We start from the raw sequence: 57,671 nt of genomic DNA on the forward strand, positions 1-57,671 counted from the left end.
CTGGACTACTAGCACAAGATTACTTTACAGCAATTGTAATTGTCGTTATTTTAACAACAATGATTACACCGCCAATGTTAAAATATTCGTTTGGTGTAAAAGATAAGCAATTAAAACAAAGTGCATAGTATCTATGTAGCGTACTAGTTTCATAATGTAAAAACGAGATGATTCTCTTCAAAAGGCAATCATCTCGTTTTTTATTTATACAGGAAATAAGAATAGCGAATACGGTGTTCATTAGCAAAACAATACACGAAAAAGCGAGCCCCTATCCTCTTCGGCTCGCTTTTCTATTCCTTTATCCAATGCGTTCCATCGCTGTCTTCAATGTCCCGACAACAAAAGCGATTTCTTCACTTGAAATAATAAGAGGCGGTGCTAAAGTTAAAACATTGTTATAGCCTGCTGTTGTCATTCCATTACGCCCAATGATGAGTCCCTTTTCTTTACAAGTGTTCACAACACGTGAAATTATAGCATTATCAATTGGATCCTTTGTTTTTTTATCTCTTACCATTTCAATACCAACAAGCAAACCTTTCCCTCTAATATCTCCAACAAATGGATGATCTCCAATTTCTTCTTTTAACTGTTCTAATAAAAGAGATCCCATTTGTGCAGAACGCTCAATTAAATTTTCATTTTCCATAATTTCTAAGTTTTTAAGCGCTAACGCACAAGCAGCTGGATTCCCGCCAAAGGTGTTAATATGCCGGAAAAATTCATATTCTCCCGTTCCTTTAAATGCTTCATAAATTTCTTTTTTCACTGCTGTTGCCGATAATGGTAAATATGCACTTGTAATTCCTTTTGCCATTGTAACGATATCAGGTTTTACATCATAATTCATAAAACCAAACGCTTTTCCTGTGCGCCCAAAACCACAGATGACTTCATCACTAATTAGTAATGCGCCATGTTTTTGACATGCCTGATGAACGGCTTTCATATAATCTTGCGGTGGCATCAAAATACCTCCGCCTGTAATAATTGGCTCCATAATTAATCCAGCTATCGTTTCACTTAATTCCCACTTCATAACACGATCAATTTCTTTCACACATTCTACTTCATAAATATTTTGTGATGCAATCTCTGGCATTCGGTAACAATCTGGTGGCGTCACATGTAAGAAACCTGAAGCAAATGGCTCATATTGATACCTCCGCTGTGCCTGCCCTGTCGCCGCCATCGCTGCCATTGTATTTCCATGATAACCACGATAACGTGATATAAATTTATACCGGTGTGGTTCACCCCTATATGCATAATATTGACGAGCAATTTTAAATGCTGTTTCATTTGCTTCTGATCCACTATTTGAGAAGAAAATGACATATTCGCCTTCAAGCCATTCATTTAACTTTTCAGCAAGCTGAATTGCCGGCTTATGTGATTGTGACATTGGAAAATATGATAATGTTTGCAATTGCTCATACGCTGCTTCAGCAAGCTCTTTTCTTCCGTACCCACTATTCACACACCAAAGCCCACTCATACCATCTAAATATCGTTTACCTTCTATATCTTCCACCCAACACCCTTCGGCTTTTGCCCCAACCATTGTGCTAGTTGGGCTAAAGGGACGCATGCCATGCCACACATACTTTTCATCCTTTGCAAGTAGCGCATCTGTTTGTTTTGTTTTCATCATACATTCCACCTTCCAAAACAACTTATATTTCTTCAAGCTGCACTGGTGCCATGATGAGATAAAGTTTTCTCTATTTATTTTCATTCCACATGAACGAAACAAATCCTACCAACTACAACGTAATATTTTTAAGCAAAAACCCAAAATAAAAGAGCTCTCCAAAAAACTGGAAAGCTCTTTCTCTTCTTAATGTGCAGACACATCACTAACTCCATGACCTGTGTTAGATTTAACAAGAATTTCATCAAATTTCGCTGCATCTTCTTTCTTACTTGAGAAGATTGTCCCTAAGTACGCCGCTAAAAACCCAAGTGGAATAGAAATAATCCCAGGTGTTGTATAAGGGAATAAAGCTTCTCCAACAAAGATTGCTTTCCCAGCTTCAGGACTCCAAACATTCGGGCTTAGTGCAACTAATACGATAGCTGAAACTAAACCAACAACCATTCCGCAGATTGCTCCTGTTGTATTAAAACGCTTCCAATAAATCGTAAACAAAATAACTGGCAAGTTCGCACTCGCGGCAACGGCAAACGCTAACGAAACGAGGAATGCAACGTTTAATGTTTGAGCAAATAGCGCTAAAATAATAGATAATACGGCTACCCCAATTGAAGCATAACGCGCCATTGATACTTGTTCTTTTTCTGTTGATTTACCTTTACGAATAATCTCATTATAAAAATCATGTGCAAATGCTGAAGCTGCTGTTAAAACAAGCCCTGCCACAACTGCTAAAATCGTAGCAAATGCAATTGCAGAAACGAAAGCAAACAAGAAATCTCCACCAAGAGCTTTTGCTAATAAAGGTGCTGCCATATTACCAGCTGGGTTTGCCTGGATAATTGCCGCATTCCCTACAAAAGCAGCTGCACCAAAACCTAGGAAAATCGTCATAATATAAAACGCGCCAATTAACCATGTTGCATATACAACAGACTGACGTGCTGTTTTTGCATCACGAACAGTAAAGAAGCGAACGAGAATATGAGGTAAACCTGCCGTCCCTAGAACGAGACCTAAATTTAAAGAAAGTGTATCCAATCCATCCTTGTATTTCACACCTGGATTTAAGAATGCTTCCTTTAGAGGTGTTGCCGCTTTCATTTGCGCAAACATTTCTGTCACGCTAAAATTAAATTTTGCAAATACAATTACTGAAATAATAAATGTCCCAGCCATTAGCAAGACAGCTTTTACAATTTGTACCCAACTTGTCGCTGTCATCCCCCCAAAAATCACATACACCGTCATTAACGTTCCAACGATTAAAACAGATGTCGTATATTCAATTCCTAATAATAATTTAATCAGTGCTCCTGCTCCCACAAGTTGTGCAATCATATAGAAAATTGAAATTGTCATCGTATTTAAAGCAGCAACTCCGCGTACCTTTTTCGCATCAAAACGAGCTGCAATCATATCAGCTAATGTATACTTCCCTAAGTTTCTAAGTGGCTCGGCAACAAGGTATAATACAACTAAATAAGCAACAAGAAAGCCTATGCTATAAAAGAAACCATCAAATCCAGTTAACGCAATTGCTCCTGCAATTCCTAGAAAAGAAGCAGCTGACATATAATCCCCCGCAATGGCTAGACCATTTTGCCACCCAGTCAAGCCTCCTCCTGCTGTATAAAACTCACTCGCATTTTTCGTCTTTTTCGATGCAAAGTATGTAATGACGAGCGTACCGAGAACGATAATTAAAAAAAGTGCAAATGCTGTTACGTTCAAGTTTATCCCCTCCCTTTCTGCATATCTTGAAGAATTTTTTGTGAAATCTTATCGAATGATTCCGCTTTTTTGCTATAGATCATACATAACGCCCATGTCATAACAAATTGTGCAAAAGCAAAAATCCAAGCCCATGTCACATCACCAAATACTGATGTATTTAGCACCTTCGAATAAGAAGTCAAAATCGGCAATGCAATAAAAAAACTTAAAAAGAAAATACTCATTGGGACAATAAACTTCCGCTTCTTTTCTAGCAATGATTGAAATTCCGCTGACTGAACGACTTCTGTATAATTTACCTCGCTTTGCAACTTACGTGCTGAACTATCTCTTTTCACTCGTCCTCTCCCCTCTCTCTCATTCTTTACATCCAATCCCTTCGCATAACAAAAAACTAAATTTTATAAATATTCAGAAACTTATACTTAATTTTAGACAATCTCTCCTTCTCTGCAAAGATTTTTCGCTAGACATTTTTCGTCATATTTTCCCAATTTTTTAATATATTTTTGCAGAATAAAGGAAACGTTTATCGTACTACTTCCTGATTTTGCTCTTTCTCTAGATCACGTGCCGTCTTACTTAATTCAACATCTTTCCCATTTTTATATGTACCAAATAAAAAATCATACACTGGATTCGACACACCAAACCAATAATTTTCATTTTTATAATGATGCAAAATATGTTGTTTTTTTAGCCATCTACCAAAACGAGTCAACGGACGAATTGGTCTATGCGCTATATAATGTTTCCATTCATAAACAAGCAGCATTACAATCATCCCTATTCCAAATGAGAGTGTAATCGTTATATGATTTGTCACTCCATACAAAATGAACAAATAAATCGCAAATCCCGGCATGCTATACCAAACTGGTAAAAATAATAGTTTTAAATCATCAGGATACACATGATGATCATAATGTAATCTCTTTAACATTTTCAGTAAAAATGGATTTTTAGGAGGTTTCATATGAAACAAAAATCGATGTGTCACATATTCATTAATTGTATAAAAAATGATACCCGCAAGGCATGATATAGCCGCTATTCCTGTAAATAATTGCATTTGCAAAATAATGATAAAAAGAATTAGTACTCCAAACATAATAAGAATATCATGTTGCAAAAAGAACTCTTTCAACACTCTTTTCATTCAACCTATCCCCTTTCTTCGAAAAAACAGCCGTAACATATCGTTACGACTGTTTTTACTTTATCTATGCTATGTTATGCTCTTTTCATTACAAATTTGCTCGCCGTTCTATTGTAGAGAAAAAATTTTGCGAACCAAATATATTTTGTCTCGGTATGATGTGTTCAACTGCAAAGACAGTTACTTCTCCTCTCTGTACCTCTCCAATAATAAGTCCCAATATTTCATGATTTACAGCAAATGTTGGCTGCTTTGTTTGAAGTAACCTTTCAACAGTTTGAAGAACAGCTTCATATAAAGGGTCCCTATCCGTTATTTCTTTTCGAATTTTTGGTGCTAATGTAATGATAATTTCTTTTCCATTAACTGTGGTTCGATACATAAAAATCTCCCCTTCGTTCTTATATGAACAACTGTAATGCTTTATACGCAAAATGAATCGAATACCCAACTAAAATAAAGCCAGCTCCCGCTGTAATATAGCCAAGTGCCTTTGGCTTAAGTAATGTTCGTCCAAAATGAACAGAAAAGGCAATATTTAAATTCCACAAAATAATGCCTCCAATAATGCAAAGGCTATATAAAAAAGCCTCCTGCTTCGTTACCTTTGTAAGCAATGAACTAAGCGTACTTCCATATACACCAAACCAAAAAACAAGGTTTAACGGATTAGATATCGCAATTAAAAATCCTGCCATAAAGGATTGGCGAAGTCCACCTACCTCTTCTTGTTTATATTCCATATTTGAATGTAAAATTCCTTGTTTTACACTTTGAAATCCTAAATAAAACAATAAGAAAAAACCTATGCAATACATAAACGCTTGTACATATGTATACATAAATACAGAAGATAATCCAAAGTAAATCAAAAGCATAAATAAAATATCTGCACTCATTCCTCCTATCCCAACAAGCCAAGCATGCCAAAAGCCACGTTCAATCCCTCTTTTTAACATTTCAATATTAATCGGGCCTACTGGTGCAGCCAATGAAATTCCTAGTATAAATTGCTGTATAATTGCCCCAAACATCGCTATATCCTTTCTATATCTTTTTTACTATTAACTAATGAGAGTATTGTGAAAAACAGACTAGCTTTTACGAAAAATATACATATATAAAATGCCCTTTTTGATCCAAAATATGTAAAAAATCCACTCCTTTACGGCGGCCTTCATTTCTTTATTTTATGATGAAATGGACATTTCCCTTCGATTGGTTCAATGTCATCTCCAATAAAATATTGCTTCCACTCACGGTGATCCGGATCTCCGTAATGACTAATATTCGGGTGTTTTGGAAATTGGCCCCACTTTTCAACCCGTTCTCTAACCATTTGTCTTGAGTACGAACCTTTAGGCCGATCTCCTTCTAGTCCATCAAAAATAATTCGTGGCTGAAATCCAATAATAAGTGAGTTCCCCAAATGTCTCGTTTTTCTTTGTTTATAAGCTGGAGCGTTCCCAAACGCAAACATTGGCTCTCCGCCAAATGAAAATTCCCATAAATAATGATCTGGATTTTCTGGAATCTGCTTTGGCCATAATTGATTATCTTCTTCATGTAAATATTGTAGAATTCTCCAAAAATACGCTCGGTAATGTTCAAGTGAGCATTCTTCACGTTCTGGCTCAACAAAAAGAAAAAATCCTCTTCTTACAACGGGCCGTTCATTCATCAACTGTAAAAAAGAAAGCATTGTCTGCGGTAGATGACTCCGATCATCATGAGACAAGAATGAGTAGCGAAGTTCATTTTTCTTTAAAGCTGTTAAACCAAAATAACAAGGAAAAGTTGGGTCCAATACAACATTAGAAAAATTTTCAAATTCTTGCGGAACCCATCTTGGTATATCTATCCTATTTCTCATCCCTTCATTATCTAATAAATAAGATTCATTCTCTCACCTCATTATGTACAGCATTCACTTAAACATATTAAAAAAAGAGCTTGTCCTATACCATAAAAAACTTGTGTAAAAAATTATTTAAAAATACAAAAATTTAAAACCGCTTACTTGACTAAAATCTACCATTTCGTGTATATTAAAAATATCATTTAGCAGAATATTCGAGAATATAGCATTTTCAGTTTTATGAACCTGCAAACATTTCAAACGAGATTCACTAAATGAAAAAGTAATCGTTTTTTAGGAGGAATTGTAACATGCAAGGAAAAGTAAAATGGTTTAACAACGAAAAAGGTTTTGGATTTATTGAAATTGAAGGTGCTGACGATGTATTCGTACATTTCACAGCTATTCAAGGCGAAGGCTACAAAGCTTTAGAAGAAGGTCAAGAAGTATCTTTCGATATCGTTGAAGGAAACCGCGGACCTCAAGCTGCTAACGTAGTAAAACTTTAATCCAACATATAACAGGAGGTTACCTTACTTGGTAACCTCCTTTATTATTCCTTTGTATATTTCCTTTTTGCAGGGTGAAAACTATGTGAAATGTGACAGAATATAAAGGAGGAATCGATAATGGGTTCACATGTAAATGATTTTGAAGAAGTAAAATTCCGCGTAGAAACAGCACAAAAAATGGTAGGTTCTGCAACAATTACAATGGATCCTGAATCATTACAGCATGCGACAACCGCAGTCGAATCTGCACGCTCTCAACTTGAAACAATGAAATCTGTTGCAACAGATTTAGATGAGCCTTTTTTAATGAACGAAGAAAAAAAATTAAGTCTATGTGAACACCAATTGAAGGAAGCTAAGCATTAAAAACATCCAGAGTTATCTCTGGATGTTTTTTTACGATAATCGCTCTCCATATTCTTTTAATTTCTCTCCCACAGTACACTGCCGAATACAAAAAGAATGAGCATAATATTTGCTATGAGTTTTTCTATAATGTTCCTGCAAGAAACATCCTTCACAATATGTTTCTAATAAATCATTTACCTCTGTAATGAGCTGCTTTTTATTCACCACTGCACCTCTCTATTCCGTTATTTCTTTATGGCTGTCAATTACTGTTCCTTCCAATGCTTGTGTGGCCAATTGATGAGCTTCTTTATTTTGTTTTCTTGCTACTGGTTCACAGACAAGCTTTAATTTCATTTGCTTTGCTTTTTGTTCAATCTGATCTAAGTAATGATTCAAATGTTCGTCATAGCACGGCCATTCTCTAGCTAGTTGCTGAAGTACGACTTGAGAATCACCATGTAATGTAACCGATTCGTATTTAATTCCTAATTCCTCTAGTACATTCATTCCGTATAATAGCGCTGCATATTCCGCTTCATTATTATCATATATGCCATCTATGTAAGCATTTCGGCGAACTCGGTATATTTTCTGACCTTTTTTATAGTAAATACAAATACCAACTCCAGCCTCTTTCGTCTCTAAATCATATCCCCCATCAAAGTAGATACGAATATCTTGTGGCTCCTCTTCTATTTGTTTACCGAGCTTTTTCATCTCTTTTAGCGTCCATTCCGCTCCCATTTCATCATAAAATAATAATTCCTTTGCTCTACCAGTTTTTTTAAAATCAGTTGCAAATTGAAGCGCTTCCTCTATGTTCATATAATCTGTTGTTAATTCAGTTTGAAGACTCGTCTTTGTTTTATACAGCCAATATATTTTATATTTCATGTTAATTTCCCCTTATATAAGAATTCGTATTTTTATTTTATTATATTTTACCAAGAGTCGCTGTATTGTATGCGAATGAATCAGTTCATATTGTGAGTAGCCTCTTGGACTAAACGAAAATTAGATTACTATCCTAAATTTCAGCAGAACAGTCTCAGTCTCCATCTATATATTCCCCAAATTTTTCCAATAGGATGTTCACTTATAAAGTGAAACTTTAATCAATCTCAATCGACAGCAAGAATATTCATTTATTTTAACAATACAGGAATTTTATGGAATATCCATTTGAAGGAGATTCTTTCTATTTTGAAGTCGATACTGAACTTCGGTTTATTAATATGACAAATGAATCAATCACTACTTCTTAGTGATTGATTCATGAGAGGTAGTCTTTATTTTCACCTTTTTAATAAATTAAGAGTACTTATTTATATACAAATAAAGAGGCTGCCCAATCATTTCGATTTGGTTCAGCCTCTTTATTTGTTCTTTACATCACTTTTTCAAATTGCACTCGCTTATTAATCCAATACATAACAGGCATGCCAATTGCCATTACAACAAATTCACCAGCTGCACATGTAAGCCATGTAAATAAAAATGGCAAATCAAATGCAAGATGAAGTTCAATCGCTATCATAAACATCGTAACTGTAAAGATAACTGTATTAAAAATCATCCGAGCCCAAACACCTTTAATAAAGCGCATAGAAATAATCGTAGCAAGAAGTGTAAGAACGGATTGTCCCACTCCAAATACTAAATCATACGCAATCATAGGTGAGAAAAAGAGATTTGTTAAAAATACGCCTAAGACAATTCCATAAATTGATTTCTTATTAAATACAACAAGATGATTAAACATCTCCGAAATACGAAATTGGACATTCGTAAAGCCAAATGGCTGAATAAGTGCAGAAACAGCAATATATAACGCTGCTAAAATACCATTACCAACTAATGTTTTTATATTCATGACAAAATCTCCTTAGTTTTTTTACGTGGGATGGTTTCGAACCACGTGATCCGTTTTTAAACAACAATTTTATATTGTACGCAATAGCCAGTCATTCGTCAATAGATTCTTTTCATTCACTACCTTTTTTCTTATAGACAACGTATAATAGAGAATATGAAAGATTTAGGAGGTTTCACTTCATGACAGCAACAATTCAAAATGAAAAAGTGATCGTTTCCATCTCTGAAAAAGGTGCAGAGTTACAAAGCGTTCGCTTAAAAGAGGACAACACAGAATATTTATGGCAAGGAGATCCTAAATATTGGGGGCGTCGCGCACCAATTTTATTCCCAATTGTCGGTAGATTAGTGGACAATACATATTATATAGATGGTAAACCTTATTCATTGACACAACATGGCTTTGCTCGCGATCTCATATTCTCAGTAAAAGAACAAAACGAAACAAAGCTTACATATGCTGTAACTAGCAATCAAGAAACTTTACAAAAATATCCGTACGAGTTTGAGCTACTTGTATCTTATGAACTAGACGAGCAAAACATACACGTTACTTATGAAGTGATCAATCCTACTTCAAAAGAAATGTTCTTTTCTATCGGAGCACATCCAGGATTCAATTGTCCTTTAGTAGAAGGTGACTCATTTACAGACTACCATTTATCATTTAATGGCCCTGAACATTTAGAAACAAGTGTTTTAAAAGGACCTTTTCTTTCAAAAGAAAAACAACTAATTGTTGAAAATAAGGCAGAATTACCACTTACATATGATTTATTCAAAAATGATGCCCTTATTTTTGAAAATATGAATACAAATGAAATTTCTATTCGTTCTCATAAACATAATAAGTTTGTAAAAGTAGCATTTGAAGGTTTCCCATTCGTTGGTGTTTGGACACCAGGTAATGAAGCCCCTTTCTTATGTATCGAACCTTGGTATGGAATTGCTGATGAAGTAGAACCAGCAAAAGATTTCAAAGAGAAAAAAGGCGTACAATCCTTACAAGCGAATGAAACATTTACATGCCGCTACAGCATTACAATTGGATAAAGTGAAACTTTAATCAGTGGGGGTTTCTTCATCCCCACTGATTATTAGCCTTCACGAATTGGGCTTTTACGTGCAACCCCTCCCCACCTAACTTCTTTGTTTTTGCTGAATTTTGAGGTGGGGGCTTACTGTACGTTAATGCGGAGTAAAGTGCATGTTTCATATTCTATCCCTCACCTTTAAAATTAGGTGAGGGATTACTATCAGCTAACGCTATATAATAATGGAGGTTTTCAATTTTGATTGAAGTATATATTGATGGTGCATCAAAGGGAAATCCAGGCCCTTCTGGTGCTGGGGTTTTTATTAAAGGTGTGCAGCCACCTGTGCAATTATCACTACCACTTGGAATCATGTCCAACCACGAAGCTGAATATCATGCATTACTCGCTGCATTAAAATATTGCACAGAACATAATTATAGCATTGTATCTTTTCGTACAGATTCACAGCTTGTTGAACGTGCTGTAGAAAAAGAATATGCAAAAAATAAAACATATGCACCACTTTTAGAAGAGGCACTAGCATACATCAAAAGATTTGATCTTTTCTTTATAAAGTGGATTCCAAGTAGTCAAAACAAAGTTGCTGATGAATTAGCAAGAAAAGCCATTTTACAAAATTAATGGGGGTTTTAGTGTGAAAAAAGGATGGATTGCTCCTCTCGCTTTATTATTTGTCTCCTTTATTTTTGAGGCCACGTTTGTTGTCGTTCAAAATGCAATGTCATTTGTTGGACCATTTACTTTCAATGGTGTTCGTTTTTTATTTGCTGGAATCATTTTATTATTTATTCAATTTATGTTCTCGAAAAAAACTTCAAAACAAGAAATTCAACATAGTAGTATTGCGGGTTTAATTGTCGGATTTTTCTTATTTATCGGTTATGTATTACAAACATTTGGATTACTTTATACCACTTCTTCTAAAGCAGGATTTTTAACTGGACTCAGTATTGTTATGGTTCCCATTCTTTCATTTATCTTTTTAAAATACTTGGCATTACCGCTGCAACAGCTGGCTTATATTTACTAACCGCTGGTGATTCTTTTCAATTGAATATTGGTGATATACTCGTTCTCGGCTGTGCAATTGCCTTTGCAGCACATATTCTCATTAACGGAGTCTTCTCTAAAAAGATATCACCTTTATTATTAAGCACAACCAAAGTATTATCTGTTGGAATTTTCTCTTCCTTCTGTGCTTTTTTATTTGAGGATTGGGAGAAATTATTTTCAATCTCTTTATGGACGAATTCGGCTTTTTTATTTGCTCTACTTGCAACATCCGTATTCGCAACATCAATCGCCTTTTTTATTCAAACAGCTGCGCAAAAGCATACATCTCCAACAAGAGTTGCTATTATTTTCGCAATGGAACCTGTCTTTGCTGCATTAACAGGTGTTCTTGTCGCAAACGAACAGCTTTCTATTTCCGCAATGCTTGGTTATCTTTGTATTTTCTTAGGTATGATTTTTGTTGAACTTCCTTCAAAAACAAAAAAAGAAGCGCAGGCTGCATGATGTTACGCTTGTAACGTCTGCATAAAAGCCTTTGCGCTTTTTTTATCAGTAATTTTCTCTTCCTTCAATCGCTCTAATAAAGCGATAAAATAACTGCCATCAAATTGCAATTGATGTTTAATTGTTGCCTCAATCGCTGCATTTACAAGAACATCAGATGCACCTGTATATCCTTGGCCAAACATAATAAACCCTTGTGCATCCTCTGATAATTTAAATCCTTTTGTGTGTAAGAATGAAAGATAATCTTGTACCGTTTGCATACTGTTCCCACCTACCAAAAAATTCTCCACCTTCTATCATACATGTTTTTAGGCTTTATGAGAATGAATTTTCTTTGACAATCTCTCTTAGAGTTTTTAATTTCCTAATAGATAAAAATAACATTAGATAATTCGTTAATTTTCACCTTCTTTCTCTTCCCCCTTAGTTATATTGCAAGGTGTTACATCATGTAAAGGTCAATAAAAAAATGAAATAATCTCCTTATATAAAAAGGAATCGTCTACAGTTTCAAGAAATAAATAAAGTGTAACTTTAATCAGCAGGAAATTTCTTCATTCCAAACCTCCCTCTTGATATATTCTGGATATTAAGAGAACGAGATTACTCCCCACAAATAACGAGATAAAAAGGAGAAATGTAATGAAACAAGCCCTTTTAATTATTGATGCTCAACAAGAACTTATTGACGGTAACGAGCAAGAATCTGCAGTATTTCATAAAGATCAATTATTAACGAATATAAATATAGCCATTCAAAAAGCGATTCAATCCAATGCCCTTATTATTTTCGTCAGAGATACTGATGTTGCTTCCGGTATGGGGAAAGGATTTCAAGTACATGAGGAAATCAAAATCCCTCATGCGGTACAAATCATAGACAAACAAGCAACCAATTCATTTTATAACACCTCTTTACATACGATTTTAAGAGAGAAAGAAATTGGTCATCTTGTTATAGGTGGTTGTAAAACCGAGCATTGTATTGATACTGCCGTTAGAACAGCAACAGTACAGGGATTTGATGTCACCTTAATCAAAAACGGTCATTCCACAAATGATTCTACAATTTTATCAGCTCAGCAAATTATTGAACATCACAATAAAACACTACATGGTCATTATAATGTCGATCATTTTTCTATTGTTAGAGATGTCGAGGAAGATTTGTTTTCCCCAATTCATAATCAATATCGGGAGTAGAAAAATGGTATTCATAAATGAAAAAAGATTCCTTTTTTAAAAGGAATCTTTTTTCATCCAAATATCTGCGCAGCAATTCCATATAATTCACCATTTCGTTTCAAAAATTGATTACTGTTTTTCAACATAATTGGTGGTTAATTTACCTTTTGAAATCCAGCTTTCTCGAGTACAGTCATAAAAAATTCTTTTCCTTCTGGTACATCAATTCTAAGTTTTCCTTTATAATCTTTTGCCAAAAGATTAACAATTGTAGTTGCGATATGATTATTCGGCGCAACAATCGGTCCTATCATTCTATTTTCTGGAGTTTGTATGCTCATTCCATATCCCACAATATAATTTTCTTTATCTTTTACAACTATGCACTGTTCAGATTGTTCAATTCTTCTCTGTATAAAATTACTTCTATTTACCCCGAAAGCTGTTTCATCTAACTTCACAATTCCATTACTATCTCCCTTATCATAATCCATAAAAATGTGTTGCTCATTTCTATCGTAATCTTTAGGAGTTACATACTGATTACATATATACTTTGAAATATGCCTAACTACTTGAAAACCTAATCTCTCATATAAAGGTCTTCCTTCTTCTGTAGCAATAAGCATAATTGATGTCTTTTCTGAAACACTTCTTATACAAGCCTCTGTAATTTTTCTGCCAATCCCTTTCCCTTTATACTGAGGATGTACAATGACCATGCCAAGAGATGCTAATTTCTCTCCATATAGGATGATAGCTGCACTGGCAATAATCTCCCTCCTCTCATTCTTTCCACCATATACGATTCCTGATTGAAAAATTGTTTTGATTTCTTCTAAACTATAATCCCATCCAACTAATTCAGATAAATTTATAAGCTGTGGGATATCTTTTTCCTCAATTCTATCTATTACAATCACTACCTATCCTCCTTCTATATTCCATAAATAAATGTCTCCATACAACTCCCTTTAATATTCGAACTAGAAAAGCACTTATTTTTACAAAGATAAGAGTTAATCGACTTTGCATCTCCTACGATATTCTAATAACGTTATTTCTGCAGTCTTCGTTATCACCATCGCTCATCTACATATAACACCAAAGTGTATCGCTTGTTTAATAAATAGTGAAGAACTCTATTATTCTTGCTTATTAATAATTTTTGCTAACTCTATAAAAAAGCTTAATGATTCGGAGTTGGCCATGGAACCTTTATTAACTACCTTTTCTTCTGGAAACCCTAATAAAATTTTTCGAATTGGAACTTCTAATTTCTTTCCACTCAATGTCTTCGGAATTTGATCTACTACGTAAATTTCGTCAGGGACAAAACGAGGCGAAACCTTTTGTTTTATTTCAGCTTTTATCTCTTCTTTTAGATTATTACTTATATTTACTCCAGGTTTTAATACGACAAAAAGCGGCATAAATGATTTACGTCCAAGGAGCTCTAAATCCACTACTAAACTCTCCATAATGGCATCCAACGACTCAACTATACGATAGATTTCACTCGTCCCTAGGCGTACCCCTAGCCGATTGATTGTAGAGTCTGACCGCCCGAAAATAACACAGCTCCCTTTATCATCAAATTTGATCCAATCACCATGTCGCCAAATCCCTGGATACATCTCAAAATAACTTTCAAAATAACGTTTATTATTGTGATCTCCCCAGAAATAAACAGGCATAGATGGCATCGGTGCCGTTATAACCAATTCTCCAACTTCATTAATAACTGAATTGCCCTCATCATTAAATGATTGTGCGTGTGCTCCTAAAGAGCGCGCTTGTATTTCTCCTGCGTAAACAGGCAATATAGGAGAGCCACCAACAAATGCCGTACATACATCAGTCCCTCCACTAGTTGAAACAAGCCACACATCTCTTTTCACATTCTCATATACCCATAAGAATCCCTCTACTGATAGGGGAGAACCAGTGGAACAAATAGCCTTTAACTTAGAAAAACGGTGTCTTTCTTTTGGCTTAATCTCGAATTTCATACATGCACTTAGAAAACCAGCGCTTGTACCAAAGAAAGTAACACCAACTTCTTCTGCAAAATCCCATAATATATGTATACTAGGATAAGACGGGCTACCATCATATAAAACAATTGTGCCTCCAGTTAACAGCCCTCCCACTAGAAGGTTCCACATCATCCAGCCTGTTGTTGTAAACCAAAAGAACACATCATCTTGATTTACACCTTGTTCAACTAATAATGTCTTAAGCTGTTCTAATAGTATTCCACCTTGACTTTGTACAATCGGTTTTGGCAATCCTGTTGTTCCGGAAGAAAATAAAATCCATAGAGGATGATCAAATGGGACCTTTTCAAAAACAAGATCACAATCTCCTCGCAATAGATCGTTCCAATACATTGTACGATTATTTAATTCAGAATCATTACTGCCTACATAAGGGATTAAAACCGTCTGCTTTAAGGTAGGTAGACTCGATTGAATTTCCGAAACATTCGTTTCTCTATTCTGAATTTTACCATTATAAGAATACCCGTCAATTGCAAATAAAATTGTCGGTTCAATTTGTTTAAATCGATCAATAACAGTATTTTTCCCGAAATCAGGAGAACAGCTTGACCAAATGGCTCCTATGCTAGCACACGCTAAAAAAGCAATTACAGTTTCAGGAATATTTGGCATATAAGCAACAATACGATCCCCTGCTTTAACCCCTAATTCTTTTAGTGAATTTGCCACCATCGCTGTCTTTTGCTGAAGTTCTTTCCAGCTTATTTCTGTTCTCGGATTGGTTTCTGATTGAAAAATTACTGCTGGTTTATTTTTTCTTACATTTCGAAAAACATGTTCCGCATAATTTAAAGTAGCACCTGTGAACCATTTTGCCCCGGGCATCTTTCTTGATTCCAAAACTTGATTATATGGTGTGTTAGATTTGACTTGGCAATAATTCCAAATACCTTCCCAAAATGATTCAAGTTCTTCAACAGACCATTTCCATAATTCTTTTTGACTTGAAAAAGATAAACCCTTCTCTTGGTTAAGCCACTTCATAAAAAGACTAATACCTGAGTTTTCTATTTGTTGCTGCGATGGTTCCCATAGCGGCACACTATTATTAGTAATCGCTTTCATTATTATTCCTCCTTAACTTACAATTTTTTATGAAGTAAATAATAACTATATACAGCATGCGCTCTTGAAAAACCTTTTTTCAAAAAGCTGAAACCAATTATTTCATAAAAATTCCTGCTAACACAGAAATAGAAAAAGGTTCTCCTATAAAATGAAGAACCTTTTGTTTCACTATAAATATTACGTATAACCAGAAGTTTCCCTGTAACTCTTACTTTACACCCTGCATCACATATTACTTCGAAAGCAGCATTATTTTGCTTACACAAACAAAACATTTCTTTGCGCTACTTCAAGAACCCCCTCCTGAATTTGTTATACAAACTTATAAAGTATTATTGCTTTAATATGTTATTTAGCTCTTTCTGAAATACCATAATATCTAAATCATTTTTCAACATTCTCTCGATATCATAACCTAAAACAAACTCTCTTACCCTTGATTGAAACATAACGACAGAACCATATCTCTCTTGAAACCATTTCTGTTGTCTTAGTAACTTGAACTTTTTACTTATTATTCTTTTCTTTTTTGTTGGCACACAAAGAATGAACTGTACTGCCATCTCTCCTATTAATTCACCCAAATTTTCTCCTTCTTTCTATACTTAGAAGCCTGTTTTGAAATGTTATCTTATTTAATTACTAGAAGACACACGATACGAGACATGCCTCTTTTCAATTTTTTCTTCTATTTCCCTTATATTCTCTTTATCGTTCAATAATAATTGTTTATTCTCTATCAATAATTGTTTAAAGGATTTTCTTATTTTTTTTCGCATATTTTCTCCTCCTTCACGATTACAAATAACTTATTAAAGGATTATTTATATAAAAGATAAGTAATTATCTGCGCAGTCTTATAATAAAAGATTCGTGTGAAATCTATTTGAATTTCAGATGAAAACTAAGTATTTTTTCTGACAACTTTATGAATTGAAAGAAATTGCACAAAAAAAATAACGCCTGATCAACATATACTTGATTAGACGTTATCTATCGTATGAAGCACTTCTTTTTTATAACATATTTATAAATATTTCAGGTCGTCCCCAATTCATTTCCCCGCAAACAAAACGTACTTTCTCTTCATCAATAGTATGCAAACCTTCCTCTAACGAACAGAAAATTGGGACTTCGCAATGAATTTTTGCTAATTGTAATGATATATTTAAGTTCTCTAAATCACTTTCAATTTTTGTACGCTGTGCTTTCGTCAATGACGCTATATTTTCTAATACCGCCGCTACTGTACCATGTTCTTGAATGAGTTTATATGCTGTCTTCTCACCAATTCCTTTTACACCTGGATAGTTATCACTCGTGTCTCCCATAAACGCTTTGGCATGAACGATTTGCCAAGGCTCTACGCCTTTTTCTTCCATAATCTTCTCTGGTGTATAATATTCATAGTTTCCTATTCCCTTGCGAAGAAGCATTACGGTAACGTTCGTATCAACAAGCTGCAATAAATCTGTATCGCCTGTTAAAATATATACTTCCGCCTCACTAGCGTATTCTTTTGCTAACGTACCAATACAGTCATCTGCTTCATAGCCTTTCATACCAATTACAGGAATCGATAACTTTGAAGTCATCTCTTGTACGAGATCAAATTGTGGAATCAATTCTTCTGGTGGCGCTGCACGATTTGCTTTATAGTTTGAGAACGATTCCGTTCGGAATGTCGTACTTCCCATATCCCAGCATGTTACAATATGCGTCGGTTCAACCACTTGCGCTGCTGTTAATAAATGTTTCATATAACCATGAATCCCGTTTGTTGGGGTACCATCTTGTCTCTTCATAAATTGTCCATAAACACTTGTTGCGTAAAAAGCACGAAATAAGAGTGCCATACCATCAACTAACAATACTTTTTTCATAATTCCTCTCCTACTAACAAAAAATAATAACCTCACGTTATCACGTAAGGTTATATAAATAGATTACCATTCTACGTTTCTATTCAACTTTATCTATTATACAATGTTTTCATATATTTAGCACCATTAACAGCTCAAGATGTTTGGTTACAGCATGTATGAAGCAATCCCGAATACGTATTTTTGCCTGTTGAAACGACCACAGCCTTCGCAGTTCCGTTTACAACATGTGTACCTTTAAAACATACATTTTCAAGTTGAAGTGGATTGTAGTCTTTCATTCGTTTTAATGGAATAAAACGTTTGCGTTCAAGATGATAACAGCTTTCAAATTTCTCTACATTTGTTTCTTTCCCTGTTAACACCGATTCATTTACTAACAAATCTTCTGCATAAATAATCCGTACATCAGCTGGAACTGTATCACCTGCTGAAAGAAAAACCATATCCCCTGGAACTAGCTCCTCAACGGGAAGCTTCATTATTTTTGATTCACTATTTATCCCCGTAGTGGTACACCCTTCTACTCTAGAAACCGTAACCGTTACAATCTCACACTGGTTTTCATGATGAACACGTTGCTTTGCAAATCTAGGGATCATTCCGCCTAATTTCATCATTACATCAGAAAGAATTGCTCGTTTTGAAGATAATTCATTTTTCCCGTATACATGAATGCGTTTCTGTGCTTCTTTAATAGAAAGACCCTCTCTTGTTGTTTTAAAATAAGCAAATACAGACTTCACATCTCTTGTTGCAATTTCAATTAACAAATCTTTATTTTGTTTTAACATAGATTGTTCTTTCATCATTCTTTTACTTTGTTTATGAGACATGTTACCCACAAGTTTATTTACATATAACATATTATCGTCTCCTCCTTTACAACATAGGAAGAAACGCTTTGTTTCTCAATTTATCTCACTTTAACAATTCATGTATTTATACACCCTGTTAAAGTGTTCCGCGTTCAACTTACAACAATAAAGATGAACGTTATCTTATGATAAATATAGGGGGAGGAACAAGTCGTTTCCTGCCTACATCATATATTTTTGTTTCGAAGTATATGGGTAACGGAACCGAGTCAGAATTTGACATGCTCCTCACCTCCTCTTTCATTTTTTAGTCCATACTTATACTATGAAAATTACCATAGCTTGTTAACAAAAAGACCTCTACTCATAAGCGAGTAAAGGTCTTTACATACATAAATAAGCGATTCCTAATCAACATAGAAATCTGCGAACCTCTCCCTCGCCGAGTTTTAGCACTGTATAGCATAGGTACATTACCAGCTACGTTAAGAAAAACCTTAATTCGATCATTCCTGTTGACCCATTGGCGTCTCTCGACATTTTTGGGCAGTAGCATTTCTCTATACAGGAGCCTCACCTAACAGAGACTTATTTTTTATTATAAAGAAAATGTTACTCCTATTTAAAATAGATGTCAACAGTTTGAATTCAAACTTTCCCCTAAAGTAATGGATAAACTTATTGATTACGTCTCAGATGGATTAACGAATGAAAAATAAAAACCTTACGTATAAAACGTAAGGTTTTTCAATATGTTAAGCACCCAGCAATTACGACGCCAATAGAAATTGATAAAAACATAAGGAAAAGTCCAACACCCTGGTTATCTTCTTCAATACTTTGGTTGATATTAAAGCGCGGCGTGCACCATTCAGCTAAATAAAACACAATAATTTGCGCTAATACTCCAATCGCTCCCCATAAAACCATATCCATTAATGAAACAGAATGAGCAGCAGTTGAATACAAAACAATAGCAAGACCAAGAAGTCTTCCTCCAAGTGTGTAGCTTGCTGCTTTATTCCCTTTCGCCATTAACGAAAATTCCTTCACTTTTGTTGTTACTTCCATAAGAAAAAGACCGATACATAAAAGACCGATTGAAACCCCTAAATAAAGTAAGAAATTTATCATTTATAATCCTCCTTTTTAATTCCTACAGGTAAATAATAAGATTCATTCCCCGTAATTCTTGCACCTGCACGTATACCAATACTACTTGGTTTTCCAGCAATTAAAAATGATCCAAATACATACGATAACTCCTCATTCCCTTTTTCAGTCTCAAGAGAAACAACTGGAAGCTTTGTATACTTTTGAAATACAGGAAGCTCTCTTTTATATGTTTGATATGAATTTTGATCAATAATTTTGATATCTTTATCACGAATTGTAACTGTGTCGCCTTCTCTACCGAACGAAGGTTTTTGAACAAAAGAATTTTTTCCTAAAAACAGATCTGGTTCTAAGTAAGTAGGGAGCATGTATTCTTTAATCCATTGTTGTTCCTCATTTGTATAAAAAGCACCTGCCTCCACTAATCCCCAAATGAGACATTGAACCGATTTCGGCTGCAGTAGAAAAGATGACATTGGATTTATAATAAAGAGTTTCCCTTCCTTTACAAGTTGTAGTAACTCAATCCCTACAAAATCTCCGTTTTTTGGATCCCTGTCCTCTACTAAATGTTCAATAGGATATGTCTGGCGATACAAAACATCAATTGGCACACCATCTTCGTCCAGTAAAGCCCCTTCAGTAATTCTAAGTTCTGACATTGACACCACTTTGTTACTAACCTGACATAGCTGACTCAAATACCGAGTCGTATTCCAATCTTCTATATGTTCATGATGGGCTGTAAAGACAACGTTTGGTCTTTCTATCCCTTTAGATGCTTCCATCACAGCTTTTGTGATGCCAGAAGAGAGAAGGCGTTCCTGATTCTCGTTTGGGTCATGATACTCTAATTCTTTGCAGACCTCTCCATTGATTTGAAAACATTCCATGATAAAAGTCGGTGTATCACTATTAAACTCAAGCATTTTGATACCACTATCTGTCATCACAAAATCAAAACGTGAAATAACAGATTCAGGAAATAAAGATTTCATTCTGATAAAAGGCAGACTTGAAGATGGAAAGCCAAGTTCAAGAAGTTGGGCGTCAGACAAAGTCCGAAGCAGCCTAGCAGTCTTAAAAAATACTTTTCCCATTCGTTCTGTTGCTAACTGCAAAGCTTGAATAGTTTGTTCTGATATCTCAAAAACATGAAAAAGGCTGTACTCACTCCCGTATAAATCAGACCAAAATTGGGGAAACCTTGAATAAAATTGATTTCGTTTCTTTATGTAACACGACATAATCTAACCTCCAAATCCGCCCTTTGAACCGCTTCCAATTCCCCCTTTAAAATTAGATGAAGCTTGATGGGACTTAAATTCAGAAGAATTTTTGAAGGTTGATTTATTTTGATAATATCTACCACCGTAATAATAACTACCATGATAACTTGAATGGCTGTCATCGCATCGCCAAACACCCAGCTCATCATCCCAATCCCAATCTGCACAACTCTTATCTTTTGGTTTTGGAGGAAGATCTTCTGTACAGCCAGATAAAGCACCGGCCACTAAAGATGTAAGTACACCTGTTACTAACCATTTGGTTTTTGTCACTTTCCAACGCCCCTTTGTATATTATATTTTTATTATAAAAGAATTCATGATAAAGTAGAAGAAAAAGAAAGAGGGATTACAATTGCGGTTAGAATATCGACTCAATGATGAAGCGAAACAATATCCTGCCCTATGGAACTATGCCGATATTTCTGTGTCTGAAGCTGTCGCAAGGATGACTTGTGAGTACTTTATTAAAGAAGGGGATACATATGTCGTAACAGCGACCGCGATGGATCCCGATAGAACAGCAGTATTATATGTGCAAAAGGAAACGTTCTTCGATGACCCTTCAGAACCTACATATTCCCATATAGGTTTTGAGATTAGAGAATTACAAGGAGCAAATTCGATTTTAATAGAAAGTAAAGATGTATGGAACCATGACGAGATCTTAACGTATCTCCATTCAGATATTTTGTACGTTCAAAAAGACGGAATATTTATGGAATTCACCTTAGATTCCAGAGAGCTTGATGAAGATCGAAAATGCTATGTTTATTATGGGAATTTTACAGGTGAACACAGATAAAGTGAAACTTTAATCAGTAGCTTCATCCCCCCACTGATTATTAGCCCTCACGAATCGGGCTTTTCCGTACAATTAATCTCCCACCTAACTTTTTAGAAAAGCGGAAGTGGCTCGCTCAGAATTGCAGGACGTTGGAACTCTAGGCAGAGAGGCGCTTTTTGCCTCGTCCGAGGGGGGCGAAACGACCGGAGATTCTAGCCGCTAGAGCTGGACATTGCTTCCGCTCAATTTTGAGTTGGGAGTCTTACTGTCCTAAAATAGCGGGATAACAATTAAATGAAACTCCCATCATGTGGAGTTTCATTTGATTTCTAATATTTTTATGCTTTTTGCACAATGAAATTCCAATCACTTTCTAGCATACCGAAAAAAGTTCCCTACAATAAAAAACCTTACGTATAAAACGTAAGGTTTTTATATAGCCCCACACATGCCGTTCTCTCTAGATGTCCATAAACCTGCTCTCACAGGTGGATGTCCTCATAAATGCTTTCAGCTTCCTTCTTAAAAAGATGGCAGGCTGTTTACATTTAGATATTGAACTTCCGTATTATACTCATTGGTTTAAGACATACATAAGCTACGTACACCGTAGGAATTTTATATAATGTTAGTTGAAATAAGACCCCCGCACGTGCCGTCCCTCGTAAATGTCCAAAAACCCGCTACTCGCAGGTGGATGCCCTCACAGCTACCGTACATCTTCCTCCACAAGGAAGGCTTGATGATGGTTGCTAAATGTTGAGCTTCCGTATAACTAACATCGGTTTTAGACATAAATAAGTTACGTACACCGCAGGATGTTTTATTTACTTGTCGTTATCTTATCACATTGCATGCAATGTGTAAAATGTAATGTTTTGAAGTAATTTCTTGCTTGTGACCTTATTTTAATACAAAATATTTTTGCATGCAAGAGGTTACTGTACTTCTTTTACAATTTGGTTTTCTGGATAAGAAATCCAATCACTCCAGCTCCCAGCATATAACTTCACGTTACGAAAACCAGCTGTTTGTAACGCTAGTATATTCGGACATGCTGTTACACCCGATCCGCAATAGACGATTGTTTCTTTCTCTTTATTAAGGTGGTGGAACCGCTCCTCTTGCTCATCTTGATTTTTAAACTGACCTTCCGCCGTGATGCCATCTTTCCAAAAATAGTTTTCTGCTGTCGGAATGTGACCAGCTTTCGGATCGACAGATTCTTCAGCACCAGCATAACGCTTCGGCTCTCTAGAGTCGATTAGCGTAATATCTGCATTTATACGGATTTTTTCTTTCACATCTTCCATTGTTACAAGCATGCTGTCTTGTATATTCGGAATGAATGTTTTCCGTTCAATAGTTGGCACTGCTGCCGTTGTAGATAAATCGGATTCTCTCCATGCTGGGAAACCACCATTTAATACATATACTTTTTGATGACCTACATATGTTAATAGCCACCATAAACGCGAAGCCATCGCACCAGCTTGACTGTCGTATGCAACAACCTTCGTATGTTCATCAATACCAGCTTGAGAAAGCTTTTCAGCAAAATCCTGAATAGCTGGAAGTGGATGACGGCCACCATGCTCGGTAACAGGACTTGATAAATCAAGATTCAAATCAAAATATAATGCATGAGGAATATGTTCTTTCTCATACTCTTCTCTTCCCCAATTTGGATTAGCTAAGTCAAAACGACAATCGACGATGCGGACATGCTCATCTTCTATGTGATCACGTAACCATCCGACTGTAACAATCATACTTAACGACCTTCTTTCTCTTGCAGGCGACCTACATACTCCATAATCATATCTTCTGTTACAATTTTACGTTGCGGTGCAACACCTCGTTTAGCAAGATCATTAATTTGCTTCGTTACCATGTTAATTGCATCTACTGAAAAATGTTTTCCATTCGACGCAAGTGCTACTGCCGCTTCAATTGCCGCTTCACGCTGTGCTTCTAGTTGTAAAAATGTTGTTACAATTTCATTTTGTTTACGAGAATGTGCTGTAATTGCTTTATGTACTTCCATCTTCTCTTCCCCCTAAATAATTTATAATTTCTTGCCAAGTAGCTGCATAAAAAACAACTAGAGTTCCATTGTAAGTCGAATCATATCACGACATACAATTCCATTTTCAATAATCTCTTCTTCATAATGCTTTGAAAAGTAATCAAAATCAATAGAAAAAATACGAAAACCACATTTTTGATACAAAGCAAGCTGTGAAACACTAGAATTTCCTGTCCCTATTTCAAGTGTATGCATATGAGATTTCTTCGCGATTTGAATTGCATGTTGTACCAACTGCTTGCCAATCCCTTTTCCTTGTAGCTCTTCTAAAATAGCAATATTCATAATTTCCATTGTTTGTGGTCTTGTTTCAAGCAATACATATATTCCTACAATCTTTTCTTCCTCTTTTGCAACATAGATAAGACCGCGGTTCAAATATGAATGAATCTGCTCCTCACTTGGATCAGCGAGCAATAATAATGATTTAGGTGCTACCTCTTTAGAAATACGTTCTATTACAATTCCCATAAAAATTCCCCTTTCTCTCTTGTTCTAAACCCTCCTTGTCTACCATAAGTAATACAAAGGAGGGATTCACCATGGACAACAATGAGAAAAAGTGCAACGTCATCTCGATTGATGGAAAGAAAAAGAAAAACGGAACATATTCCCACCCAAAATTAGTTGTAGATGGAAAAACATATGAATTTTCTTCGTTCGTCTTATGCGGTGAAACACCGGATGGTAGACGCTTAGTTCTTACCCATATGATTTCTACAGATGAATTTGCAGGATTCGTAAAATCACTGGATGCTGTACTGCAAAAGAAAATTGAACGAATCTTTTTTTCATAGAGCTTATCAAATCTGAATTTCCTTTTCGATTGCTGTTAACTGTTTCCGTAATTGTTCCTTACTTTGTTCATATAGCGACACATCAATCGTCTCTGCTAAAACAAATAATATACTTTCGTAATACTGCCCAACATCTTGCTGCATCACTGTTCGGAATAAGTCCCATTTTACTTCCCATTCTTTTTTATAATGATGAATAAATAACTTTTCTTCATCTGCTACATATTGAGATACGACAGGTTCAAGCGACTCTTTCGTATCTTCTTGCATCGCTGCTTTATCATTTTTTTCAAAGAAGCTTTTCTCATTTTTGAAATGAGATAATGCCTTTTTAAAATGTTTTCCTTCTATGGAAGGAAATGGCTCTTTATGTGTAATAACCTGGTATTCATAATCAGCTGTCCCATTTAGAGAAACAGATTCATTTTCCAACTTACATTTTACTGCAATTTCATCCTTTGCTCGCTGCATCGCTTCATCCATCCATTTTTCAAGACGTAGTGACGTTGCACGCATTTCTTGTAATAAATCATGCTGAATGAAGGAGACAAGTTCCATAAGACATTCTTGTAGCTTCATTTTCACATTCCCATCCGTTCGAAGGGAGGCAGGATTAATAAATTCAGTAAACACATCGTTATAACGTAAAAAGAGACGCTGCTCTACATAATATAACAGTTCTTTCACTTCATTTTGCATTGCCTGTTCTTCTGCAAGTACACTATACGATGAAATAATATGAAGTAGCTGCTCACGTTCTGCTTCATATTTTTTTATTTGCTTTTCTTTTTCATCATTCCCTTGCTTCGCTCCTTGTATCATATTTGTAAGAAGCTGATCTGCGCTTTGTAGTGCACGATATAACGAATGAACAGATACAAGCATTAAATCGCGCATCATAAAGGATGTAAATGACTCTTCAAACTTTGTAATTCCCGAATTTTTCAAAATCCCGTACTTTTCTTTTGCTATACTCTTTCCTTGTTTCTCTTCAAGCGCACATAAACTCGAAATTGCAAATAAACGTGGATTTCGGATACCGTATTGCAGAAGCTGATCTGCAATATATCCTTTTACCATTTCAAGTTCCTCCTCAGACTGTGCTAAGTCTGCTGCATTAATTAAGAAAAACATTTTATCAAGCGCAAATGTATCTTTCACGCGACCAAGCTGAATTAAAAATTCACGATCCGCTCTTGAAAAGACATGGTTGTAGTACGTTACAAATAAAATCGCATCAGCATTTTTAATATATTGGAATGCAACGTCCGTATGCCGAGCATTAATAGAATCTGCTCCTGGTGTATCAACAAGCGCAACGCCTTGTCTCGTTAAAGCACAATCGTAGTACAGTTCCATATATTCAACAAAACACGATTTTTCTTCGTTCGCTACATAATCCGAGAACTCTTCTAACGTAACTTGTACTTGTTCTCCCAAATGATTAGAAACCACTGGATATCCTCTCTGTACCGCACGTAAAAAACTAAACGTTGTTTTTTGTTTTCCGCTAGGTGATGGATATTTTAGGATCGTATCTATTTGTGATAACGCTTCTTCAAATGTCTCAATTTCATAATGAAACATTTTATAAACTGCTTTCATATCTTCTAATAGCGCTTGCTGCGATTTAAACTGAACAATTACTGTACCATGAGGTTTATCTTCTGTAATCGGTAAAATTTGATTAATTGTCGCCGTGGTTGGATTAGGTGATACTGGAAGTACATTCGCACCAAGTAGCGCATTTGCAAATGATGATTTCCCGGCACTAAAAGCTCCAAATAAAGCTACTGTAAATTGTTTCGTTTCAACACGCTTTCTTTTCCCTACAACTTCTTGATGCAAATGTTTAAGTGCCTGCAGAGGTTCTAGTACCATTTCCGCATCTTTTACTTGTTCTAATATACGCTGGATATTTAATGTTGCCGTTGTTTTTATATTTTCTTCATTGTAAGAAATGCTGTCGCTTTGTATCTCTTGTTCTTGTAATGTGAATTTCTCATTTACAACCAGCTTCTTACCTTGCAATACTTGTTCTACTTGCAATCCATCTGGCACTGGTACATGTTCGCTCCAAATACTTTGTAAATAATTTTCGTATTCATCATACGCCTTAATGTATTGTAATTTTGTTTCCTTTGCAGTCTGTAACAGAGTATACTGTTCAATTTCCTGTTCAATATAAACAATCTCTTTCTCCATTTTTTTCTGTAAAACGCTCGTACTTTTTTCGAAGATTTGCTGCGCTTTCATAAAGTATCTTTTCTTTAGCTCATTCGCAACATCAGCTGTATAAAGAAGCAAATAATCTCCTGTAAACCCTGCACCTTGCTTAATAGTTTCTGCTAATAATTCAGGACCAAAAGAAATTTGCAGTGCATATATGTCTTTCCCAACTTTTTCTGTAAACATCTCTTCATCTTTTAAGAAAGCCACAATAAACTCTTTCACATGAAAATCAAGCTGCGTTTCAACAGTCTTCCCTAGCGCCGAATAAAATGCATCTAAACGCCTTTGTTTTTCTTGTTCTGTTTTCCCTTTTGCAAATAGCAAACCAACTTTAAATTTTGTTAATTTTGTTTCTAAATATTGATTTGCTAACTCCCGCATTTCAAATGGCATTAAGTAAGCGTTCTCTAATATCGCTTGCAATCCTTTTATAAATTCATTTTTCACGTCCGATTCTTTACTAGCCACGCGTCGTTTATTTTCAATAAGCTCTTCTTTCTTTTCCATTACATCTTCAAGTGATAAAGATGATGCTAATTCTTTTTGATAGGGCATTAATTGTTTTTCATTTTCTGAAAGAACGAATGAAAAATGCTCTTGTAATAAGTATTCTGTTTCTCTTTCCATACCATTTTCCACATATTTCTCACGCTCTTCCATAATAGAAGAAAGTAAATTCTCTAACCTTTGAATTTCATTATATGGATGATTCATCATTCGTAAAGAAGTATAAAAAATGCCGTCTACTTCAATATCCCAGTTAGAGAAGGATTGGCTCACGCTTTTCTTGTAATCCTCAAATGATAACTCTCTTTCCTTATGTTTATCAATTTGATTGATAACAAGATAAACCGTCTTATTACGCTGCTTCAATTCTTTCACGAATTGCAAATTCACTTCCGATTGGACATGGTTATAGTCCATCATGTAAAAAATAACATCTGCAAGATGGAGTGTTGATTCTGTCGCTAATTGATGCGCATCATCTGTTGAATCAATTCCAGGTGTATCAACAAGCATAACACCATCAGGAATCGGTGCATCATTTCGATAAATGTGAACACCTATTACTTCATCACCATTTTTACAAAGCTGCTTCAACTCTTCCGCTGAGTATGCACCGTCATATTCGTAATGTTCTCCAGATTTCACCGTTACAACAACACGGTCCGCTCCCTTTTCAATTTTAACAACGTTTGCACTTGTCGGAATCGGACTTGTTGGCAATAGCTGCGCTTTATATAAGTGGTTCATCATTGTCGATTTTCCAGCAGAAAAATGACCGCAAAAGGCAATCATAAGCTGTTCTTCCTTATATTTTTGAATCACTTCAAACAATTTCAAGCTATTCTCCGCGTCACCATGTTTCTGCCATTCTTCATAAAAACAAACAAGTTTTTTCATACTGTTTGTCTGTACTATGTTTGTCATCCCCTTGTTCCCCTCTATTCCAAGATGTATATACCCTATTATCATACTAAATTTTCAGGATATTCTCATTAAAAATAAAAAAATCCCTTTCATTCTTTTTACAGATGAAAGGGATTCTATGTAAGTTTGTTCATTTTGTTGCTTCGACTTCATTTAACACATATTTTGTAACGACAGCATACACAGCAACTGTTCCTGCCACTAATGCATATACCATATTTAGCACACCAACCTTTTTGATAATGATTATCACTTTTGGGTACATTTTATCATTAAAGAGAATCATTATCAATATTAATTTCTAAAAAAGAAGCTCCTTGAAAATAAGGAACTTCTCTACTACCTGTTTTAAAGGAGTGAAAAACTTGCTGTGCACTCTTATTATATCTCATAACAAACATCTTAACAGTTTCAAAAATTGGAAATATCCTTATCTCCTCTTCCTTCCATTATTGTATAATAAAAGAGATTGACTTAAAGGAGGTAAACGATGACGCAAAACATTTCACAAGGCGAGAGGATTCATTCTATTGATATTATTAGGGGAATTGCTGTATTCGGTATTTTTCTCGTTAACTGGCCCGTTATTGCTGGTGTTGATTCTCGTGACATTACAGGAAGTTATGAAGGAATAGACAGCTATATCCGCCTATTTTATGACATGTTTATTCAAACAAAATTTTATACTATTTTTTCATTTTTGTTTGGATTAGGCTTTTTCATTTTTATGCAGCGTGCTGAAGCGAAAACAGATCATCCAAAAACATTATTCATTCGTCGACTTCTCATTTTATTATTATTCGGCTTCTTGCATTACGCCCTTTTATGGGATGGTGATATTTTACATAGCTATGCAATTGCGGGGTTTTTCTTATTATTATTTTACAAAAGACAACCACATACCATTTTAGTATGTTCATTGATTCTATTAAGTCTTTTCCAACTGTTTATGTTATTAGTTAGCATCATGATCGCTTTTGTACCAATAGAAGAACTAGCTTCTTCTCTACCCATTATGCCATTAGAAAATTGGAGCATACAAGTACAAGATCGCTTGCATGCCTTTTATTCTGAATCCATTGGGTTAAACATTTCGATGCTTCCAGAAACAGTTGGTTTATTCTTACTCGGCTTATACGCTGGTAAAAAAGACATTTTCCGCCGAGCAAAAGAATTAGATTCCAAACTAAAAAAGTGGCAAATCATTATGTTTATCCTAACACTTCCAATGTGGTTCTTTATGATTCGTTACTTTGTAACAAAACAGCCGTATGAACCAATCTACATGAGTGGTTTTACAATGTTTAGTGGAAAAACTTTATTTATCTTTTACATTTTCACACTTATGCGTTTATTACAAAAGGAACAATGGCAAAAATTATTACAGCCCTTTCAATATGTAGGACGAATGGCACTAACAAACTACATTTCACACACAGTAATTACATTGATTGTGTTCGGTCTATTTTTCAAAAATTATTTACCGGTTCCATTATGGATAGGCCCGCTATTTTGTATTAGTTTTTATACACTACAAATCTTTATTAGCCGCTGGTGGCTCTCTCATTATCAGTATGGCCCACTTGAATACATTTGGCGCCTTGGTACATATGGAAAATTGATGCCAATCAAAAAGAAAAGGAAGGTCTCATGACGAGACCTTCCTTTTCCTTACGCTTGCCTTACAGCACTTTGTACTGGAACTTGCTCTTCTTTTTCTTTCACTTTACGCTCTGGAACCATATTAAATACAATATTTAAAAGTACAGCTGACGCACTTCCAAGCACGATTCCGTTATCTGTTAAAATACGGATACTTTCTGGAAGCTGAGAAAATAACGTTGGAACGACTGTTACGCCAAGTCCAATACCAACGGAGCATGCTACAATTAGTAAATTTTCTTGTTTTGCAAAGTCTACACTGCTTAACATCTTAATACCATATGCCATAACCATACCAAACATCGCTAGCATAGCACCACCAAGCACCGGTTTTGGAATAATCGTTGTGATAGCGGCAATTTTCGGAATAAAACCAAGTACGATTAACATACCACCGCAAGTATAAATGATAACGCGATTTCGTACACCTGTTAATTGAACAAGACCGACGTTTTGAGAATACGTCGTATACGGAAAGGCATTAAAAATACCACCTAAAATCATCGCTAACCCTTCAGCACGGTAACCTTTTGTTAGCTCTTTTTCACCAATCTTTTTATTACAAATATCCGATAAAGCAAAATACACACCAGTTGCTTCTACAATCCCAACGCAAGCAACAAGAATCATCGTAATTATCGGTGTTAATTCAAATGTTGGTGTACCGAAGTAAAACGGCTGAATTCCATGAAACCAATCTGCTTCTCCAACCGCTTGTAAACTTACTTTCCCCATAAATGCTGCCACAATCGTACCAAATAAGAGACCGAGTAAAATAGAAATAGAACGGATAAAACCATCAAAGAAACGATACATAATGATAATAAATAGTAATACACCGAATGCTAATGCTAAGTTCTCAATACTACCAAAATCTTTACTACCTACGCCCCCAGCCATATCATTAATCGCTGCCGGAACTAATGTAACCCCAATAACTGTAACAACAGAACCCGTTACAACAGGCGGGAATAGTTTCACGAGCTTCCCAAATAGTTTTGCAAAAATAACAACGAACAATCCGGCTGCAATAATTGCTCCATATATGGAAGAAACACCGTACTGTTTACCGATTGCGATCATCGGTCCAACTGCTGTAAATGTACAACCGAGTACAACAGGAAGGCCAATTCCAAAAAAGCGATTCGATAAAGCTTGTAAAATCGTTGCGACACCACACATTAATAAATCGATAGATACTAAGTATGTTAATTCTCGTTGATTTAAGCCAAGTCCCCCGCCAACGATAAGCGGAACAATGATTGCTCCTGCATACATCGCAAGCATATGCTGCATGCCAAGGGATGCGATTTTAAATGGGTGCTGCTTCATGGCTATTTCACCTCCGCAGTCTCATGCTCAACAAATGTAACCGTACCGTTATCAAGTGATGCAATTTCTGCAAGTGATTCTACACGAACACCGCTCTCACGTAGCTTCTTTCCTCCATCTTGAAATGCTTTTTCAATGACAATACCAATTCCTGCAATACTTGCTCCAGCTTGCTCTACTAAACTCATTAAGCCTAAAGCAGCCTGACCATTTGCTAAAAAGTCATCAATGATTAAGACACGATCATTTTCATGGATATGATTTCTAGATAATGAAATTTCATTCGTTTCTTGTTTTGTAAATGAGTATACTTTCGCCACATACATATTATCTTGTAACGTTAACGATTTACGCTTTCTTGCAAAGATTACTTTTACACCAAGCTCTAAAGCTGCCATAACTGCTGGCGCAATTCCTGAAGATTCAATCGTAACGATTTTTGTAATGTTCTCTTCTTTAAAACGCTGTGCAAACTCTTTTCCGATTTCTTGCATAAGTACTGGATCAATTTGATGATTTAAAAATGCATCTACCTTTAATACATCACCAGATAAAACCGTTCCTTCATTTAAAATCTTTTCTTGTAATACTTTCATGTTTGTTCCTCCTCTTATGCAATAAAAAACTCCAAAAGCCGCCACCACTCGTTACAAGTGAGAGACGCGCTTTTGGAGCTTCGCAAAAAAGAATGCTAAACCAGCAATATATTCGTCCTCACTCATAGTCAAAGCATTTACGGTACTTCGGTAGAAACTTGCAGGCCATATCCCCGCGATTATATGAGTGTAGCTAACCTATTTATTTTATAGATGGATTATAACGCACTTTTTTTATTTTGAAAAGCATTTCTAATAAAAAACACGTACAAATTTTATAAAAATATCTTTTTCGTTCGAGTTTTGAAAACTCTTACATTTTATATTCTCCTGCTAAAGAGTCGTTAAAATGACTGGTCCATCCTTTGTGATTGCTATCGTATGTTCGTATTGTGCTGACAGCTTTCCATCCATTGTTCTTGCAGTCCATCCGTTCACATCTACTTTTGAATATCGCATCCCTACATTTACAATGGGCTCAATCGTTATAACCATTCCTTCTTGTAGTTCCGGTCCTTGACCTGGCTTTCCAAAATGAAAAATTGCAGGTTCCTCATGAATTTCCTTCCCAATTCCATGCCCTGTAAAATCCCTTGCCACAGAAAATCCTTCTGAGGTTACGTAGCTTTCAATCGCATATCCAATATCTCCTACACGATTTCCAACTATCGCTTGCTCAATCCCTTTATATAAAGTATTTTCTGTTACTAGTAGTAACTTTTCTGCCTCATTAGAAATATCTCCTACTTTATAAGTCCACGCAGAATCAGCAAGCGCACCATTTAAGTTCACTACCATATCAATCGTAACAATATCTCCTGCATGTAACGGTTGATTAGTTGGAAAACCATGACACATTTCATCGTTCACAGACGCACATATTGCATATGGATAATCGTTATATCCTTTTTGCTTAGGCGATGCACCATATTTTTCTAAATACATTTCAACAAATGTATCAATTTCTAGTGTAGTAATACCCGCCTTTATCATCTTTGCAATTTCTCGATGACACGAAGCTAGCAACTTCCCAGATTCACGCATCAAATCTATTTCTTTTTTCGTTTTTATCGTTATCATTAAATCTCTCCTCCTTTATCCCTCTATCCACGGGCTTTACACTCCCCTCGATATAAGTTATCCAAATTCAATCATACACATCTTCCCAGGAATTTCAAAAGAGTTATCATTTCACATTTTCTTCACAAATTCACATACCAAAACTTGTAAGAAGTCGTGACTTTTCAAGTTCTCATTATAGACATAGTTTTTATTGTATTAATGAACACTTTTTGAAAGCATATTCGAACGCAGTTAAATTATCTAAATTTTTTGTATTATAAAAATGTAAGATTTCATTTATCCAAGGAGGGTTATTATGGGCGAACATAAATTACATCAGCCAGAAAACGAAAGTAATGAAAAAAACTCGTTAAAAGGAACTTTAATCTCTGTTTTTTTTGTTGGTTTTTTCATTATTTTCATGTGGTTTAGCGTCTATCAGATTTTTGTTAATCGGCTATAATATATAGTTTTGAAAAGGGAGATGGGGATATGCACTTACATAAATACGAAAAAATTTGGCTCATTTTCGGTGTCGGCTCACTGTTCGTATTTTTAGCTATTTTAGGAATTAGCGCTTTTTATATGGGAAACAAACCGCCAAGTTGTTTAACTATAATTGACCCAGAAAAGGTTCAGGCAACCGCACCATTTGATCAACCTGGCGTTAAACAAGTTGGAAAAAATCATTATCAGGTGACGATTGTCTCACAAGCTTTCTCTTTCACACCAAATACAATTAAAGTACCAAAGGGGGCAAAAGTTGATTTTGTCGTTGCGACAAAAGATGTTGTACATGGATTTGAAATCGCAGGTACAAACGTTAATATGATGGTTGAACCAGGATATGTAAGCACAGCTTCACAGGTTTTCCAAAAAGCTGGAGAATATCTAATTGTCTGTAATGAATATTGTGGTACTGGCCATCATATGATGAGCGCGAAAGTTGAGGTGTCCGAAAAATGATTGCACTGCAAGATAAAATAAGTAAACGAGATGCAAAATTAGCAATAGCTCATATTCACATCGCATTTATTGCTCTATTTTTAGGTGGATTATGCGGATTACTACAAGTCCTCGTTCGTTCAGGGAAATTCAATTTACCAGCTGGCATTGGCTACTATCAAGTGTTAACAACACATGGTGTTTTACTCGGACTTGTATTAACGACGTTCTTTATTATTGGTTTTTTATTTGCTTGCATGAGTAAAACAACTGGCACCCTCTCAAAAGGTGTGCGAAAAACAGGCTGGATTGGTTTTTGGCTTATGACAATTGGAACGACAATTACTGCAATTTTCATCCTACTTAATAAAGCAACTGTACTCTATACGTTCTATGCTCCATTAAAAGCGCATCCTGGATTTTACATTGGACTTACCCTTGTTATTGTTGGAAGTTGGTTCAGCGGATTTGCAATGTTTGCTCAATATCGTACATGGAAAAAACATAACAAAGGAAAAATAGGTCCGTTGCTGAGCTTTATGGCTGTTGTAACAATGGCACTGTGGCTTGTTGCAACACTTGGCGTTGCAGCTGCAGCACTTATTCAATTTATCCCGTGGAGCTTAGGCTTTGTTGATAAAATCGATGTCCTTGTCAGTCGAACATTGTTTTGGTACTTCGGCCATCCACTCGTTTATTTTTGGCTCCTTCCTGCCTATATGGCTTGGTATGTCATTATACCGAAAATTATTGGCGGTAAAATTTTCAGTGACTCACTAGCCCGTTTATCATTCATCTTATTTTTACTATTTTCTATGCCTGTAGGATTTCATCACCAATTAACAGAACCAGGCATTGATCCTGAATGGAAATACTTGCAAGTTGTCTTAACATTTCTGGTTGTTATTCCTTCTTTAATGACTGCCTTCTCCTTATTTGCAACCTTTGAACAATTTGGACGATCAAAGGGAGCTACTGGACTATTTGGGTGGCTTCGCATGCTTCCATGGGGAAATGCTAGATTTTTCGCCCCATTTGTCGGTATGCTTATGTTCATACCAGCTGGTGCTGGCGGACTTGTTAATGCAAGCAACCAACTAAATCAAGTTGTTCATAATACCGTATGGGTAACGGGACATTTTCATTTAACATTGGCTACCTCTGTTGTATTAACATTTTTCGGAATCGCCTACTGGTTAATTCCACATCTAACAGGACGCGTTATGACAAAAGAAATGAATCGACTAGCTATGATTCAAACTTGCGTATGGGCGATAGGCATGTTCTTCATGTCTACTGGTATGCACTTTGCTGGATTACTCGGAGCACCTCGTCGCTCAGCTTTTTCTACCTACGGAAATTCACAACAAGCACTCGAATGGATTCCATACCAAATTGCTCAAGCAGTCGGAGGATCCATTTTATTCGTTGGCATTGTAATTGCGATCATCATTTATGTAGATCTAGTCTTCTTCGCACCAAAAGGACAAACTGAGTTCCCAATCGGCAAAGTAGCCGATGCATCTGAACGTACACCGATGGTTTTCGATAATTGGAAACTCTGGATTGGTATTACAGCTTTGCTTATTTTATTCGCTTATACTATTCCGTTTATTGATATGATTCAAAATGCTCCGCCTGGTTCAAAAGGATTTAAGTTATGGTAACTGAAAAGCAGAGGGAGATCTCCTCTGCTTTATTTCAAATATCACTTATTCATCATGCACCTGTAGGCATAAATCGAATACATCATTTTTAAAAATTCAAAGTGACTTCCATTTGTCTCCTGAATAAAAGTTCCCACCGATTCAAACCCTGCCTTCTTATAAACTTTAATCGCTCTTTCATTAAATATTGCCACTGATAACGTTATATACTTCGGCTGATACTTCTTTTCACAAAAAGCTAGACCTGCCTTTATAAATGCTAATCCTAAGCGATTTCCAGTCAGTTTTGGTTTCATTCCAAGCCCAATATCCACTGTATGAATATCTACTTTAGTAAAACTAAAAAATCCAATAAGCTGATTATTCTCACTAACAGCAAAAGTCGTTTCTGCGCGTATTGTAGGATCTAAAAACTCCACTAAATCTTCTTTATCCGCTTCCATATCATAAAAAGAGTACTGACCCTCATAATGCCAATTATATGCAATTTCTTCTGCTTGCTCTTGTGTCATCACTTCAAAAGCATAATTCACCCTTACTCCTCCTTATCTAAGGCACATATACGGTAAACTTTCATTCATAAAAAGGAGCTGCATATATGCAGCTCCTTTGCTGTTTACAATTCATAAATCTCTTTATATTTCGCCTCTAAATAATCAGCTAAATAATTTGCATTTAATCCTTCACCTGTTACATCTTTTAAAATTTCTAACGGTTTTTTCGTTTTGCCATATTGGTGAATATTTTTTGTCAACCATTCACGAATTGGCGTCACATTCCCGTCTTCTAGCAATACATCGAAGTTAGGAATTTCTTCTAACATCTTATGTTTAAATTGCGCTGCATACATATAACCAAGTGCATACGATGGGAAATATCCAAACGATCCATCTGACCAATGTACATCTTGCAGCACACCTTGTGCATCCGTTTCTGGGCGGATACCTAAATAACTTTCCATCTTATCATTCCACGCTGCTGGCAAGTCTTTTACTTCTAATGTTCCATCAAATAATTCTTTTTCTAATTCATAACGAACCATAACGTGAAGTGGATATGTAAGTTCATCTGCCTCAATACGTATAAAGGAAGGCTTTGATTCATTAATTGCATCATAGAACTCGTCTACAGATACATTTTCGAATTGCCCATCACTAAATTGTTTTAATAGCCCATAATTTTTCTTCCAGAACGATTTATTACGTCCAATAAAGTTTTCAAAGAATAGTGATTGCGATTCATGAATCCCCATTGATGTACCACTGCAAAGTGGCGTTCCTTCTAATTCTTGTGAGATATTTTGTTCATATACAGCATGACCACATTCGTGAATTGTACCGAATACTGCCATACGGAAATCCTTTTCGTCATAACGAGTCGTGATACGAACATCCCCTCTATTCAATGTAATTTCGAAGGGGTGTATTGTTTCGTCTAGACGCCCGGCCTCGAAGTTATAATTTAATTGTTTTAATAACTCTAAAGTAAAATTCTTTTGCTGTTCTTTTGAAAAATGTTCAAATAAGGCATTTGTTTTTAAGCCTTTATTGGACTCTGAAATTTCTTTTACAAGCGGAACAATACGCTCACGTAGTTGTCCAAACACATGGTCTAATACTTCTACTGTAATACCCGGTTCATACAGATCTAAAAGCGTATTATACTTATACGTTTCATAACCCCAATATGTAATAAATTTCTTCTTATATTCAACAATTTTTTCTAAGTATGGCCTAAACATTTCAAAATCAGATTTTTCACGTGCTTCTCCCCAAACACTTTCTGATTTTGCTTGTAATTTAACAAACTCTTCATACTCGGCCTGTGGAATTTTTTTATTTCGATCATACTCTTTGCGGCACTCTTCTACAATTTTCTTCGTTGTTTCAGAAATTTTATTATCTACAATTAACTGTTCTAATTCTTTTAAATATCTTCCCATCTCATCAGAAGTTGATAATGAAAATACCTCTGATGAAAGCATTCCTATTACTTCAGAGCGTTGATCCACACCTTGTTTTGGTGCTCCAGTGCGTAAATCCCAAAATATTAGGCTTAATGCTTCCCCATAATTATTTATCTTTTTCACGTGTGCTAAAAACTCTTTTTCTACTTCATGTGTAGCGATTGTCATATTTTATTGCCTCCTTTTTCTACCTCACCTATATTTCGACATAAAGATATAAAGTCCTTTTCCATATAAAGTGAAACTTTAATCAGTGGGGGGTTCTTCATCCCCCACTGATTATTAGCTCTCACCAATCGGGCTTTTACAGGCAGATGATCCCTTACCTATCTTCCTCGTTTCTCTCCGAATCTTGAGATGGGGATCTTACTGCCCGTTAATGCGGGATAAAAAGAAAAAGCTTAGCAAACGCTAAGCTTTTACAATCCCTTACCTTCTACTGGAAGTACTTTCTTTACAGCCTCAATAACCTTTTCATTTTCATTCTCTGATAAGAATAACGAAATAGCACCTTTATCTTCACTCGTACGAATTAAACGTCCAATTCCTTGACGAAGACGTAAAATCATATATGGTACATCTACATCCCAAAACGGGTCATTTACGTGCTTACGTTTCGCTTCAAACACAGGATCATTTGGAGGGAATGGAAGTGACCAAATGATTACATGTGATAATGAAGAACCTGGTATATCCAAACCTTCCCATAAATGAACAGCACAAAGTACAGTCTCTTCTTCATTTTGGAAACGTGAAACAAGCTGGCTAATCTCTTGATCTCCTTCATATAAAAACGGAACGGACATCTGCTCTTTATTCACGTATTCTTTAAATGCTGCAAGCTCTTGTGTAGTACGGAATAATACAAGCGTACGCCCATTTGTTTTTTGAATGTTCTCAAGCGTATACTGGCATTTTCGTTCCCATTCATTTTCCTGGTTATACGATGGTAAATACACTTTCATTTGCTCTTCATAATCAAATGGAGAAGCTACTGAGAATGATAAATAATCTTTTACACCTAAACTATTTGCTGTAAAGGCAAATGAATCATTTTCAGATAGTGTAGCAGAAGAGAAAATATACGGGATTTTTTTCGAGAATACTTTCTCCTGTAGTACTTCTTCTACTGCACGCGGCATAATCACTAACGTGAATGCACCATCTCCTTCTTCTCCCCATGTAATTACATTTTTTTCATGCATGAAAAGACGAAGTGAATGCTCTAGTACATCTAAATGCTCGTCAACGATATTTAAATCGTATGTGTTTACTGTATACATTTCACTTTCAAATACTAATGCATCACCAACTTCTGCAATTTTCGCATACAGTCGTTTCGCCTCAGCAGTTACTTTTTCTGTCACAGTTATTTCTAGACGATCTGAACCAGCAATTTCTTTTTTATTCTCTTGCAAGACATCAAAGAATCGCTCTGTTTGCCAAATTGTTTCTTCAACTAAATGAGCAAACTCTTCACGAATATCATTTTGTAATAATCTTGTTAATAATTGTTCCATCATCGTTTGCTTTAAACGATACGTTAGTGCTTTTTGCGCTGCATACTCAACAAGATGCCCTTCATCAAAGACAACACAACTGCTTTCTGGTAAAAGTGGCATTTGTCCTTCACGCTTACGAGCATCATATGTCCAAATATGATCCATATAAAAGTCTTGAGAGCAAATAATTAAATCTGCTGCTTTACGGTAATGTTCACGAGAAAGTGTTTGACCACAACGATGACGAGAATCACATGTGAAACAGTCTTGGAAATAATCCCAAGATACCTTTGACCATTCCTCATCATTTAACAATGGAAACTCTTTTCGATCACCATAATGCGTAAAGTTTTGCATCGTTCCATGATCAAATACAAACTGAGGCAATTCATAATATACATCTTCAATGACTTCTGGAGCTCGTCCACTCATCACATCTTCTAGTTTACGTAAACATAAATAATTATCCATCGATTTTGCTAGACGTACATCAACAGATAATCCTAATGCTTCCGATAATTTCGCAATGTCCCCTTCTTCTTTCACAAGCTGTTCGATTAATGTTTCATCTGCACAAGCAATAATAGCTGGTTTCCCTGTATAACGTGCATAGCAAATTGCATATAAAAGATACACGATCGTTTTACCCGTTCCTACGCCTGCCTCTGCGAACATTACTTTCTTCTCTTGAAACGCGCGTTCTAATTGGAATGCCATAAAAATTTGCTCATCACGTTCTTCAAAGCCTTTTTCCGGGAGGATATCGTAAAATACATCTCCAATCCACTCATTCAACTTATCATAAAAATTATCTTGTTTCCCTACTTCAAATGGTAATCTCTTCTCAGTAAACATCCTCAGCCTCCAACCAAAAAGTTTTTCTATAAAAAGATATAGCAACTGCTATTTCTAAATAGCAGTTGCTTTCCCCTGTTGTAATACATAGAAATGCGTGAAAAAAGTTTTCCTTTATGCAAAGGAAAACTTTTTTTACTCTATTAATGACTTTAAATAACGCTTATCAATTAACGTTTCATACGATAATGCAGATAAATACTCTTCTTGTGCCTTTTGAATTTCATCTGCTGCTGCACCTTGAAGATCGATTTCTCTTCCTAGCTCATCATACGTACGATGAATGGCCTTTTGAATCATTGACAATTGAAAACCATCCATATTGATTCCTCCTTTTGCACATTACATAATAGCCAGTATATGCGCAGGAAAGAGGTTTTATACTATGAATTGCGAGGTGGACGCTTCCCAAAGTACTGATAATAATCCGTACGAATAAAGCCGTTAAATAGTTTACGCTTTTTCGATGCTTCTTTTCCGTAACATTTTTCAAATGCTTCATAGCTTGTTAATAAATAAAGAGACCATGTATCTAATGGACGGAATACTTCGCCCATTTCTTTATATAATTTTTCAACAAGCGCTTTTTCACTTAAACGTTCTCCGTATGGAGGATTCGTTACAACATAACCATATTCCTCTTTTGTTGTGAAATCTTTTACTTGCATTTGTTTAAATGAAATTAAATCCCCTAGTCCAACTTCATCCGCATTATCTTGCGCAACTCTTATCATGCGGTGATCAATATCTGATCCGATAATTTGTAGTGGCTGATCATAATTTGCTAAATCTTCTACTTCCTGACGAGCTTCACGCCAATTTTCTTTACCAATCCAGCCCCATTCATCAGATGCAAACTCACGGTTAAAACCAGGAGCAATATTCTGCCCAATTAGTGCCGCTTCAATTGGAATTGTTCCCGAACCACAAAACGGATCAACAAACGGACGATCTGGCTTCCAATTTGTAAGTTTAATTAACGATGCAGCTAGTGTTTCTTTCAAAGGTGCTTCCCCTTGATCCACACGGTATCCACGTTTATGAAGCCCAACGCCACTCGCATCAATTGTTAATGTTGCAATATCCTTTAACATTGCAATCTCAATGCGGAATAAAGGACCGTTTTCTTCAAACCAAGTTGTACGCTTATACGTTGATTTTAATTTTTCAACAACAGCCTTTTTTACAATACGTTGACAATCTGGCACACTAAATAATGTTGATTTTATTGATTTTCCGATAACAGGAAACTCACCATTTTCAGGAATATAGTCTCCCCAATTTAGCGCCTTTGTCTTTTCAAATAACTCATCAAATGTCGTTGCCTTAAATTCACCAACTTTAATTTTTACACGATCCGCAGTACGTAACCATAAATTCGTACGACAAATTGCCTTTGCATCCGCTTCAAACGTTACTTTTCCGTTTTCTACTTGGCACTCATAACCAAGATCGCGAACTTCTCTTGCAACTAAAGCTTCGATTCCCATTGCTGCTGTTGCAATTAAAGTAACTTTTCCCATTTGCATTCACCTCTTATGTATAATCAAACAATAATTAATAGTTTTTCTATCTATTAATTATGAAATATTACGAAGAATTCTCTTATTAATCATTTTAACTCACAAGTTATCACTTCATACAAATAAAAAGCCCTCCTCTTACAAAGGAGAGCTGAGTCATTACATAATTGGTTCATAACGTTCTGTAAGCCATGTTCTGTTCCTTTGTACTGCAAACGGCCCACGCCTCGTACTCCGGTGGCAATCATCTATCTACAGGGCAAAATGCCCGTCCTTTTCCATCGTTCATTTCCTTGGAAAAGATTCCCCTACCATTATTTGGGTTTCTCGCTCGTGGGGTTTACCTCGTTCCACTCCTATCATTTCTTCAAGGACTTCGTCACTGTGGCACTTTAAAGGTAGTCAAACCATATCCAGAAGGACTTAGGTTTTTTCCCTGCCGTTAATCCAGCTTTACAGCCAGAATACCCTAGCTTATGAATTGGCTAGGCACGAACACTACAACCATCTCAGGTTGTGCGAGCATGGACTTTCCTCTACAACGTTGGCGTTGCAGCGATTACCCAAACGTTATGACAAACATTAGTATAGTGGAAACAAAAAGATTTTGCAATGCTTTTTTATATGTAAAATGCTTCAATCTTTTTCTATCCTTAGATTACTCGTATAACTTACTTCCAAATACAGCTTTTTCTAGATTAGATAAACGTTTTAAAATATCCGTATTCGTATTGTTGTATACAGGTTGTGCAACTGGTGTTGGAGCTGGTTGCTGCGGAACTTGTGCTTTCACTAATTTCTGTTCTTCTAATTCACGTTTCAAACGAGCATTTTGTTGTTGTAATTGCTCAAGTTCCTTATGAAATGCTTCATAATCCTTAATAATCATATCAAGGAACTTATCTACTTCCTCTTGTTGATAACCTCTCATACCTGTCTTAAATTCTTTTTCCAAAATGTCTTTCGCTGTTAATTTAATTTTGTCCGAAATCATTTTCTTCACCTCAAATTTTTACCAAAACTTTCATTAACTAAATTTTTTCAGAAACAATGCCTTTTGTCAATCATATATACGTGATCTATATTACATATTACTCTGCATTATTCCACTGTTCCTCTTCTATTATATCTTGTAAATCAGAAAAAAGAATGAAATAACTGTGATAATTTTCTATTTCCCCTTTTTTCTTTGCTACTTCTACCATATATTTAGGACTCCCTGGTTTTTCTTCATCATATACTGCCAAAAGCGCATCACTTTTTTCAATAAAAAATTGATTTTTTAATCGAAACTGCTCCGGACTTTCATATTTTCTTTTTGTAATACTATCAACATGGTCTGCTTGGTCTAGAATAAATTCATATAGTTCTTGATTTCCTTCTTTCCAATTTTCCTCTTGTTCTAAAAACGGTGTGAACACAGCAAGCTTTAAATTAGGATATTCTAGCTGCAAGTCAAAGACAACTTCAGCTGCCCATAACTCTACTCCTAACTGCCCACTTATTATGACCCATTCTAATCCTTCCTCTATAAAAGCGAGTAATTTACGGCGCACTGCTTTTTTTATACATACAACACCTGGATGATCATTTTTAAAAATTCCAAGTTCAAATGGTTTATATCCTGTTACTGCAACAACTTTCATATCAACACTCCAATAAAAAGAAAAGAACTAGCATTTTGCTAGTTCTAACATAACATTTACTTTTTAAACATTCCACCGACATTTGGTCCGGCATTTGGTCCTGGTCCGAATGGAGATACATTTGGTCCGGCATTTGGTCCTGGTCCGAATGGGGATACTTGTGGTCCTGCATTTGGTCCTGGTCCGAACGGAGATACTTGATGCCCGTGACCACATGGCCCGCAACCTCCTCCGAACCCGCCAGGTCCACCGAATCCGCCAACTCCGCCAGGTCCACCGAATCCACCAACTCCGCCAGGTCCACCGAATCCACCAACTCCGCCAGGTCCGCCGAATCCACCAACTCCGCCAGGTCCACCGAATCCGCCAACTCCGCCAGGTCCACCGAATCCACCAACTCCGCCGAATCCTGGAGCAACGGGGTCTACAACATTCACATTTGAATTTGTTTGCGGGAAGAAATGTTGATTTTTAACTTGTTGATGATGAACGTGTGTTGTATGAGTTGGATGAATATGCGGTACCACCGTTGTAGAAAAAGTGTGTGTTACACACTGCTTTGTTGGATGAACGACAGGAGGCGTTGTACAAATAGGTCCTGTAGGCTTATGCCTTCCAAAACAAGGATGACAATGATGCATAGTTTTTCTCTCCTCTCTCATAAAAAAAATCTGACTACACTTTACAATATGAAAAAGGAATAAAAGCCGCTTGTTATATATACCCATTTATTTAATGGAAATTTGTCTATACAATAGCTGTTCACATACGATAACTTGGACACACAACTATCATCCTTTAGCAAAAAAGCCTCCCACTTGTTTTACAATCCCAGTTACCTGATTCATTGCATTCATCATTTGGCCAGCTGTATTCATCATTTTATTCACATCATAGTTGCCATCTGCCGTCTTAAATTGAGATACGAAACTAGAAAATTGACTTGGCTGTTGTTGTTGTTTTTGTTTGTTCATCGTTGGATATGGTTGAAAAGGCTGCTTGGGTGGGTAAAACATTGACGGCTGATTCATAAGGGGTTGTGGTTGCTGCGGTACATAAGATTGTTGATTCATATAAGACTGTGGTTGCTGATTCATAAAGGATACTTCAAATGGCTGATAATAATTCATTTGATCTCCGTAATAAGGAGCGAATGGATACATATTATAACGTAAATATGTATCCTCATTATATTGATAAGCATTTGGTTGTGTGTATCCATTTGGCTGTGTATATCCATTTGACTGTGTATATCCATTTGGCTGTGTATATCCATTTGACTGTGTATATCCATTTGGCTGTGTATATCCATTTGACTGTGTATATCCATTTGGCTGTGTATATCCATTTGGCTGTGTATATCCATTTGGTTGTTGAAACATGTATTCTCCCTCCTCTAACTAAGTTTCTACATATAGAATATGTACCTATAAAATAAAATGTGTAACCTTATAAATGTCTGTTTTTGTCGGAAGTTTAAATTTTTAAAAAAATAAGAAAGTAAGCCTTTTCATGTTACCATAGTAGAGAAGAAGATTCTCATGGGGGAGGAATCAACATGATATTAGGGGATTTAAAACAAGCTTTCGCTCAAAAAAAGGGGTACTCTACAAAGGATATGAATGAATTGCTTGATTTTGCTAGACATCACTATTTAGAAGGGAAAATCTGCATCTCAGAATATCGAGTATTAATACGTGAACTAGAAATAAATGGGGCGAAACCCACACATACAACTGTAGAATCATAAAAACAAGAGGGTTTCCCCTCTTGTCACTTACATTGTTCTACTATATTTTGCAACGTATATAAAATCGCCTGATGTGTTTCATAAAACCGCTTACCTTTTCCCTTATTTACAAAACATTGCAGTGCATTATTTTGTAAATTTTCATATACTTGGTCAATTTGTTGTACATGTATATACTTAGGTTTCTCATGTTTTATCCATTGATAAGCTAATTCTTTCCACACATCTAACTCCTGATCAACCATATCAACAAAAGGTTTCATATCTTGATAAAAATCAAATTCTTTTTCTTCTCTTTTTTTTATAATTGTTTCATCATTGTACTGTATTAATTTTATTGAAGACTGCATTAATGTTCCATAACCCAATTTATTTCCACCCTCTTATGCGCTCACAATGACGTTTTGAAACGTTTGGAGCCAACTTCCTTTTTCTTCATGATGCAATAATTTATCCTCCATGTGTTGAATGTGCATTTCTGTTACTTCTCCTCTATTACATATATCTTCACGTTTGTCTTTTAAAGAATGATTAACTCTAAGTGAAACATTCATTTCCAGCAAATCAAGAGCACTTAACATTTGATCCATTTTTTTCATTACGTTTTCCTTCTGAACCATCGCCATTTATAAAACGCCTCCTTCTTTGCTTTTCCTTTGTCATGTTATTTCGACGATTCACTTATCACTCCTGCACGACTGACAAAACTAGTTGATATTCGGCAAAGAAATCGGTTTGTATGAGTTTTATAGAAATGGTAACAATACAAAAGGGAGGTGTTTACCATGGCTAAAAATAAAAATGAGAAGAAGAAAAAACAAAACAAACAACAAACTAAACCTGAAACCGGGAATCCGAAGCTAGATGGCCCGAACTTTCCTGCTACATAAAGTGAAACTTTAATCAGTTGAGGACTTCATCCTCAGCTGATTATTAGACCTCACCAATCAAACTTTTATGGGCAGTTTATCTTCCACCTAGCTCCCTTAATTTTTCATGTAATCAATTAGTCCCGCCTCCCTATAAAAGAGCGGGACTTTTCTTATTATATCATGAAGTCATTACTCCTTTGAAAAAAGCGATTCAATGTAGACAAAATATGTACTTGATGTTGTTTTTGTAGAAACCATTCCGTAATCTCAACTTCTTCCTTTGGTTCCTGAAACAAAAACAACGCCTCAATATCCATTTTTTGATGAAACCAATCTTTCTCCAAGCTATTTTGATGTAGCACAATTGAAAAAGCCTCTCTTAACCGCGGTGTATCTTTCTCTTTTGGAATTGTAAAATACTGCTCGTAATCCACTCTTGATCCTGTAGGGAATGTTCGCAAAGAAAAATCATAAAATAACGCTTCATAGTCAGGATGAAATAATAACCATGCTAAATTTTTCCCGAGTTCTATACGTTTTTGTAGCTTTTCAAATTGATAAACCGAAAAACCATATAGGTTACCTTTTGTTGTCGGGAAAATTACAGCATTAAAGTGAAAGAATTCTTGAAATTTAAACAGTAAGGTTTGAAATACATGTTTTTGAAAATATGGGTGTTCAATAATCGGTTTTTGAATCTTATTTTGTTCATTAATAATAAGTGCTGTAATAAGACGTGTGCGATCTCTTTTATTCCAAAAATCTTTCCATTCCTTCTCCATAAAAATAGATACGTTAAAAAACTGTAATAAATGAAAAAGAGGTCTAGCCGTTTTTTTACTGTATTCGTATAACAATAATTGTGGATATGCATCTGAAAAAATAAGCCAATTTGCACTTTCATACGTAAGAAAGAGTTGCTGTCTTATTCTTTCAGATAAAACATTTTGATAATATTTCCCTGCTAAATCTGTCATATTCCACCCAGAATTTCTCGAAACCATACTCGCCAAAAATGACCACCTGATTTCTTTATTTCTCAAGTAATATTCTTGATACGTATATGTACGTGAAATATTATCTATGTTCGCTAGAGCTGTTTGTTGTTTAATATGCGCTATTAAGCGCTTCTCTTCTTTTGTACATCCCCCCCCTCTGCGCTCTCTATTTATTTTCTCATACTCATTCTGCATAAGCATACTTGAATCACCACATCTCTCTTGAAAAAAATCGCATCTTTTTTGCTTTTTTTGATATAATCACCTTTGTAAGTAATTCTAGGTAAGTTGGAGTGGACAAACTATGACCATTCGTTATCCAAACGGAAAAAGGTATAATCAAGCATTACAACCTCAAAAAACACAATTTAAAAAACATACTTATGGTAATAGAGGTATGTCTCTTGAAGAGGAGCTAAATGAAACAAATCAATATTATTTAACCCATAATATCGCATGCGTACATAAAAAACCCACCCCTCTTCAAATTGTAAAAGTGGATTACCCTGCTCGAAGTGCTGCAGTTGTGAGAGAAGCTTATTTTAAGCAGCCTTCTACAACAGACTACAACGGTGTATACAAAGGAAAATACATTGACTTCGAAGCGAAAGAAACAAAAAATAAAACAAGTTTTCCGCTGCAAAATTTCCATCTTCATCAAATTAAGCATATGGAACAAGTAATAGCTCATAATGGAATTGCATTTGTTATTATTAAATTTACGCTTTATGATGAATTTTATTTACTCGATGCAAAACATGTCATTTCATTTTGGAATCGTCAAGATGCTGGTGGACGCAAATCGATTAAAAAACAAGAAATCGAAGAGCACGGATACTTGTTATCATGCGGTTATCACCCCCGAATTGATTATATTCGTGTACTAGACATGGCTTATTTTTCGTGATAGAGTCAACAATAAGGCTCTTTTTTCGACTTTTGGGGAGAAAATGAAAGGTAGGAGAAAGTATAATGTCAGAAAATTATCGTTCTCGTACAGAACGAAAACATGCACAACATCAACAACAAGAAAAAAAACAAACGGAGAAACCAAAGAAAAAAGGCTCCTTTTTTAAGAAATTTTTAATTGGTTGTCTCCTTCTTGGCATTGTTGGTCTTATAGCTGGAGTTTCCGCTTTTTTTGTAATGGTAAAAGATGCTCCAAAGCTAGATAAAGCAAAACTTGTCAATCCACTATCAACTAAATTTTATGATAAAGACAAGAACTTCTTTTATGAATATGGTGCCGAAAAGCGAACAAATATCACTTACGATCAAGTTCCAAAAGTGGTTGAAAGTGCATTCCTAGCGACAGAAGATGCTCGATTCTATCAACATAATGGAATCGACTTTAAACGTACTGGAAAAGCAATTCTTGAAAATGTCACTGGTGGTTTTGGTTCTCAAGGTGGTAGTACAATTACCCAACAGGTCATTAAAAACTATTTTCTAACAATGGAAAAAACATCAAAACGTAAAGTACAGGAATGGTATTTAGCTTATAAATTAGAGCAACAATATTCCAAGCATGAAATTTTAGAAATGTACTTGAACAAAATCAACCTCGGTAATCGTTCTTATGGGGTCGCAACAGCAGCACAAAACTATTACGGGAAAGACTTAAAAGATTTAAAATTACACGAAGCAGCGATGCTTGCTGGATTACCTCAAGGTCCAAACATTTATGACCCAACAAAAAAAGAAAATATTGACCGAGCAACAAACCGTCGTAACATTGTATTAACGTTAATGAATCGACATGGCTTTATTTCAAAACAAGAAATGGATGAAGCGATAAAAATCCCTGTAACTGAAGGACTTCTTCCATCTAAAGAAGTCACTGAAATGCCTTATCCAGCCTACTTAGATGCAGTTGTAAAAGAAATTGAAAAAGAAATGCCGGATGTAAATATCGGATCTGATGGTTTACAAATTTATACTAATCTTGATCCAAAAGCACAGGACTATGCAGAACAATTACTAGATGGAGATATTATTGATTATCCAAACGATCGCTTCCAAGGCGCTTTCGTATTCATGGATACCCATTCTGGCGAGGTTCGTGCAATTGGTGCTGGGCGTAAAGAAAGCAAAACAACATTTAAAGGGCATAATATGGTTGTTGATATGCAACGACAAGTAGGTTCGACTATGAAACCAATCTTTGACTACGGCCCTGCTATTGAATATATGCAATGGTCAACCTATCATCAATTAAATGACTCAGAATATACGTATTCTAATGGTAAAAAAATTCGAAATGCAACAAACAGCTATAAAGGTGATGTTTCTTTACGTGAAGCATTGAAAAAATCACTTAACATTCCTGCTTTAAAAACAGCACAAGCAGTCGGTTTAGATAAATCACAAGAATTTGCTGAAGGACTTGGAATGACATTCCGTGAAGGAAAAGCAGTAGAATCTAACGCGATTGGTAGTAATGATGCTACTCCTTTACAAGTTGCTGGTGCATATGCTGCTTTTGGAAATAATGGCGTTTATAACAAACCACATTTTGTGACAAAAGTTGTTTTTCCTGATGGTAAAGAGAAAATCTTTAAACCAAAAGAAAAACGAGTAATGAAAGACTACACAGCATATATGATTACTGACGTTCTTCGTGATGTTGTAAAACCAGGTGCTGGTGGTACAGGTCCAACTGCTTATGTATCAGGAATAGATGTTGCTGGTAAAACAGGAACGCAGAACTATGATGCAAGTGTATTAAAAAAATATAATATTCCAGAAAGCGCCAATAGGGACAGTTGGTTTGCTGGTTATTCACCACAATATACAATGTCAGTATGGACAGGATATGAAAAAGACTCTGAAGAAAATTACATTGCAGATAAATCATCATCAGTTCGAATTGCACAACATATTTTCAAAGAAATGATGAGTAAATTTGCTACAGATAAATCTCGTTTTGAGCAACCTTCTTCTGTAGAACGTTTAAATGAAGAACTCTATGTGAAGGGTGCGAAAAAGGATGCTGTTAAACAAATCAAAGTTGATCCACCAACTGGTGTAACACCTTCTTATGATGCAGCGTCTAACACTATTACGCTAAGCTGGTCTGGCCCTTCAGATGCTACGTCTTATTCTGCAAGCTATAAAGCTAACGACGGCTCTAGCGGCGGCCTATCCGTAAGCGGTACAAGCGCTTCACTAAGTGGCGTAAAACCAGGTGTAACTTACAGCTTCTCAGTAGTAGCAAAAAAAGGAACCGGCACAAGCGATGCAGCTGGGGTATCTTTCACTGTTCCTGGTGAGAGCGAAGAAGCTAAGAAGAAAGCTGAGGAAGAAGCTAAGAAGGCTGAAGAAGCTAAGAAGGCTGAAGAAGCTAAGAAGGCTGAAGAAGCTAAGAAGGCTGAAGAAGCTAAGAAGGCTGAAGAAGCTAAGAAGGCTGAAGAAGCTAAGAAGGCTGAAGAAGCTAAGAAAGCTGAAGAAGCTAAGAAGGCTGAAGAAGCTAAGAAAGCTGAAGAGGCTAAGAAAGCTGAAGAAGCTAAGAAAGCTGAAGAAGCTAAGAAGGCTGAAGAAGCTAACAAACCAGATAAACCAGATAAACCAGATAAACCGGATAAACCAGACAAACCGGACGAACCAACAAATGATGGCGGAGAGGTTAATCCAATACCAGAGGGCAATCCAACACACTAATAAAAAAAGAAGTCACCTTTCTCTAAAGAGATGGTGACTTCTTTTTTTGGATTATTTTTTTTGCATACAGCTTTTCTATTTCTACATACAACTGTTCCAATTGAATATAGGAATGATAATGATTGGGTTGCTCTGTAATAAATGAGTAACGTTCTATAAAGTTAATTGGTTTGATCTGTAGCTCATCAACCTTATCCTTCATATTCTTTAACCCTGGCACAGGTTGTCCATTTAACCAATATAAAATCGATAATAAATGAGCTGCAAAGCGAATCATTGGTTCTCTTGCTTCTTTTCGCTTTCGATTCCGAAAAAGTATAGAAATATCCTCTTTCTTCACTTTCCATACATTCAAGACTGCTGGAATCGTTTTTTCGATTTTGCTCCATGGTTCATAACGCTTTTCTATATCAAATAAAAAATAAATACTTTCTAGCAATTTTTCAAAAGATAGATCTGTATCATATGTCACTTTACTTATATTACGTCCAAAAAAAGGAGAGCATTGAAACTCATCCGGTATTTGTACAACTTGTTCCATTTTTTACTTCCCCTTCATTCTCTTCTTCCCTTCACGGCACACTTCTAGTAACCGACATTCTTCACATTGCGGCCGCTGCGCTTTACAATGATAACGTCCGAAGAAAATCATACGGTGATGTGTAACTCCCCACTCCTCTTCCGGTACTTTCCTCATTAACGTTTTTTCTACTTCTAGGACTGAATCTTTCCAACGGCAAATAGCCAAGCGCTTACTTACTCGTTCTACATGTGTATCCACAGCGATAGCTGGGATACCAAATGCTACAGAAACAACTACATTTGCAGTTTTTCTACCGACTCCTGGTAGTTTTGTTAGTTCATCACGATCTTGTGGTACTTCCCCATTATAATCCTCAAGTAACATCCGGCATAATTTTTGAATATTTTTCGCTTTGTTTCGGTATAACCCAATTGAACGAATATCTTGTTGTAATTCTTCTAAAGACACATTTAAATAATCTTCGGGTGTCTTATATTTTTGAAATAAACTTTTCGTTACTTTATTTACAAGGACATCTGTACATTGTGCAGATAACGCAACTGCAATTACAAGTTCAAATGGATTATCATGATTTAATTCACAATGTGCTTCTGGATACATGTCTGCCATTGTATCTAGGCAATAACGAATTTGTGTCTTGTTTAACATACTTTTCCTCCTATATTACTGCTCAAGCCAATTATAAAAGGGCACTTTCCCTGTATATTTTGTCTCTTGTTTTGTTACTTGCTGCGGGCGTTGTTGATTTGCTCTAAATTTACGTCCTTGATCTTGCGCTTGATCAACCGTCTTAATTCCATTCTTTTTCCACTCAAAGAGAATCCGATCAATATATCGAAAATTAAGTTTTCCACTCATTACTGATTCTCGAAGAGCTGCTTGAATTAAATTTGGATGATGTTGATCCTGATCTTGCCACATCGCTAATGTCTCACATTCAAAAGGCGATAATGGTCTACCAAATTCCCGTTCAAAGATTGTATATAAGTTTACTTGAAGTTGTTTTTGTTCTTCTTTTTCTTCCTCTATTGTTTCATTCATTAAAAAATACAAGATTTTTTCCCAAAGTGGCTGTAATGAATAACTTTCACACATCATCGCTTCAGATTTTTGACTACCTTCTAATGCTAAAAAACCTTTTTGAATTAACACTTGAATGATTTCCATACATTTCATTTCCGTTATTGTCATTCGTTCTGCAATCTCTGAAGGGGTTGGAAAAGAATTACCCGACTCTAAGAAGGTATGCACATGGAGTACAACCATAAATTCCATCTCATTTAAACCTAATTTTTTATAATGCATCATAAGCAATTTTGGAATCGCGATGCTGCCTTGTTCAAACCATTGTAACATCATTTTTTTCTTCATGACCATACACCTCGCTTTCTAGTATAACACACCTACTGTGATTTCCTTTTACCACAATTCGTCAAAAAACCTCCCTATAGATAGGGAGGTCATCTTCATTTATTCAAAGTAATCTATACAGGAAAAAATTTAAGCCTGTACTTTACTTTTCATAAACGTATTAATTCGTTCTAACGCTTTCTCTAACTGTTCAAGAGATGTTGCATAGGATAAGCGAACATTGTTTGGTGCGCCGAATCCCGTTCCTGGAACAAGAGCTACTTTCTCTTCTTCTAGCAACGCTTTTGCCCACTCATCAACTGTTTCATATCCAGCTAATGCTACAGCCTCTTTTACGTTCGGGAATAAATAAAATGCACCTTGTGGTTTAATACAAGTGAAACCAGGAATTTGAATTAATTTATCATAAATAATGTTTAATCGTTCTTCAAATGCTTGACGCATCATTTCTACAGGCTCTTGCGATCCAGCATACGCAGCAATTGCGCCATATTGAGCAATCGAAGTAGGGTTTGACGTACTATGACTTGCTAAATTCGTCATCGCTTTAATAAGCTGCTTATTTCCTGCTGCATAGCCGATACGCCATCCTGTCATAGAATGCGATTTAGACACACCATTAATAATAAGTGTTTGTTCTTTTAATGCATTAGAAAGCTGGGCAATTGAAGTATATTCCACGCCACCATAAACCAATTTCTCATAAATTTCATCAGAAACAATTAAAATGTCGTGCTCTAAACATACTTCTCCAAGCTGCTGTAATTCTTCTTTGCTGTAAATCATTCCTGTTGGATTGCTCGGTGAATTAATAATAACAGCTTTTGTTTTCTCTGTAATTGCTCCGCGTAGCTGCTCTGGCTTAATTTTGTACTGATTGTCTTCTAGCCCTTCTACATAAACCGGCTTACCACCAGCAAGTTTTACTTGTTCAGGATAACTTACCCAATAAGGAGTTGGGATGATAACTTCATCTCCTTCGTCAAGTAGCACTTGGAACAATGTATAAAGTGCATGCTTCGCACCATTACATACAATAATTTCAGCCCCATCATACGCTAATCCTTGATCACGAGTAAATTTCTGCGCAATTTCTTTTTTTAATGTTGCTAATCCACCAGTCGGTGTATATTTCGTATGTCCTTCTAACATTGCTTTATGTGCGGCATCCATAATATGCTCTGGTGTATTAAAGTCAGGTTCCCCTGCTCCTAATCCAATCACATCATGTCCTTCAGCTTTCAATGCTTGTGCCTTTGCTGTAATTTCTAAAGTTGAGGACGGTGTTAAGGCAGCTACTCGCTTTGCTAATTTCATTTGTGGTTCCCCCTACATCTATTTTTCAATGCTATATCGCTTCAAAAACTTACCATCTTGAAATGCAAGATAGTAGTAAGTATAACGATTTTCATCATCAATATATGTAACTTCCCATAATGGTACATTGTTTTCAGCGCCTAATTTTACTTTCAGGAATTGTTTTGGTTTTTGCTCTTTAGCAACAGTTTGCAAAGCATCTTTTTCAGAAATACCTTCGCTCTGTTTCTTTACTAAAACATCTCCTTTTTTTTCAGGTACCCAAACAATGATTTTTTCCCCTTTTTCATCTACACCCTGTACGACTGCATATGAAGATTTTCCGTTATAATATTCAACGTTTTTTACCTTTGTAAGCTTTGCTTTTTCTTTTGCAATTTCTACAACTTTTGACTCTTTCGGAATTTTCTTTTCCATTGTCGCATTATAAACATGCACCCCATACAATCCAATGGCAACGATAACGATAATGATGGCAAAGATCCACTTTTTCATTGTATCACTACGTTCTATATATCGTAAATACTGCTGTTTCTTTTTCGTTTTCGTCTAATGCCAACCCGAACATGAGGTCCTGTTCTTTTAAAGTGCGATTCAAACTATCAACAATTTTATATAAATCAGACGAATATTTAATACGCGTCGTTGATAGCACTTCGATTTTCTTCTCCATGAAAACTCCTCCGTTACACAAAAATTTCTAATTATAGAAGAACGCAATGCGGTTACAATAAGAGTACATTCTTTACAACCCCTGCTTCATCACCCATCTATTATAGCAGGACATGTTCAGCAAAAAAAGGTTTCAAACCCAAAACTGAAACATTTGTATACAAGAAGTAAGAAAAAAACAAATTTCCTCCTACCCACATTTCATGCCTGAAGTATGTCCTACTTCAGGCATATTTTTTCTTACTCACTTTTCCCTGGTACTAACAGGCCGTAATTTCACCTACCTCAAATCTATCTGAAAAGTAATAAACGCGAGGAATGAAGAAATCCCTAGTGATTAAAGTTTCACTTTATTCTTCTAAGTGATTCAATAGTTCTGCCAACGTTCCTTCATAAAGAGGGACATTGGGAATAGATTGCATAAATCTTTTTCCATAAAAAGAATTGGTTAAACGACGATCTAACACAAATACTGTTCCAGTATCCGTCATTGTACGAATTAATCGACCAAAACCTTGCTTAAAACGAAGAATTGCTTGCGGAAGTGCTAGCTTCGTAAATACATCTTCTCCGTTCTTTTTCAACCATTCACTTTTGGCTTCCATCATCGGTTGATGAGGCGGTGTAAATGGTAACCGAACAATAACTAGACAGCTTAGTGCCTCGCCAGGAATATCAATCCCTTCCCAGAAACTACTTGTTCCTAACAAAATCGCTTTATCAAACTCTTGAAATTTCCGAACTAAACGACTTCGACTACGATTATGAACACTTTGTGTTAGTAATACAAAACCTTCTAATTCATCCGCTTGTTTTAAGTTTGTATACGTTTCCTTTAACATCTCATAGGATGTAAATAAAACGAGCATTCGCCCATTTGTTGCTTTCGCAATCCTCTTAATATGATGTGATATTTCTCTTATATACACATCCTCACTTACTTGCTTAATAAGAGGAACATCTGTCGGAACCATTAGCTTTACTTGTTCCTCATAATGAAACGGCGATGGAACTGTTAATGTGTCTGGTGCAAAGTCATGTAATCCAAGTTGTTCCTGCATATAATCAAATGTATGATTGACAGTTAGCGTCGCCGAAGTAAAAATAACGCTTCGCTTTTTTGCTAAAAACTCATCCGCAAATCTTTCTCCTATATGGACAGGTTGTGCATATAGCACAGTGGAGTGGATTGTACCTTTCGTTTCTGTTTCCATCCATGTCACATATGCTGTTTTTTCTAATATAAATAACTGCAATGAGTCGACCATTTTGCGTAATAATTCAATTAGATGCAAAAATTCACCTGTAACAACATGCATCTCCCATTCGATTTTACTTTGTAATAAGTCACCCTGTTGCTCTAACGCAGTAAGTATTTTTCTCAATTCGTATACAAAGCGATTTGTTAACTCGGCTATACTTCTCCATAGCTTCCCATTCTCTTGGTCCGCCTTATATCGATAGATAAGTGGCATATTATTTGCCCCTTGTTCTTGCTTTGTTTGTTGGAATATAAATGTACGTAACATTTGAAATAATTCATCGGCATCAAATTTAATTTCCTTCAGCCTATGACTCACCATTCGAAAGGTTGAGCGTGACGAATGATGAGACTTTTTCATCATTTCATACACCTTTGATAGCACATCATCCGTTTCTAACGTACCAAATCGCGATAAAATCAATTGGAAGTACATACATGAAAATTGCTCTCCAAGTGTCCTAGTTGCTGTTTCTTCGATATGATGAGCCTCGTCAAAAATAACATATTCACAAGATGCCAAAAGTGGATCTTCACTAATAAAATCTTGAAATAGTAACGCATGATTTGTAATAACAATATCTGCAAATAACGCTTTATTTTTTGCTCGTTGATAAAAGCAGCGACTAAACCAGTTACTTTGCATAGCACCTGGGCTATACGTATCACTACAAATACGATCCCACAGTAACTTACCGCCTTCTGGAATATTCAGCTCGTCACGATCACCAGTCTCCGTTTGCAGTAACCATATTAAAATTTTTGCTTTCGTAAGCGCAGCATCATAATTCTTCTCCTCTTCTTGCAATGCATATTCAAATTTATGTAGGCAAAGGTAGTGTTTTCTTCCTTTTAAGAGGGAAACTTCGAATGGAAATGGCAATATACTTTGCAATAAAGGAATTTCGTTTTCAATCATTTGTTGTTGCAGCTGTACGGTTTGCGTACTAATCACAACCGTCTCTTCTTTTTTCTTTGCAAAATAAATACTTGGAAGCAAATAAGCCAGCGTCTTTCCTGTACCTGTTCCTGCTTCAATTAATGAAAAACGCGAATCTCTTAACGCTGTATATATTTCCTTCATCATTTGCTGCTGACTTTCTCTTTTTTCAAAAGTTGGCATCTTCAGCTCAAGTTGCTCCATTGATTTATGTAAAAAAGCATCAAATTTAGATGTACTATCATCACCAATTGCTAATGAATAATTTCGCTTTCGAAGCGCAATATTTCGATATACTTCATATTCCTTTTCCTCTGCTGTACCAAGTATCACTTTATTTAAAATATTTTCTGAAATGATATTCGCTATGTCGCTTTGGAATACATCGCTTAGCTCATATAAAGATTGTAATGTGACAAGTGGTAGTTTTTCTAATTGATTTAGAAATTGTAAAAATAATTCTGCTGTTACAAGAGCATCGCTATCCGCACGATGCGGTTGATCATGTTCCAATTCATGTTTTTTTGCTAAATCACGCAATTTATAGCTATCAGCTGTCGGCAATAAAATTTGTGCCAATTCAACCGTATCAATTTTTGGGCAGTTTACTTCTCCATATCCAGCCTGTTTTAATTCTTCTTTCAAAAAATTCCAATCAAAGTGAACGTTATGTGCAACAAAATAAGCACCATGTAATAGTTCGGCTACCATCGGCGCTACATCGCAAAATAGCGGGGCTTGTTTCACGAGATCTTCATCAATCCCTGTTAATTCTGTAATAAATGGGGGAATCTCTCTCTTCGGGTTAACAAAAGACGAAAAAATTTCCAATATCTCTCCGTCTTCTACTACAACAGCTGCAATTTGTGTAATTTTGTCCTTCCCATCTTTCCAGGAGTTCCCTGTCGTCTCTAGATCGACAACGACATAACGCTTACTCATATGTAACACCTCAATTTCTTACCCTTTCAAACAACAAAAATTCATATATTGTTACTATACCACGTTTTATATCATCTTAATGAAAAGATGTACAAAAAA

The 57,671-nt window shown here is 35.8% G+C and carries 60 protein-coding genes, 3 other RNA genes, 2 pseudogenes and 3 riboswitches (1 of these 68 only partly in view); of the genes and pseudogenes, 16 read left to right on the plus strand and 49 right to left on the minus strand.

Translation table 11 applies throughout. The features are described 5' to 3' along the window. On the plus strand, positions 1–128 hold the 3' portion of the coding sequence (locus AC1M36_RS13760) for a cation:proton antiporter (protein WP_336451843.1). The gene continues 1,030 nt to the left of window position 1, outside the view; only the last 128 of its 1,158 coding nucleotides appear in the window; the start codon falls outside the window, past its left edge; it ends in the stop codon at positions 126–128. A gap of 173 nt (positions 129–301) precedes the next feature. Here the strand turns inward: AC1M36_RS13760 and AC1M36_RS13765 are convergent, their stop codons facing one another. The 7 genes from AC1M36_RS13765 to AC1M36_RS13795 form a co-directional block, all read right to left on the minus strand. Beyond that, on the minus strand, positions 302–1,657 hold the full coding sequence (locus tag AC1M36_RS13765) for an aspartate aminotransferase family protein (RefSeq protein ID WP_336451842.1): 1,356 nt from the start codon (positions 1,655–1,657) through the stop codon (positions 302–304). Positions 1,658–1,843: 186 nt separating this feature from the next. Then, complete coding sequence (locus tag AC1M36_RS13770) at positions 1,844–3,394, minus strand: solute symporter family protein (protein WP_336451841.1); 1,551 nt, start codon at positions 3,392–3,394, stop codon at positions 1,844–1,846. A gap of 2 nt (positions 3,395–3,396) precedes the next feature. Continuing rightward, positions 3,397–3,735 carry a DUF485 domain-containing protein gene (locus tag AC1M36_RS13775; RefSeq protein ID WP_336451840.1) on the minus strand — a complete coding sequence of 113 codons (339 nt, stop codon included), beginning with the start codon at positions 3,733–3,735 and terminating at the stop codon, positions 3,397–3,399. A gap of 191 nt (positions 3,736–3,926) precedes the next feature. After that, positions 3,927–4,556, minus strand: coding sequence for a sterol desaturase family protein (locus AC1M36_RS13780; RefSeq protein ID WP_336451839.1), 630 nt, complete (start codon positions 4,554–4,556; stop codon positions 3,927–3,929). A gap of 88 nt (positions 4,557–4,644) precedes the next feature. Continuing rightward, on the minus strand, positions 4,645–4,938 hold the full coding sequence (locus tag AC1M36_RS13785) for a cytoplasmic protein (RefSeq protein WP_336451838.1): 294 nt from the start codon (positions 4,936–4,938) through the stop codon (positions 4,645–4,647). A 19-nt stretch (positions 4,939–4,957) separates the two neighbouring features. Beyond that, positions 4,958–5,590 carry a LysE family transporter gene (locus tag AC1M36_RS13790; RefSeq protein WP_336451837.1) on the minus strand — a complete coding sequence of 211 codons (633 nt, stop codon included), beginning with the start codon at positions 5,588–5,590 and terminating at the stop codon, positions 4,958–4,960. 143 nt (positions 5,591–5,733) lie between these two features. After that, entirely contained in the window at positions 5,734–6,429 is a 696-nt protein-coding gene (locus AC1M36_RS13795) for a YqcI/YcgG family protein (RefSeq protein WP_336451836.1), read from the minus strand. Positions 6,430–6,725: 296 nt separating this feature from the next. Between AC1M36_RS13795 and cspB the strand changes: the two genes are divergently transcribed. Together cspB and AC1M36_RS13805 are read left to right on the plus strand one after the other, a co-directional pair. Beyond that, a complete protein-coding gene (cspB, locus tag AC1M36_RS13800) occupies positions 6,726–6,923 on the plus strand; it encodes a cold shock-like protein CspB (RefSeq protein ID WP_003196492.1) in 198 nt (65 codons plus the stop codon). A gap of 120 nt (positions 6,924–7,043) precedes the next feature. Beyond that, a complete protein-coding gene (locus tag AC1M36_RS13805; protein WP_003206638.1) occupies positions 7,044–7,292 on the plus strand; it encodes a DUF2564 family protein in 249 nt (82 codons plus the stop codon). A 30-nt stretch (positions 7,293–7,322) separates the two neighbouring features. On the opposite strand, the gene AC1M36_RS13810 is transcribed toward AC1M36_RS13805, so the two are convergent. The 3 genes from AC1M36_RS13810 to AC1M36_RS13820 all read right to left on the minus strand — a co-directional run bounded on the left by AC1M36_RS13810 (position 7,323) and on the right by AC1M36_RS13820 (position 9,150). Further along, the gene (locus AC1M36_RS13810) at positions 7,323–7,499 is read right to left on the minus strand and encodes a zinc-finger domain-containing protein (protein ID WP_174103065.1); all 177 of its coding nucleotides are present in this window, start codon (positions 7,497–7,499) and stop codon (positions 7,323–7,325) included. A gap of 12 nt (positions 7,500–7,511) precedes the next feature. Then, positions 7,512–8,171: a ribonuclease H family protein gene (locus AC1M36_RS13815; protein WP_479845960.1), complete on the minus strand. Its 660-nt coding sequence runs from the start codon at positions 8,169–8,171 to the stop codon at positions 7,512–7,514. 493 nt (positions 8,172–8,664) lie between these two features. Next, a complete protein-coding gene (locus tag AC1M36_RS13820) occupies positions 8,665–9,150 on the minus strand; it encodes a QueT transporter family protein (protein WP_479845961.1) in 486 nt (161 codons plus the stop codon). Positions 9,151–9,156: 6 nt separating this feature from the next. Further along, positions 9,157–9,201, minus strand: a riboswitch (PreQ1 riboswitch). Between the two features lie 131 nt (positions 9,202–9,332). Between AC1M36_RS13820 and AC1M36_RS13825 the strand changes: the two genes are divergently transcribed. The 3 genes and pseudogenes from AC1M36_RS13825 (at position 9,333) to AC1M36_RS13835 (ending at position 11,728) form a co-directional block, all read left to right on the plus strand. Beyond that, positions 9,333–10,205 carry an aldose 1-epimerase family protein gene (locus tag AC1M36_RS13825; protein ID WP_336451833.1) on the plus strand — a complete coding sequence of 291 codons (873 nt, stop codon included), beginning with the start codon at positions 9,333–9,335 and terminating at the stop codon, positions 10,203–10,205. 239 nt (positions 10,206–10,444) lie between these two features. Next, positions 10,445–10,831, plus strand: a complete 387-nt coding sequence (locus tag AC1M36_RS13830; RefSeq protein WP_336451832.1) for a reverse transcriptase-like protein — start codon at positions 10,445–10,447, stop codon at positions 10,829–10,831. 13 nt (positions 10,832–10,844) lie between these two features. Continuing rightward, positions 10,845–11,728, plus strand: a pseudogene (locus tag AC1M36_RS13835) (DMT family transporter). A 2-nt stretch (positions 11,729–11,730) separates the two neighbouring features. Here the strand turns inward: AC1M36_RS13835 and AC1M36_RS13840 are convergent. After that, a complete protein-coding gene (locus tag AC1M36_RS13840) occupies positions 11,731–11,991 on the minus strand; it encodes a DUF6123 family protein (protein ID WP_174103059.1) in 261 nt (86 codons plus the stop codon). A gap of 382 nt (positions 11,992–12,373) precedes the next feature. Here AC1M36_RS13840 and AC1M36_RS13845 point away from each other — a divergent pair, with 382 nt between their 5' ends. After that, positions 12,374–12,934, plus strand: coding sequence for an isochorismatase family protein (locus tag AC1M36_RS13845; protein WP_336451831.1), 561 nt, complete (start codon positions 12,374–12,376; stop codon positions 12,932–12,934). Positions 12,935–12,987: 53 nt separating this feature from the next. Here the strand turns inward: AC1M36_RS13845 and AC1M36_RS13850 are convergent. The 9 genes and pseudogenes from AC1M36_RS13850 to AC1M36_RS13890 all read right to left on the minus strand — a co-directional run bounded on the left by AC1M36_RS13850 (position 12,988) and on the right by AC1M36_RS13890 (position 21,426). After that, positions 12,988–13,839: pseudogene (locus AC1M36_RS13850) on the minus strand (GNAT family N-acetyltransferase). A 222-nt stretch (positions 13,840–14,061) separates the two neighbouring features. Next, positions 14,062–16,044 carry an acetoacetate--CoA ligase gene (locus AC1M36_RS13855; protein ID WP_479845962.1) on the minus strand — a complete coding sequence of 661 codons (1,983 nt, stop codon included), beginning with the start codon at positions 16,042–16,044 and terminating at the stop codon, positions 14,062–14,064. 335 nt (positions 16,045–16,379) lie between these two features. Further along, positions 16,380–16,631 carry a hypothetical protein gene (locus tag AC1M36_RS13860; protein ID WP_336451828.1) on the minus strand — a complete coding sequence of 84 codons (252 nt, stop codon included), beginning with the start codon at positions 16,629–16,631 and terminating at the stop codon, positions 16,380–16,382. A gap of 51 nt (positions 16,632–16,682) precedes the next feature. Continuing rightward, a complete protein-coding gene (locus AC1M36_RS13865; RefSeq protein WP_174103054.1) occupies positions 16,683–16,826 on the minus strand; it encodes an FbpB family small basic protein in 144 nt (47 codons plus the stop codon). A 237-nt stretch (positions 16,827–17,063) separates the two neighbouring features. Beyond that, positions 17,064–17,930 carry a 5'-3' exonuclease gene (locus tag AC1M36_RS13870; protein WP_479845963.1) on the minus strand — a complete coding sequence of 289 codons (867 nt, stop codon included), beginning with the start codon at positions 17,928–17,930 and terminating at the stop codon, positions 17,064–17,066. 134 nt (positions 17,931–18,064) lie between these two features. Further along, positions 18,065–18,796, minus strand: a complete 732-nt coding sequence (locus AC1M36_RS13875) for a P-type ATPase actuator domain-containing protein (protein WP_336451826.1) — start codon at positions 18,794–18,796, stop codon at positions 18,065–18,067. A 380-nt stretch (positions 18,797–19,176) separates the two neighbouring features. Next, a riboswitch (M-box (ykoK) riboswitch) is annotated at positions 19,177–19,340 on the minus strand. A 155-nt stretch (positions 19,341–19,495) separates the two neighbouring features. After that, entirely contained in the window at positions 19,496–19,882 is a 387-nt protein-coding gene (locus AC1M36_RS13880) for a DUF350 domain-containing protein (RefSeq protein WP_336451825.1), read from the minus strand. Beyond that, the gene (locus tag AC1M36_RS13885; RefSeq protein WP_336451824.1) at positions 19,879–21,111 is read right to left on the minus strand and encodes a glutathionylspermidine synthase family protein; all 1,233 of its coding nucleotides are present in this window, start codon (positions 21,109–21,111) and stop codon (positions 19,879–19,881) included. The genes AC1M36_RS13880 and AC1M36_RS13885 overlap by 4 nt, the downstream gene beginning before the upstream one ends. Positions 21,112–21,114: 3 nt before the next feature. Beyond that, positions 21,115–21,426, minus strand: a complete 312-nt coding sequence (locus tag AC1M36_RS13890) for a hypothetical protein (RefSeq protein ID WP_336451823.1) — start codon at positions 21,424–21,426, stop codon at positions 21,115–21,117. An 82-nt stretch (positions 21,427–21,508) separates the two neighbouring features. On the opposite strand from AC1M36_RS13890, the gene AC1M36_RS13895 reads away from it, so the two are divergent. Further along, positions 21,509–21,958, plus strand: a complete 450-nt coding sequence (locus tag AC1M36_RS13895) for a hypothetical protein (protein WP_336451822.1) — start codon at positions 21,509–21,511, stop codon at positions 21,956–21,958. Positions 21,959–22,375: 417 nt separating this feature from the next. Here AC1M36_RS13895 and ssrS (AC1M36_RS13900) read toward each other — a convergent pair. The 5 genes from ssrS (AC1M36_RS13900) to AC1M36_RS13920 all read right to left on the minus strand — a co-directional run bounded on the left by ssrS (AC1M36_RS13900) (position 22,376) and on the right by AC1M36_RS13920 (position 24,500). Beyond that, a non-coding RNA gene (gene ssrS / locus AC1M36_RS13900) (6S RNA) lies at positions 22,376–22,559 on the minus strand. Positions 22,560–22,580: 21 nt separating this feature from the next. Beyond that, a non-coding RNA gene (gene ssrS / locus AC1M36_RS13905) (6S RNA) lies at positions 22,581–22,763 on the minus strand. Positions 22,764–22,878: 115 nt separating this feature from the next. Beyond that, entirely contained in the window at positions 22,879–23,712 is an 834-nt protein-coding gene (locus tag AC1M36_RS13910) for a sulfurtransferase (protein WP_336451821.1), read from the minus strand. Positions 23,713–23,714: 2 nt separating this feature from the next. Beyond that, the gene (locus AC1M36_RS13915; protein ID WP_336451820.1) at positions 23,715–23,987 is read right to left on the minus strand and encodes a DUF2533 family protein; all 273 of its coding nucleotides are present in this window, start codon (positions 23,985–23,987) and stop codon (positions 23,715–23,717) included. Positions 23,988–24,044: 57 nt separating this feature from the next. Next, a complete protein-coding gene (locus AC1M36_RS13920) occupies positions 24,045–24,500 on the minus strand; it encodes a GNAT family N-acetyltransferase (protein ID WP_336451819.1) in 456 nt (151 codons plus the stop codon). 71 nt (positions 24,501–24,571) lie between these two features. Here AC1M36_RS13920 and AC1M36_RS13925 point away from each other — a divergent pair, with 71 nt between their 5' ends. After that, positions 24,572–24,826 (plus strand): DUF3931 domain-containing protein, encoded by a 255-nt coding sequence (locus AC1M36_RS13925; protein WP_000369734.1) that lies wholly within the window; start codon positions 24,572–24,574, stop codon positions 24,824–24,826. 6 nt (positions 24,827–24,832) lie between these two features. Here the strand turns inward: AC1M36_RS13925 and AC1M36_RS13930 are convergent, their stop codons facing one another. After that, on the minus strand, positions 24,833–28,489 hold the full coding sequence (locus AC1M36_RS13930; RefSeq protein WP_479845964.1) for a dynamin family protein: 3,657 nt from the start codon (positions 28,487–28,489) through the stop codon (positions 24,833–24,835). A 490-nt stretch (positions 28,490–28,979) separates the two neighbouring features. On the opposite strand from AC1M36_RS13930, the gene AC1M36_RS13935 reads away from it, so the two are divergent. Further along, the gene (locus AC1M36_RS13935; RefSeq protein ID WP_336451817.1) at positions 28,980–30,143 is read left to right on the plus strand and encodes a DUF418 domain-containing protein; all 1,164 of its coding nucleotides are present in this window, start codon (positions 28,980–28,982) and stop codon (positions 30,141–30,143) included. Positions 30,144–30,160: 17 nt separating this feature from the next. Here the strand turns inward: AC1M36_RS13935 and pbuX are convergent, their stop codons facing one another. The 3 genes from pbuX to AC1M36_RS13950 form a co-directional block, all read right to left on the minus strand. Then, entirely contained in the window at positions 30,161–31,483 is a 1,323-nt protein-coding gene (gene pbuX / locus AC1M36_RS13940; RefSeq protein ID WP_336451816.1) for a xanthine permease PbuX, read from the minus strand. A gap of 2 nt (positions 31,484–31,485) precedes the next feature. Continuing rightward, on the minus strand, positions 31,486–32,079 hold the full coding sequence (locus AC1M36_RS13945; RefSeq protein WP_336451815.1) for a xanthine phosphoribosyltransferase: 594 nt from the start codon (positions 32,077–32,079) through the stop codon (positions 31,486–31,488). 105 nt (positions 32,080–32,184) lie between these two features. Then, a riboswitch (purine riboswitch) is annotated at positions 32,185–32,286 on the minus strand. A gap of 126 nt (positions 32,287–32,412) precedes the next feature. Continuing rightward, positions 32,413–33,159 (minus strand): type I methionyl aminopeptidase, encoded by a 747-nt coding sequence (locus AC1M36_RS13950; protein WP_336451814.1) that lies wholly within the window; start codon positions 33,157–33,159, stop codon positions 32,413–32,415. Positions 33,160–33,457: 298 nt separating this feature from the next. Here AC1M36_RS13950 and AC1M36_RS13955 point away from each other — a divergent pair, with 298 nt between their 5' ends. From AC1M36_RS13955 to AC1M36_RS13965, 3 genes are read left to right on the plus strand one after another with little or no spacing between them, the layout of a single operon-like run. After that, a complete protein-coding gene (locus AC1M36_RS13955; RefSeq protein WP_336451813.1) occupies positions 33,458–33,604 on the plus strand; it encodes a cytochrome c oxidase subunit 2A in 147 nt (48 codons plus the stop codon). A gap of 29 nt (positions 33,605–33,633) precedes the next feature. Then, positions 33,634–34,107: a cytochrome c oxidase subunit II gene (locus AC1M36_RS13960; RefSeq protein ID WP_336451812.1), complete on the plus strand. Its 474-nt coding sequence runs from the start codon at positions 33,634–33,636 to the stop codon at positions 34,105–34,107. Continuing rightward, on the plus strand, positions 34,104–35,753 hold the full coding sequence (locus AC1M36_RS13965; RefSeq protein WP_336451811.1) for a b(o/a)3-type cytochrome-c oxidase subunit 1: 1,650 nt from the start codon (positions 34,104–34,106) through the stop codon (positions 35,751–35,753). The genes AC1M36_RS13960 and AC1M36_RS13965 overlap by 4 nt, the downstream gene beginning before the upstream one ends. A 41-nt stretch (positions 35,754–35,794) precedes the next feature. On the opposite strand, the gene AC1M36_RS13970 is transcribed toward AC1M36_RS13965, so the two are convergent. The 10 genes from AC1M36_RS13970 to AC1M36_RS14015 form a co-directional block, all read right to left on the minus strand. Continuing rightward, positions 35,795–36,286 (minus strand): GNAT family N-acetyltransferase, encoded by a 492-nt coding sequence (locus AC1M36_RS13970; protein ID WP_336451810.1) that lies wholly within the window; start codon positions 36,284–36,286, stop codon positions 35,795–35,797. Between the two features lie 83 nt (positions 36,287–36,369). Next, positions 36,370–37,887 carry a carboxypeptidase M32 gene (locus AC1M36_RS13975; protein WP_336451809.1) on the minus strand — a complete coding sequence of 506 codons (1,518 nt, stop codon included), beginning with the start codon at positions 37,885–37,887 and terminating at the stop codon, positions 36,370–36,372. Between the two features lie 251 nt (positions 37,888–38,138). Next, complete coding sequence (locus AC1M36_RS13980; protein ID WP_336451808.1) at positions 38,139–40,076, minus strand: ATP-dependent DNA helicase; 1,938 nt, start codon at positions 40,074–40,076, stop codon at positions 38,139–38,141. A 135-nt stretch (positions 40,077–40,211) separates the two neighbouring features. Further along, positions 40,212–40,397: a DUF3921 domain-containing protein gene (locus AC1M36_RS13985; protein WP_336451807.1), complete on the minus strand. Its 186-nt coding sequence runs from the start codon at positions 40,395–40,397 to the stop codon at positions 40,212–40,214. 62 nt (positions 40,398–40,459) lie between these two features. After that, positions 40,460–41,599 (minus strand): THUMP domain-containing class I SAM-dependent RNA methyltransferase, encoded by a 1,140-nt coding sequence (locus AC1M36_RS13990; RefSeq protein ID WP_336451806.1) that lies wholly within the window; start codon positions 41,597–41,599, stop codon positions 40,460–40,462. Between the two features lie 180 nt (positions 41,600–41,779). After that, an RNA gene (gene rnpB, locus AC1M36_RS13995) (RNase P RNA component class B) lies at positions 41,780–42,170 on the minus strand. An 87-nt stretch (positions 42,171–42,257) separates the two neighbouring features. Further along, positions 42,258–42,593: a cell division regulator GpsB gene (gpsB, locus tag AC1M36_RS14000; protein ID WP_174099665.1), complete on the minus strand. Its 336-nt coding sequence runs from the start codon at positions 42,591–42,593 to the stop codon at positions 42,258–42,260. 97 nt (positions 42,594–42,690) lie between these two features. Then, entirely contained in the window at positions 42,691–43,245 is a 555-nt protein-coding gene (locus tag AC1M36_RS14005) for an SLOG family protein (protein WP_336451805.1), read from the minus strand. A gap of 56 nt (positions 43,246–43,301) precedes the next feature. Beyond that, entirely contained in the window at positions 43,302–43,886 is a 585-nt protein-coding gene (locus tag AC1M36_RS14010; RefSeq protein WP_479845965.1) for a CotD family spore coat protein, read from the minus strand. A gap of 150 nt (positions 43,887–44,036) precedes the next feature. Further along, positions 44,037–44,627 carry a YppG family protein gene (locus AC1M36_RS14015; RefSeq protein ID WP_479845966.1) on the minus strand — a complete coding sequence of 197 codons (591 nt, stop codon included), beginning with the start codon at positions 44,625–44,627 and terminating at the stop codon, positions 44,037–44,039. Positions 44,628–44,803: 176 nt separating this feature from the next. On the opposite strand from AC1M36_RS14015, the gene AC1M36_RS14020 reads away from it, so the two are divergent. Then, positions 44,804–44,995, plus strand: coding sequence for a YppF family protein (locus tag AC1M36_RS14020; RefSeq protein WP_207992742.1), 192 nt, complete (start codon positions 44,804–44,806; stop codon positions 44,993–44,995). Between the two features lie 23 nt (positions 44,996–45,018). Here the strand turns inward: AC1M36_RS14020 and AC1M36_RS14025 are convergent, their stop codons facing one another. The 3 genes from AC1M36_RS14025 to AC1M36_RS14035 all read right to left on the minus strand — a co-directional run bounded on the left by AC1M36_RS14025 (position 45,019) and on the right by AC1M36_RS14035 (position 47,066). Continuing rightward, a complete protein-coding gene (locus AC1M36_RS14025) occupies positions 45,019–45,345 on the minus strand; it encodes a YppE family protein (RefSeq protein ID WP_420792342.1) in 327 nt (108 codons plus the stop codon). Positions 45,346–45,378: 33 nt separating this feature from the next. Then, positions 45,379–45,621 (minus strand): hypothetical protein, encoded by a 243-nt coding sequence (locus AC1M36_RS14030; protein ID WP_208016839.1) that lies wholly within the window; start codon positions 45,619–45,621, stop codon positions 45,379–45,381. Positions 45,622–46,040: 419 nt separating this feature from the next. Next, complete coding sequence (locus AC1M36_RS14035) at positions 46,041–47,066, minus strand: DUF2515 domain-containing protein (protein WP_336451802.1); 1,026 nt, start codon at positions 47,064–47,066, stop codon at positions 46,041–46,043. Positions 47,067–47,169: 103 nt separating this feature from the next. Here AC1M36_RS14035 and recU point away from each other — a divergent pair, with 103 nt between their 5' ends. Together recU and AC1M36_RS14045 are read left to right on the plus strand one after the other, a co-directional pair. Beyond that, complete coding sequence (gene recU, locus AC1M36_RS14040; protein ID WP_336451801.1) at positions 47,170–47,772, plus strand: Holliday junction resolvase RecU; 603 nt, start codon at positions 47,170–47,172, stop codon at positions 47,770–47,772. Positions 47,773–47,837: 65 nt separating this feature from the next. Continuing rightward, the gene (locus tag AC1M36_RS14045) at positions 47,838–50,525 is read left to right on the plus strand and encodes a PBP1A family penicillin-binding protein (RefSeq protein ID WP_479845967.1); all 2,688 of its coding nucleotides are present in this window, start codon (positions 47,838–47,840) and stop codon (positions 50,523–50,525) included. A gap of 22 nt (positions 50,526–50,547) precedes the next feature. Here AC1M36_RS14045 and AC1M36_RS14050 read toward each other — a convergent pair whose 3' ends face one another. The 7 genes from AC1M36_RS14050 to dinG all read right to left on the minus strand — a co-directional run bounded on the left by AC1M36_RS14050 (position 50,548) and on the right by dinG (position 57,572). After that, a complete protein-coding gene (locus AC1M36_RS14050; RefSeq protein WP_336451799.1) occupies positions 50,548–51,066 on the minus strand; it encodes a YpoC family protein in 519 nt (172 codons plus the stop codon). Between the two features lie 3 nt (positions 51,067–51,069). Next, a complete protein-coding gene (gene nth, locus AC1M36_RS14055) occupies positions 51,070–51,717 on the minus strand; it encodes an endonuclease III (RefSeq protein WP_336451798.1) in 648 nt (215 codons plus the stop codon). A gap of 15 nt (positions 51,718–51,732) precedes the next feature. Then, a complete protein-coding gene (gene dnaD / locus AC1M36_RS14060; RefSeq protein ID WP_336451797.1) occupies positions 51,733–52,440 on the minus strand; it encodes a DNA replication protein DnaD in 708 nt (235 codons plus the stop codon). Between the two features lie 129 nt (positions 52,441–52,569). Next, a complete protein-coding gene (gene aspB / locus AC1M36_RS14065) occupies positions 52,570–53,757 on the minus strand; it encodes an aspartate transaminase AspB (protein ID WP_336451796.1) in 1,188 nt (395 codons plus the stop codon). Between the two features lie 18 nt (positions 53,758–53,775). Beyond that, complete coding sequence (locus AC1M36_RS14070) at positions 53,776–54,252, minus strand: cell wall elongation regulator TseB-like domain-containing protein (RefSeq protein WP_336451795.1); 477 nt, start codon at positions 54,250–54,252, stop codon at positions 53,776–53,778. A 7-nt stretch (positions 54,253–54,259) separates the two neighbouring features. Further along, entirely contained in the window at positions 54,260–54,430 is a 171-nt protein-coding gene (locus tag AC1M36_RS14075; protein ID WP_000412180.1) for a YpmA family protein, read from the minus strand. A 349-nt stretch (positions 54,431–54,779) separates the two neighbouring features. After that, positions 54,780–57,572 (minus strand): ATP-dependent DNA helicase DinG, encoded by a 2,793-nt coding sequence (gene dinG, locus AC1M36_RS14080; RefSeq protein ID WP_336451794.1) that lies wholly within the window; start codon positions 57,570–57,572, stop codon positions 54,780–54,782. Positions 57,573–57,671: the final 99 nt, after the last annotated feature.

It is taken from the genome of Bacillus sp. Medicinal_06 (genome assembly GCF_056711665.1).

What these genes read in the sequence shown, in the direction of transcription:
- AC1M36_RS13765 (WP_336451842.1), bottom strand. Translation starts at nt 1,657, where the DNA reads ATGATGAAAACAAAACAAACAGATGCGCTACTTGCAAAGGATGAAAAG.
- AC1M36_RS13780 (WP_336451839.1), bottom strand. Translation starts at nt 4,556, where the DNA reads ATGAAAAGAGTGTTGAAAGAGTTCTTTTTGCAACATGATATTCTTATT.
- AC1M36_RS13785 (WP_336451838.1), bottom strand. Translation starts at nt 4,938, where the DNA reads ATGTATCGAACCACAGTTAATGGAAAAGAAATTATCATTACATTAGCA.
- AC1M36_RS13790 (WP_336451837.1), bottom strand. Translation starts at nt 5,590, where the DNA reads ATGTTTGGGGCAATTATACAGCAATTTATACTAGGAATTTCATTGGCT.
- AC1M36_RS13795 (WP_336451836.1), bottom strand. Translation starts at nt 6,429, where the DNA reads ATGAGAAATAGGATAGATATACCAAGATGGGTTCCGCAAGAATTTGAA.
- cspB (WP_003196492.1), top strand. Translation starts at nt 6,726, where the DNA reads ATGCAAGGAAAAGTAAAATGGTTTAACAACGAAAAAGGTTTTGGATTT.
- AC1M36_RS13805 (WP_003206638.1), top strand. Translation starts at nt 7,044, where the DNA reads ATGGGTTCACATGTAAATGATTTTGAAGAAGTAAAATTCCGCGTAGAA.
- AC1M36_RS13815 (WP_479845960.1), bottom strand. Translation starts at nt 8,171, where the DNA reads ATGAAATATAAAATATATTGGCTGTATAAAACAAAGACGAGTCTTCAA.
- AC1M36_RS13820 (WP_479845961.1), bottom strand. Translation starts at nt 9,150, where the DNA reads ATGAATATAAAAACATTAGTTGGTAATGGTATTTTAGCAGCGTTATAT.
- AC1M36_RS13825 (WP_336451833.1), top strand. Translation starts at nt 9,333, where the DNA reads ATGACAGCAACAATTCAAAATGAAAAAGTGATCGTTTCCATCTCTGAA.
- AC1M36_RS13840 (WP_174103059.1), bottom strand. Translation starts at nt 11,991, where the DNA reads ATGCAAACGGTACAAGATTATCTTTCATTCTTACACACAAAAGGATTT.
- AC1M36_RS13845 (WP_336451831.1), top strand. Translation starts at nt 12,374, where the DNA reads ATGAAACAAGCCCTTTTAATTATTGATGCTCAACAAGAACTTATTGAC.
- AC1M36_RS13855 (WP_479845962.1), bottom strand. Translation starts at nt 16,044, where the DNA reads ATGAAAGCGATTACTAATAATAGTGTGCCGCTATGGGAACCATCGCAG.
- AC1M36_RS13865 (WP_174103054.1), bottom strand. Translation starts at nt 16,826, where the DNA reads ATGCGAAAAAAAATAAGAAAATCCTTTAAACAATTATTGATAGAGAAT.
- AC1M36_RS13870 (WP_479845963.1), bottom strand. Translation starts at nt 17,930, where the DNA reads ATGAAAAAAGTATTGTTAGTTGATGGTATGGCACTCTTATTTCGTGCT.
- AC1M36_RS13875 (WP_336451826.1), bottom strand. Translation starts at nt 18,796, where the DNA reads ATGTTATATGTAAATAAACTTGTGGGTAACATGTCTCATAAACAAAGT.
- AC1M36_RS13880 (WP_336451825.1), bottom strand. Translation starts at nt 19,882, where the DNA reads ATGATAAATTTCTTACTTTATTTAGGGGTTTCAATCGGTCTTTTATGT.
- AC1M36_RS13885 (WP_336451824.1), bottom strand. Translation starts at nt 21,111, where the DNA reads ATGTCGTGTTACATAAAGAAACGAAATCAATTTTATTCAAGGTTTCCC.
- AC1M36_RS13910 (WP_336451821.1), bottom strand. Translation starts at nt 23,712, where the DNA reads ATGATTGTTACAGTCGGATGGTTACGTGATCACATAGAAGATGAGCAT.
- AC1M36_RS13915 (WP_336451820.1), bottom strand. Translation starts at nt 23,987, where the DNA reads ATGGAAGTACATAAAGCAATTACAGCACATTCTCGTAAACAAAATGAA.
- AC1M36_RS13920 (WP_336451819.1), bottom strand. Translation starts at nt 24,500, where the DNA reads ATGGGAATTGTAATAGAACGTATTTCTAAAGAGGTAGCACCTAAATCA.
- AC1M36_RS13925 (WP_000369734.1), top strand. Translation starts at nt 24,572, where the DNA reads ATGGACAACAATGAGAAAAAGTGCAACGTCATCTCGATTGATGGAAAG.
- AC1M36_RS13930 (WP_479845964.1), bottom strand. Translation starts at nt 28,489, where the DNA reads ATGACAAACATAGTACAGACAAACAGTATGAAAAAACTTGTTTGTTTT.
- AC1M36_RS13935 (WP_336451817.1), top strand. Translation starts at nt 28,980, where the DNA reads ATGACGCAAAACATTTCACAAGGCGAGAGGATTCATTCTATTGATATT.
- pbuX (WP_336451816.1), bottom strand. Translation starts at nt 31,483, where the DNA reads ATGAAGCAGCACCCATTTAAAATCGCATCCCTTGGCATGCAGCATATG.
- AC1M36_RS13945 (WP_336451815.1), bottom strand. Translation starts at nt 32,079, where the DNA reads ATGAAAGTATTACAAGAAAAGATTTTAAATGAAGGAACGGTTTTATCT.
- AC1M36_RS13950 (WP_336451814.1), bottom strand. Translation starts at nt 33,159, where the DNA reads ATGATAACGATAAAAACGAAAAAAGAAATAGATTTGATGCGTGAATCT.
- AC1M36_RS13955 (WP_336451813.1), top strand. Translation starts at nt 33,458, where the DNA reads ATGGGCGAACATAAATTACATCAGCCAGAAAACGAAAGTAATGAAAAA.
- AC1M36_RS13960 (WP_336451812.1), top strand. Translation starts at nt 33,634, where the DNA reads ATGCACTTACATAAATACGAAAAAATTTGGCTCATTTTCGGTGTCGGC.
- AC1M36_RS13965 (WP_336451811.1), top strand. Translation starts at nt 34,104, where the DNA reads ATGATTGCACTGCAAGATAAAATAAGTAAACGAGATGCAAAATTAGCA.
- AC1M36_RS13975 (WP_336451809.1), bottom strand. Translation starts at nt 37,887, where the DNA reads ATGACAATCGCTACACATGAAGTAGAAAAAGAGTTTTTAGCACACGTG.
- AC1M36_RS13980 (WP_336451808.1), bottom strand. Translation starts at nt 40,076, where the DNA reads ATGTTTACTGAGAAGAGATTACCATTTGAAGTAGGGAAACAAGATAAT.
- AC1M36_RS13985 (WP_336451807.1), bottom strand. Translation starts at nt 40,397, where the DNA reads ATGGATGGTTTTCAATTGTCAATGATTCAAAAGGCCATTCATCGTACG.
- AC1M36_RS13990 (WP_336451806.1), bottom strand. Translation starts at nt 41,599, where the DNA reads ATGGGAAAAGTTACTTTAATTGCAACAGCAGCAATGGGAATCGAAGCT.
- gpsB (WP_174099665.1), bottom strand. Translation starts at nt 42,593, where the DNA reads ATGATTTCGGACAAAATTAAATTAACAGCGAAAGACATTTTGGAAAAA.
- AC1M36_RS14005 (WP_336451805.1), bottom strand. Translation starts at nt 43,245, where the DNA reads ATGAAAGTTGTTGCAGTAACAGGATATAAACCATTTGAACTTGGAATT.
- AC1M36_RS14010 (WP_479845965.1), bottom strand. Translation starts at nt 43,886, where the DNA reads ATGCATCATTGTCATCCTTGTTTTGGAAGGCATAAGCCTACAGGACCT.
- AC1M36_RS14015 (WP_479845966.1), bottom strand. Translation starts at nt 44,627, where the DNA reads ATGTTTCAACAACCAAATGGATATACACAGCCAAATGGATATACACAG.
- AC1M36_RS14020 (WP_207992742.1), top strand. Translation starts at nt 44,804, where the DNA reads ATGATATTAGGGGATTTAAAACAAGCTTTCGCTCAAAAAAAGGGGTAC.
- AC1M36_RS14025 (WP_420792342.1), bottom strand. Translation starts at nt 45,345, where the DNA reads ATGCAGTCTTCAATAAAATTAATACAGTACAATGATGAAACAATTATA.
- AC1M36_RS14030 (WP_208016839.1), bottom strand. Translation starts at nt 45,621, where the DNA reads ATGGCGATGGTTCAGAAGGAAAACGTAATGAAAAAAATGGATCAAATG.
- AC1M36_RS14035 (WP_336451802.1), bottom strand. Translation starts at nt 47,066, where the DNA reads ATGCTTATGCAGAATGAGTATGAGAAAATAAATAGAGAGCGCAGAGGG.
- recU (WP_336451801.1), top strand. Translation starts at nt 47,170, where the DNA reads ATGACCATTCGTTATCCAAACGGAAAAAGGTATAATCAAGCATTACAA.
- AC1M36_RS14045 (WP_479845967.1), top strand. Translation starts at nt 47,838, where the DNA reads ATGTCAGAAAATTATCGTTCTCGTACAGAACGAAAACATGCACAACAT.
- AC1M36_RS14050 (WP_336451799.1), bottom strand. Translation starts at nt 51,066, where the DNA reads ATGGAACAAGTTGTACAAATACCGGATGAGTTTCAATGCTCTCCTTTT.
- nth (WP_336451798.1), bottom strand. Translation starts at nt 51,717, where the DNA reads ATGTTAAACAAGACACAAATTCGTTATTGCCTAGATACAATGGCAGAC.
- dnaD (WP_336451797.1), bottom strand. Translation starts at nt 52,440, where the DNA reads ATGAAGAAAAAAATGATGTTACAATGGTTTGAACAAGGCAGCATCGCG.
- aspB (WP_336451796.1), bottom strand. Translation starts at nt 53,757, where the DNA reads ATGAAATTAGCAAAGCGAGTAGCTGCCTTAACACCGTCCTCAACTTTA.
- AC1M36_RS14070 (WP_336451795.1), bottom strand. Translation starts at nt 54,252, where the DNA reads ATGAAAAAGTGGATCTTTGCCATCATTATCGTTATCGTTGCCATTGGA.
- AC1M36_RS14075 (WP_000412180.1), bottom strand. Translation starts at nt 54,430, where the DNA reads ATGGAGAAGAAAATCGAAGTGCTATCAACGACGCGTATTAAATATTCG.
- dinG (WP_336451794.1), bottom strand. Translation starts at nt 57,572, where the DNA reads ATGAGTAAGCGTTATGTCGTTGTCGATCTAGAGACGACAGGGAACTCC.